Origin of the sequence: Amycolatopsis keratiniphila subsp. keratiniphila (genome assembly GCF_001620365.2) — a bacterium.
Classification (GTDB): domain Bacteria; phylum Actinomycetota; class Actinomycetes; order Mycobacteriales; family Pseudonocardiaceae; genus Amycolatopsis; species Amycolatopsis keratiniphila.
Genome location: NZ_LQMT02000021.1, coordinates 57,672 through 114,085 on the forward strand (window position 1 = coordinate 57,672; position 56,414 = coordinate 114,085).

Annotated in this window: 53 protein-coding genes and 1 tRNA gene (2 of these 54 cut by a window edge); 27 read left to right on the plus strand and 27 right to left on the minus strand. The window is 68.7% G+C overall.

Annotated features, from left to right (window positions below):
• From AVR91_RS21930 to AVR91_RS21960, 7 genes are all read left to right on the plus strand, one after another.
• On the plus strand, window positions 1–375 hold the end of the coding sequence (locus tag AVR91_RS21930; protein WP_063275484.1) for an ROK family protein. Its footprint begins 792 nt before the window's first position; only the last 375 of its 1,167 coding nucleotides appear in the window; its start codon lies off the left edge, out of view; it ends in the stop codon at window positions 373–375.
• Between the two features lie 90 nt (window positions 376–465).
• Entirely contained in the window at window positions 466–1,485 is a 1,020-nt protein-coding gene (locus AVR91_RS21935; RefSeq protein ID WP_063275485.1) for an ABC transporter substrate-binding protein, read from the plus strand.
• Window positions 1,482–2,243, plus strand: coding sequence for an ABC transporter ATP-binding protein (locus AVR91_RS21940; RefSeq protein ID WP_063275486.1), 762 nt, complete (start codon window positions 1,482–1,484; stop codon window positions 2,241–2,243). Before AVR91_RS21935 ends, AVR91_RS21940 begins: the two co-directional genes overlap by 4 nt.
• Window positions 2,240–3,076 carry an ABC transporter permease gene (locus AVR91_RS21945; RefSeq protein ID WP_063275487.1) on the plus strand — a complete coding sequence of 279 codons (837 nt, stop codon included), beginning with the start codon at window positions 2,240–2,242 and terminating at the stop codon, window positions 3,074–3,076. Before AVR91_RS21940 ends, AVR91_RS21945 begins: the two co-directional genes overlap by 4 nt.
• Complete coding sequence (locus tag AVR91_RS21950) at window positions 3,073–4,395, plus strand: LLM class flavin-dependent oxidoreductase (protein ID WP_267284125.1); 1,323 nt, start codon at window positions 3,073–3,075, stop codon at window positions 4,393–4,395. The genes AVR91_RS21945 and AVR91_RS21950 overlap by 4 nt, the downstream gene beginning before the upstream one ends.
• Window positions 4,392–5,294: a TauD/TfdA dioxygenase family protein gene (locus tag AVR91_RS21955; RefSeq protein WP_063275488.1), complete on the plus strand. Its 903-nt coding sequence runs from the start codon at window positions 4,392–4,394 to the stop codon at window positions 5,292–5,294. Before AVR91_RS21950 ends, AVR91_RS21955 begins: the two co-directional genes overlap by 4 nt.
• A gap of 25 nt (window positions 5,295–5,319) precedes the next feature.
• The gene (locus tag AVR91_RS21960; protein ID WP_063275489.1) at window positions 5,320–6,534 is read left to right on the plus strand and encodes an RNA polymerase sigma factor; all 1,215 of its coding nucleotides are present in this window, start codon (window positions 5,320–5,322) and stop codon (window positions 6,532–6,534) included.
• 3 nt (window positions 6,535–6,537) lie between these two features.
• Here the strand turns inward: AVR91_RS21960 and AVR91_RS21965 are convergent, their stop codons facing one another.
• From AVR91_RS21965 to AVR91_RS21975, 3 genes are read right to left on the minus strand one after another with little or no spacing between them, the layout of a single operon-like run.
• Window positions 6,538–7,167 carry a hypothetical protein gene (locus tag AVR91_RS21965; RefSeq protein WP_063275490.1) on the minus strand — a complete coding sequence of 210 codons (630 nt, stop codon included), beginning with the start codon at window positions 7,165–7,167 and terminating at the stop codon, window positions 6,538–6,540.
• Between the two features lie 2 nt (window positions 7,168–7,169).
• On the minus strand, window positions 7,170–7,613 hold the full coding sequence (locus AVR91_RS21970; protein ID WP_063275491.1) for a nuclear transport factor 2 family protein: 444 nt from the start codon (window positions 7,611–7,613) through the stop codon (window positions 7,170–7,172).
• 3 nt (window positions 7,614–7,616) lie between these two features.
• Window positions 7,617–8,492, minus strand: coding sequence for a TIGR03619 family F420-dependent LLM class oxidoreductase (locus AVR91_RS21975; RefSeq protein WP_063275492.1), 876 nt, complete (start codon window positions 8,490–8,492; stop codon window positions 7,617–7,619).
• Between the two features lie 111 nt (window positions 8,493–8,603).
• Here AVR91_RS21975 and AVR91_RS21980 point away from each other — a divergent pair, with 111 nt between their 5' ends.
• Window positions 8,604–9,377: a hypothetical protein gene (locus AVR91_RS21980; RefSeq protein WP_016332318.1), complete on the plus strand. Its 774-nt coding sequence runs from the start codon at window positions 8,604–8,606 to the stop codon at window positions 9,375–9,377.
• Between the two features lie 163 nt (window positions 9,378–9,540).
• Here AVR91_RS21980 and AVR91_RS21985 read toward each other — a convergent pair whose 3' ends face one another.
• A complete protein-coding gene (locus AVR91_RS21985) occupies window positions 9,541–10,350 on the minus strand; it encodes an Fpg/Nei family DNA glycosylase (protein WP_063275493.1) in 810 nt (269 codons plus the stop codon).
• A 1-nt stretch (window position 10,351) separates the two neighbouring features.
• The gene (locus tag AVR91_RS21990; protein ID WP_007034718.1) at window positions 10,352–10,825 is read right to left on the minus strand and encodes a ribose-5-phosphate isomerase; all 474 of its coding nucleotides are present in this window, start codon (window positions 10,823–10,825) and stop codon (window positions 10,352–10,354) included.
• Between AVR91_RS21990 and AVR91_RS21995 the strand changes: the two genes are divergently transcribed.
• Both AVR91_RS21995 and AVR91_RS22000 read left to right on the plus strand, forming a co-directional pair.
• Window positions 10,745–11,590: a 2-phosphosulfolactate phosphatase gene (locus AVR91_RS21995; RefSeq protein WP_228709290.1), complete on the plus strand. Its 846-nt coding sequence runs from the start codon at window positions 10,745–10,747 to the stop codon at window positions 11,588–11,590. The genes AVR91_RS21990 and AVR91_RS21995 overlap by 81 nt on opposite strands.
• A complete protein-coding gene (locus tag AVR91_RS22000) occupies window positions 11,587–12,390 on the plus strand; it encodes an MBL fold metallo-hydrolase (RefSeq protein ID WP_063275495.1) in 804 nt (267 codons plus the stop codon). The genes AVR91_RS21995 and AVR91_RS22000 overlap by 4 nt, the downstream gene beginning before the upstream one ends.
• On the opposite strand, the gene AVR91_RS22005 is transcribed toward AVR91_RS22000, so the two are convergent.
• Complete coding sequence (locus AVR91_RS22005; RefSeq protein ID WP_037347628.1) at window positions 12,387–13,007, minus strand: mycothiol-dependent nitroreductase Rv2466c family protein; 621 nt, start codon at window positions 13,005–13,007, stop codon at window positions 12,387–12,389. The two genes, AVR91_RS22000 and AVR91_RS22005, sit on opposite strands and share 4 nt — an antisense overlap.
• 167 nt (window positions 13,008–13,174) lie before the next feature.
• Here AVR91_RS22005 and pepN point away from each other — a divergent pair, with 167 nt between their 5' ends.
• Window positions 13,175–15,748 carry an aminopeptidase N gene (pepN, locus tag AVR91_RS22010; RefSeq protein ID WP_063275496.1) on the plus strand — a complete coding sequence of 858 codons (2,574 nt, stop codon included), beginning with the start codon at window positions 13,175–13,177 and terminating at the stop codon, window positions 15,746–15,748.
• A gap of 84 nt (window positions 15,749–15,832) precedes the next feature.
• Here pepN and AVR91_RS22015 read toward each other — a convergent pair whose 3' ends face one another.
• Both AVR91_RS22015 and ctaJ read right to left on the minus strand, forming a co-directional pair.
• Window positions 15,833–16,315 (minus strand): DUF5130 family protein, encoded by a 483-nt coding sequence (locus AVR91_RS22015; protein ID WP_016332311.1) that lies wholly within the window; start codon window positions 16,313–16,315, stop codon window positions 15,833–15,835.
• Window positions 16,302–16,565 (minus strand): aa3-type cytochrome oxidase subunit CtaJ, encoded by a 264-nt coding sequence (gene ctaJ / locus AVR91_RS22020; protein ID WP_063277678.1) that lies wholly within the window; start codon window positions 16,563–16,565, stop codon window positions 16,302–16,304. Before ctaJ ends, AVR91_RS22015 begins: the two co-directional genes overlap by 14 nt.
• 278 nt (window positions 16,566–16,843) lie before the next feature.
• Here ctaJ and AVR91_RS22025 point away from each other — a divergent pair, with 278 nt between their 5' ends.
• Window positions 16,844–17,197 (plus strand): hypothetical protein, encoded by a 354-nt coding sequence (locus AVR91_RS22025; RefSeq protein WP_016332309.1) that lies wholly within the window; start codon window positions 16,844–16,846, stop codon window positions 17,195–17,197.
• Between the two features lie 117 nt (window positions 17,198–17,314).
• Here AVR91_RS22025 and AVR91_RS22030 read toward each other — a convergent pair whose 3' ends face one another.
• Window positions 17,315–17,809, minus strand: a complete 495-nt coding sequence (locus AVR91_RS22030; protein ID WP_016332308.1) for an HNH endonuclease — start codon at window positions 17,807–17,809, stop codon at window positions 17,315–17,317.
• 419 nt (window positions 17,810–18,228) lie between these two features.
• Here AVR91_RS22030 and AVR91_RS22035 point away from each other — a divergent pair, with 419 nt between their 5' ends.
• Genes AVR91_RS22035 through AVR91_RS22045 form a run of 3 tightly spaced genes read left to right on the plus strand, consistent with a single transcriptional unit; the run spans window position 18,229 to window position 21,178 of the window.
• Window positions 18,229–19,209, plus strand: coding sequence for a mechanosensitive ion channel family protein (locus AVR91_RS22035; RefSeq protein ID WP_063277712.1), 981 nt, complete (start codon window positions 18,229–18,231; stop codon window positions 19,207–19,209).
• Between the two features lie 20 nt (window positions 19,210–19,229).
• Window positions 19,230–19,625 (plus strand): globin, encoded by a 396-nt coding sequence (locus AVR91_RS22040; RefSeq protein WP_016332306.1) that lies wholly within the window; start codon window positions 19,230–19,232, stop codon window positions 19,623–19,625.
• Entirely contained in the window at window positions 19,625–21,178 is a 1,554-nt protein-coding gene (locus tag AVR91_RS22045) for a glycoside hydrolase family 13 protein (RefSeq protein ID WP_063277679.1), read from the plus strand. The genes AVR91_RS22040 and AVR91_RS22045 overlap by 1 nt, the downstream gene beginning before the upstream one ends.
• A 78-nt stretch (window positions 21,179–21,256) precedes the next feature.
• Here the strand turns inward: AVR91_RS22045 and AVR91_RS22050 are convergent, their stop codons facing one another.
• Window positions 21,257–22,711 (minus strand): LVIVD repeat-containing protein, encoded by a 1,455-nt coding sequence (locus AVR91_RS22050; protein WP_063277680.1) that lies wholly within the window; start codon window positions 22,709–22,711, stop codon window positions 21,257–21,259.
• 87 nt (window positions 22,712–22,798) lie between these two features.
• On the opposite strand from AVR91_RS22050, the gene AVR91_RS22055 reads away from it, so the two are divergent.
• A complete protein-coding gene (locus tag AVR91_RS22055) occupies window positions 22,799–23,440 on the plus strand; it encodes a DUF305 domain-containing protein (protein ID WP_063277681.1) in 642 nt (213 codons plus the stop codon).
• Here the strand turns inward: AVR91_RS22055 and AVR91_RS22060 are convergent.
• From AVR91_RS22060 to AVR91_RS22100, 8 genes are all read right to left on the minus strand, one after another.
• Entirely contained in the window at window positions 23,437–23,715 is a 279-nt protein-coding gene (locus tag AVR91_RS22060; RefSeq protein ID WP_063277682.1) for a hypothetical protein, read from the minus strand. The two genes, AVR91_RS22055 and AVR91_RS22060, sit on opposite strands and share 4 nt — an antisense overlap.
• Before the next feature lie 63 nt (window positions 23,716–23,778).
• Window positions 23,779–24,414 (minus strand): hypothetical protein, encoded by a 636-nt coding sequence (locus AVR91_RS22065; RefSeq protein WP_037347649.1) that lies wholly within the window; start codon window positions 24,412–24,414, stop codon window positions 23,779–23,781.
• Window positions 24,407–24,826, minus strand: a complete 420-nt coding sequence (locus AVR91_RS22070; RefSeq protein WP_063277683.1) for an acyl-CoA thioesterase — start codon at window positions 24,824–24,826, stop codon at window positions 24,407–24,409. Before AVR91_RS22070 ends, AVR91_RS22065 begins: the two co-directional genes overlap by 8 nt.
• Complete coding sequence (locus AVR91_RS22075; protein WP_063277684.1) at window positions 24,826–29,799, minus strand: NAD-glutamate dehydrogenase; 4,974 nt, start codon at window positions 29,797–29,799, stop codon at window positions 24,826–24,828. Before AVR91_RS22075 ends, AVR91_RS22070 begins: the two co-directional genes overlap by 1 nt.
• 343 nt (window positions 29,800–30,142) lie before the next feature.
• On the minus strand, window positions 30,143–32,698 hold the full coding sequence (locus tag AVR91_RS22085; RefSeq protein WP_063277685.1) for a hypothetical protein: 2,556 nt from the start codon (window positions 32,696–32,698) through the stop codon (window positions 30,143–30,145).
• 16 nt (window positions 32,699–32,714) lie between these two features.
• The gene (gene ettA / locus AVR91_RS22090) at window positions 32,715–34,391 is read right to left on the minus strand and encodes an energy-dependent translational throttle protein EttA (RefSeq protein ID WP_007034699.1); all 1,677 of its coding nucleotides are present in this window, start codon (window positions 34,389–34,391) and stop codon (window positions 32,715–32,717) included.
• Between the two features lie 96 nt (window positions 34,392–34,487).
• Window positions 34,488–34,937 carry a single-stranded DNA-binding protein gene (locus AVR91_RS22095; protein WP_228708354.1) on the minus strand — a complete coding sequence of 150 codons (450 nt, stop codon included), beginning with the start codon at window positions 34,935–34,937 and terminating at the stop codon, window positions 34,488–34,490.
• Between the two features lie 179 nt (window positions 34,938–35,116).
• A complete protein-coding gene (locus AVR91_RS22100) occupies window positions 35,117–37,144 on the minus strand; it encodes a cytochrome c oxidase assembly protein (protein WP_063277687.1) in 2,028 nt (675 codons plus the stop codon).
• Between the two features lie 42 nt (window positions 37,145–37,186).
• Here AVR91_RS22100 and AVR91_RS22105 point away from each other — a divergent pair, with 42 nt between their 5' ends.
• The gene (locus AVR91_RS22105) at window positions 37,187–37,825 is read left to right on the plus strand and encodes a histidine phosphatase family protein (RefSeq protein ID WP_063277688.1); all 639 of its coding nucleotides are present in this window, start codon (window positions 37,187–37,189) and stop codon (window positions 37,823–37,825) included.
• On the opposite strand, the gene AVR91_RS22110 is transcribed toward AVR91_RS22105, so the two are convergent.
• Both AVR91_RS22110 and AVR91_RS22115 read right to left on the minus strand, forming a co-directional pair.
• Window positions 37,799–38,932: a sensor histidine kinase gene (locus AVR91_RS22110; RefSeq protein WP_063277689.1), complete on the minus strand. Its 1,134-nt coding sequence runs from the start codon at window positions 38,930–38,932 to the stop codon at window positions 37,799–37,801. The genes AVR91_RS22105 and AVR91_RS22110 overlap by 27 nt on opposite strands.
• 103 nt (window positions 38,933–39,035) lie before the next feature.
• Window positions 39,036–40,214, minus strand: coding sequence for an MFS transporter (locus AVR91_RS22115; RefSeq protein WP_063277690.1), 1,179 nt, complete (start codon window positions 40,212–40,214; stop codon window positions 39,036–39,038).
• 121 nt (window positions 40,215–40,335) lie between these two features.
• On the opposite strand from AVR91_RS22115, the gene AVR91_RS22120 reads away from it, so the two are divergent.
• The 3 genes from AVR91_RS22120 (at window position 40,336) to AVR91_RS22130 (ending at window position 42,279) form a co-directional block, all read left to right on the plus strand.
• The gene (locus AVR91_RS22120; protein ID WP_063277691.1) at window positions 40,336–41,385 is read left to right on the plus strand and encodes a LacI family DNA-binding transcriptional regulator; all 1,050 of its coding nucleotides are present in this window, start codon (window positions 40,336–40,338) and stop codon (window positions 41,383–41,385) included.
• 188 nt (window positions 41,386–41,573) lie between these two features.
• On the plus strand, window positions 41,574–41,963 hold the full coding sequence (locus tag AVR91_RS22125) for a peptidase inhibitor family I36 protein (RefSeq protein WP_063277692.1): 390 nt from the start codon (window positions 41,574–41,576) through the stop codon (window positions 41,961–41,963).
• 242 nt (window positions 41,964–42,205) lie between these two features.
• Window positions 42,206–42,279, plus strand: a tRNA-Arg gene (locus AVR91_RS22130).
• 52 nt (window positions 42,280–42,331) lie between these two features.
• Here AVR91_RS22130 and AVR91_RS22135 read toward each other — a convergent pair.
• The 4 genes from AVR91_RS22135 to AVR91_RS22150 all read right to left on the minus strand — a co-directional run bounded on the left by AVR91_RS22135 (window position 42,332) and on the right by AVR91_RS22150 (window position 46,122).
• A complete protein-coding gene (locus AVR91_RS22135) occupies window positions 42,332–42,889 on the minus strand; it encodes a tyrosine-type recombinase/integrase (protein ID WP_063277693.1) in 558 nt (185 codons plus the stop codon).
• A gap of 582 nt (window positions 42,890–43,471) precedes the next feature.
• A complete protein-coding gene (locus AVR91_RS22140; RefSeq protein ID WP_063277694.1) occupies window positions 43,472–43,819 on the minus strand; it encodes a hypothetical protein in 348 nt (115 codons plus the stop codon).
• Window positions 43,816–44,415 (minus strand): LppA family lipoprotein, encoded by a 600-nt coding sequence (locus tag AVR91_RS22145; RefSeq protein ID WP_083737694.1) that lies wholly within the window; start codon window positions 44,413–44,415, stop codon window positions 43,816–43,818. Before AVR91_RS22145 ends, AVR91_RS22140 begins: the two co-directional genes overlap by 4 nt.
• Window positions 44,416–44,427: 12 nt before the next feature.
• Window positions 44,428–46,122, minus strand: a complete 1,695-nt coding sequence (locus tag AVR91_RS22150; RefSeq protein WP_063277696.1) for an alpha/beta hydrolase — start codon at window positions 46,120–46,122, stop codon at window positions 44,428–44,430.
• An 813-nt stretch (window positions 46,123–46,935) separates the two neighbouring features.
• Between AVR91_RS22150 and AVR91_RS22160 the strand changes: the two genes are divergently transcribed.
• Window positions 46,936–49,800, plus strand: coding sequence for an nSTAND1 domain-containing NTPase (locus AVR91_RS22160; protein WP_063277697.1), 2,865 nt, complete (start codon window positions 46,936–46,938; stop codon window positions 49,798–49,800).
• Between the two features lie 54 nt (window positions 49,801–49,854).
• On the opposite strand, the gene AVR91_RS22165 is transcribed toward AVR91_RS22160, so the two are convergent.
• Window positions 49,855–50,226, minus strand: a complete 372-nt coding sequence (locus AVR91_RS22165) for a peptidase inhibitor family I36 protein (RefSeq protein ID WP_063277698.1) — start codon at window positions 50,224–50,226, stop codon at window positions 49,855–49,857.
• A 160-nt stretch (window positions 50,227–50,386) separates the two neighbouring features.
• On the opposite strand from AVR91_RS22165, the gene AVR91_RS22170 reads away from it, so the two are divergent.
• Window positions 50,387–51,001 carry an MFS transporter gene (locus AVR91_RS22170; protein WP_063277699.1) on the plus strand — a complete coding sequence of 205 codons (615 nt, stop codon included), beginning with the start codon at window positions 50,387–50,389 and terminating at the stop codon, window positions 50,999–51,001.
• Window positions 51,002–51,004: 3 nt separating this feature from the next.
• On the opposite strand, the gene AVR91_RS22175 is transcribed toward AVR91_RS22170, so the two are convergent.
• A complete protein-coding gene (locus tag AVR91_RS22175; protein ID WP_063277700.1) occupies window positions 51,005–51,415 on the minus strand; it encodes a MarR family transcriptional regulator in 411 nt (136 codons plus the stop codon).
• 87 nt (window positions 51,416–51,502) lie between these two features.
• Here AVR91_RS22175 and AVR91_RS22180 point away from each other — a divergent pair, with 87 nt between their 5' ends.
• The 4 genes from AVR91_RS22180 (at window position 51,503) to AVR91_RS22195 (ending at window position 54,693) form a co-directional block, all read left to right on the plus strand.
• A complete protein-coding gene (locus tag AVR91_RS22180; RefSeq protein ID WP_267284127.1) occupies window positions 51,503–52,579 on the plus strand; it encodes a substrate-binding domain-containing protein in 1,077 nt (358 codons plus the stop codon).
• An 84-nt stretch (window positions 52,580–52,663) separates the two neighbouring features.
• Window positions 52,664–53,173, plus strand: a complete 510-nt coding sequence (locus AVR91_RS22185; RefSeq protein WP_063277701.1) for an AmiS/UreI family transporter — start codon at window positions 52,664–52,666, stop codon at window positions 53,171–53,173.
• A 27-nt stretch (window positions 53,174–53,200) separates the two neighbouring features.
• The gene (locus AVR91_RS22190; protein WP_063277702.1) at window positions 53,201–54,199 is read left to right on the plus strand and encodes an aliphatic amidase; all 999 of its coding nucleotides are present in this window, start codon (window positions 53,201–53,203) and stop codon (window positions 54,197–54,199) included.
• Window positions 54,200–54,228: 29 nt separating this feature from the next.
• On the plus strand, window positions 54,229–54,693 hold the full coding sequence (locus tag AVR91_RS22195) for an SRPBCC family protein (protein ID WP_063277703.1): 465 nt from the start codon (window positions 54,229–54,231) through the stop codon (window positions 54,691–54,693).
• Here the strand turns inward: AVR91_RS22195 and AVR91_RS22200 are convergent.
• On the minus strand, window positions 54,633–56,126 hold the full coding sequence (locus AVR91_RS22200) for an MFS transporter (protein ID WP_394329962.1): 1,494 nt from the start codon (window positions 56,124–56,126) through the stop codon (window positions 54,633–54,635). The two genes, AVR91_RS22195 and AVR91_RS22200, sit on opposite strands and share 61 nt — an antisense overlap.
• Before the next feature lie 49 nt (window positions 56,127–56,175).
• On the opposite strand from AVR91_RS22200, the gene AVR91_RS22205 reads away from it, so the two are divergent.
• Window positions 56,176–56,414, plus strand: partial view of a winged helix-turn-helix transcriptional regulator gene (locus AVR91_RS22205; RefSeq protein ID WP_081809649.1) — the 5' portion only. 190 nt of this gene lie beyond the right edge of the window; the window shows 239 of its 429 coding nt (coding positions 1–239); the start codon lies at window positions 56,176–56,178; its stop codon lies off the right edge, out of view.

Consider the following 56,414-nt stretch of genomic DNA (forward strand, 5'->3'; position numbering starts at 1 on the left):
AAAGCCGCCGAAGCACGCATCATCGAAGAACCGGATTTCGCCGAAGTGCTCCATTTGGCGAAATCGGGAAACAAAAGCGCCATCACTCTTTTCCATGAGCGCGCGAGAATCATCGGCCAGGCCGCCGCGTTGCTCTTCGACGTGCTGAATCCGGAAATCCTCATCGTGCTCGACCAGAGTGTACGCGACGTCGATGGGTGCCTTTCCACGATCCGGGACGAGGTCTCCCAGCGGTCCTGGATCTGCCAGGACGCGGAGAAAAACGTTGTGTCGTCGAGCTTTCCGGGCAACGAGCTGGCAACGGCGGGTGGGGCGGTCATGCTGAACGCCCTCTACGAAGATCCGCTTTTCGCCGACCTCGCCGACGCATCCTGAGTTACTTCACTAAATCGCAAAATTGACGCTCTCCGCCGGGCCCGCGTTGAATCTTCTTCAACGACGCGAACCCGAACGAAAGAGCCCACCGTGAAGAAACCAGTGCCCTTGATCGCCGCGCTCCTCGCCGGATTGGCGCTGTCGGGCTGCGGCGCCTCCGCGACCCCGGCGGGCGTCGCCGGGCAGCCGGAGAAGCTCGAACTCCGCTACCAGGGGTCGGCGAACAACGTCACCTTCCCCGAGCTCGCCGAAGACCTCGGCTACTTCGGCCCGGTCAAACTCAAATGGGTCGGCAACACGATCAGCGGACCGCAGGACATCCAGTCCGCCGCGACCGACCAGACCGACTTCGGTGGCGCCTTCACCGGCGCGGTCGTCAAACTCGTCGACGCCGGCGCCCCGATCAAGGCCGTCGTCAACTATTACGGCTCCGACGAGAAGACCTTTCTGGGCTTCTACGTCAAGGAGGACAGCCCGATCCGCACCGCGCGTGACCTCATCGGCAAGAAGGTCGGCGTCAACACCGTCGGCGCGAACCTGGAGGCCGCCCTCGACACCTGGCTCAAGCGCAACGGCCTCACCGACGCCGAGATCGACCAGGTGCAGCTCGTCGTCCTGCCGCCGATCAACACCGAACAAGCCTTGCGCAACAACCAGATCGACGTCGCCGCGCTCAACGGCGTCCTCCAGGACCGCGCCCTCGCGGGAGGCGGGGTGCGGCCGATCGTGAAGGACGTCGAGGCGTTCGGCCCGTACAACGGCGGGCCGTACGTGTTGCGGACCGACTTCATCAAGAAGTACCCGGAGACCACGAAGACCTTCGTCACCGGCGTGGCCAAGGCGATCGAATGGGCCCGCACCACTCCGCGCGAGGAGGTGATCGCCCGGTTCACCAAGATCATCCAGAACCGCGGCCGCAACGAGAACACCGAAACGCTCAAGTACTGGAAGAGCACCGGTGTCACCAAAGGCGGGCTGACCTCCGACCACGACTACACGCTCTGGACGGGCTGGCTCAAGCAGTCCGGGTTCATCAAGAACGACCAGGTCGACCTGAAGAAGCTCTACACCAACGAATTCAACCCGTACCGCGAAGGCGGTGGCGCATGACCGCCAAGATCAGCCTGCGCTCGGTCACCAAGACCTTCGGCGCGTTGACCGCACTCGACGACATCTCCCTCGACATCGAGGACGGCACGTTCCTCTCTCTCGTCGGCCCGAGCGGTTCCGGCAAGTCCACGCTGCTCGATCTGCTCGGCGGGCTCGCGAAACCCACCTCCGGCGAGGTTCTGATCGACGGGAAACCCGTCACCGGACCGGGGCTGGACCGCGGGGTCGTGTTCCAGCAGTACGCGCTGTTCCCCTGGCGCACCGCACGCGCCAACGTCGAGTTCGGCCTCGAAGACGGCACCCTGAACAAGCGGCAGCGCGCCGAGCGAGCACGGGAATTCCTCGACCTGGTCGGTCTTTCCGGCTTCGAGGACCATCTCCCCCATCAGCTTTCCGGCGGCATGAAACAACGGGTCGCGATCGCGAGAAGCCTCGCCTACGACCCGGACGTGCTGCTGATGGACGAGCCGTACGCCGCGCTGGACTCCCAGACCCGCGAACTCCTGCAGGAGGAGCTGCGCCGGATCTGGAAACGCACGGGCAAGACCATCGTCTTCATCACCCACAGCATCGAAGAAGCCGTCTATTTAGGACAGAAGGTCGCGGTGCTCACGTCCCGGCCGGGCAGGCTCAAGGACGTCGTCGACATCGATCTCGGCGACCGTTCGAACGACGACCTGCGCTCGGCGCCCGCCTTCGTGGCCCATCGCCACCGGCTGTGGGAACTGCTGCACGACGAGATCCGGAGGGCCGCATGACCGCGACACTCGAAGCACCGACAGTCCACACAGGACCGAGAGTCGCCGCGAAGCCTCGCAAGAAGAGCAGGCTCAGCAAGGCTTTCCGCAGTTCCGCGGCGATCCTGCTCTTCCTCGCCGTCTGGGAGCTCGCTCCCCGATACCTGCTCGACGAAGGCACGAGGACCTTCCTTCCGCCGCTGTCGGAAGACCTCGCCGCACTCTGGGAGCTGATCCTCAACGGGCAGCTGGCCGACCATCTGCTGGCGAGTCTCGGCCGGTCCGCCGCCGGATTCGTGATCGCGGTGGCCGTCTCGGTGCCGCTCGGCCTGCTGATCGCGTGGTACCGGCCGCTCGCGGAATTCCTGAACCCGTTGCTGGAACTGGCCCGCAACACCGCCGCGCTCGCGCTGCTGCCGGTGTTCACGCTCCTGCTCGGCATCGGCGAGGTGTCCAAGATCGCGCTGATCGTCTACGCCTGCGTCTGGCCGGTGCTGCTCAACACGATCGCCGGGGTGAACACCGTGGATCCGCTGCTGGTCAAGGCCGCGCGCTCGCTCGGGCTGTCGAGCCCGAGCCTGTTCCGCAAGGTGATCCTGCCGTCGGCGGTGCCGACCATCTTCACCGGCATCCGGATGGCGGCGGCCTACTCGATCCTCATCCTGATCGCCGCCGAAATGGTCGGCGCCAAGGCCGGGCTCGGCTATCTGATCAACAACTCGCAGGTCAACTTCCAGATCCAGCAGATGTACGCCGCGATCATCACGGTGTCGGTGCTGGGCCTGGCCATCAACGCGGGCTTCGTCGCGCTGGAGCGGCGGTTCTCCACCTGGCGTGTCAAGGAGAAGGCGTGAAGCACTTACACCTCAACGCGTTCGTGATGCCGAACGGTCATCACGAGGCGGCCTGGCGGCATCCGAGCACGGATCCGCACCGCGCCGCGACGCTGAAGCACTACGTCGACATCGCCCGTACGGCGGAGCGTGGCAAGCTGGATTCGCTGTTCCTCGCCGACGGTGTCGCCCTGTGGGGCAACGTCCGCTACAACTCGCACACCCTGTTCGAGCCGCTGACGTTGCTCTCCGCGCTGGCCGGGGCGACCGAGCGCATCGGGCTGATCGCCACCGCGTCGACGACCTACAACGAGCCGTACCACCTGGCGCGGAAATTCGCGTCGCTCGATCATCTCAGCGGCGGGCGCGCGGGCTGGAACATCGTCACGTCGGCGGGCGAGGACGAGGCCCGCAACTTCAACCGCGACGCCCGGCCGGCGCACGCGCTGCGGTACGAGCGCGCCACCGAATTCGTCGAAGTGGCCAGGAAACTCTGGGACAGCTGGGACGACGACGCGGCGGTGATCGACAAGGTGAGCGGCGTCTACGCCGACACCGACCGCATCCACCCGATCGACCACAACGGCCCGCATTTCCAGGTCCGCGGCCCGCTCAACATCCCGCGCCCGGTACAGGGACATCCGTTGCTCGTCCAGGCCGGTTCGTCGGAGACGGGCAAGGAGTACGCGGCCCGCTTCGCCGAGGCGGTGTTCACCGCGCAGCAGACCTTCGCCGAGGGCAAGGCTTTCTACGACGACGTCAAGGGAAGGCTCGCGAAGTACGGCCGCTCGCCGGAGGAGATCAAGATCCTGCCGGGGATCAGCCCGATCCTGGGCCGCACCGAGGCCGAAGCGAAAGAACGCGAGGCCGAACTCAACGCCCTCATCACGCCCGCGTACGGCGTGCGGCAGCTGTCGAACATGCTCGACCACGACCTGACGCCGTACCCGCTCGACGGACCGCTGCCCGACGTCGGCACGTTCACCGAAGGCGCGCAGAGCCGGTTCGAGCTGGTCACGGGCCTGGCACGGCGCGAGAACCTCACCATCCGCCAGCTGATCGAGCGGCTGGCCGGCGGCCGGGGACACCGCGTCTTCGCCGGAACCGCCACCCAGGTGGCCGATCAGCTGGAGCACTGGTTCACCGAAGGCGCCGCGGACGGCTTCAACGTCATGCCGCCCACGCTGCCGGGAGGTCTCGAGGACTTCGTCGACCTCGTGGTGCCCGAACTTCAGCGGCGCGGCCTCTTCCGCTCCGAGTACACCGCCACGACCTTGCGCGGCCACTACGGCCTCGCCCGCCCCGTCCACCGCACCCCAGTGAAGGAGCACGCCGCATGACCGCCCTCAACACCCAGGTCGAAGTCCGCAAGATCACCGGCAGGATCGGCGCGCAGGTGCTCGGCGTCGACCCCGCCAAGGATCTCGACGCCGCGACCGTCGCGTTCGTGACCGACGCCTTGCACGAGCACAAGGCGCTCGTTTTCTCAGGCATCGACCTCGACGACGCGGGCCAGCAGCGGTTCGCCGGGCACTTCGGCGAACTGACCAAGGCACACCCGACCGTCCCGTCGGTCGACGGCGAGCCCGCGATCCTGCCGGTCGACAGCGAAGAGGGCCGCGCGAACCAGTGGCACACGGACGTCACTTTCGTGCTTAACCCGCCGAAGGCCAGCACGCTGCGCAGCCTGGTCGTACCGCCCTACGGCGGCGAGACGCTGATCGCCAACTCGGCCGCGGCGTACCGGGACCTGCCGGAGCCGCTCCGGGCGTTCGCGGACACGCTGCGCGCCGAGCACACCAACGACTACGACTACGCGAAGGCGCCCGAGACCCTGGACGACGCGGAGCGGGAACGCCGCGAGGTGTTCGTCTCGCAGAAGTTCCGCACGGTCCATCCGGTGGTGCGGGTGCATCCGGTGACCGGGGAACGCGGGCTGTACATCGGCGGGTTCGCGCAGCGGATCATCGGGCTGTCCAAAGGCGAGTCGCGGGACATCCTCCGGCTGCTGCAGTCCTACGTGACGCGGCCGGAGAACGTCGTCCGGGTGAGCTGGGAGCCGAACCAGCTGGTGCTGTTCGACAACCGCATCACCCAGCACTACGCCGTCGACAACTACGACGACCTGCCCCGCCGCCTGAACCGGGTGACCGTGGCGGGCGACGTCCCGGTGGGCATCGACGGGGTGCCGAGCGAATCCCTCGAAGGCGACGCTTCGCACTACTCCGCCGTCACCTGACGGCCGAAGTGGTAAGACTGGCGGCGTGAAGACCGATCGTCAGGTGGAAGCGCTCCTGAGGGAGCTGGCCCCGCAGGTCATCGGGCTGCTGGTGCGCAAGCACGGGCAGTTCGACGCCTGCGAGGACGCCGTCCAGGAGGCCCTGCTCTCGGCCGCGCAGCAATGGCCGGAGCAGGGCATCCCGGACAGCCCGAAGTCCTGGCTCGCGACGGTCGCGTCACGGCGGCTGATCGACGAGTGGCGCAGCGAGAGCGCACGCAGGCGGCGCGAAGAGAACGACGCGCTGATGGACCCCGCCCCGGCCACCGTGTCCGATTCGGACGACACGCTCACCGTCCTTTTCCTGTGCTGCCACCCGTCTTTGTCCGCGCCGTCGCAACTCGCGCTCACCCTGCGCGCCGTCGGCGGGCTGACCACGGGCGAGATCGCGACCGCGTTCCTGGTCCCGGAATCGACGCTGGCCCAGCGGATCAGCCGGGCCAAACAGACCATCAAGAAGGCGGGCGCCGAGTTCGTCCTGCCGCCGTCCGCGGAACTCGGCGAACGGCTCCGTGTCGTCCTCCAGGTGCTGTACCTGATCTTCAACGAGGGCTACACGACCAGCGGCGGCCCCGACCTGCACCGCGCGGACCTGACCGCGGAGGCGATCCGGCTGACCCGGCTGCTCCGGCGGCTCATGCCGGACGAGGACGAGGTCACCGGCCTGCTCGCGCTCATGCTGCTGACCGACGCCCGCCGGGCCGCCCGCGCCGGCGACGACGGCTCGCTCGTCCCGCTCGCCGAACAGGACCGCACGCGCTGGAACGCGGACACGATCGCCGAAGGGGTCACGCTGGTGAGCGAGGCCCTGGAGGCGGGCCCGGTCGGGCCGTACCAGGTGCAGGCCGCGATCGCCGCCGTCCACTCGGAGGCGGCCACCGCGGCCGACACGGACTGGCCCCAGATCCTCGCGCTCTACGACGTCCTCGAAAAGGTCTCGCCCGGCCCGGTGGTCACGCTCAACCGCGCCGTCGCGGTCGCCGAGGTCAACGGGCCGGAAGCGGGCCTCGAACTGCTGGCCACGCTCGACGACGACAGCCGGATGAGCCAGACGCACCGGCTCGATTCCGTCCGCGGGCACCTGCTGGAACTGGCCGGGGACACCGGCGCGGCGCGCGAGGCCTACCTCCGTGCGGCCGGCAGAACCGCGAGCGAACCGGAGAAGGAGTACCTGACGCGGCGCGCGGAGCGGCTCGGCTGAGCCTCACATGCGCAGGTGCGGCAGCAGCCGTCCGATCACCGCGGTGTAGTCGGATCGGGCTTCGATGGCGCGGGGCACGTCGTCGAACGTCGTCACCGAGCTCGGGCACACCCGGGTGCCGGGCAGAACGAAGGTGTCGAGCAGGCGTTTGCTTTCGGCGTCGTAGGCCTTGTAGGTGTACTGGACACCGGTGACCGCGACGGAGAGCGGCGGCTTGCCTTGCCGCTCGTACCCGTCACAGGTGCCGACGCGTTCATTGGTCGGCTTCGGATATTCGCACACCACCACCTGTACGGCTCCCTGCTGGGACGTGCCCATCGGCAGATACCCGTCGGCCGTGTCGCTGAAGTCCCTCATGCCCTTCTCGTCGACCACGAAGTAGGCCAGCCGATGCGGGCCGGACGGCGTACGCGGCTCCGTCTTCCCGTCGAGGCCGGACGGGGAACGCACGCGATCCGAGGTCGCGGTCTCCGGGCAGAAGGCGATGGGTGGTTGCGCTGTCGTCACCGGTGCGGGCGGCGGCGCGCCGGGCCCGGCCACGGGGGACGGTTCCTCCCGGGTGGTCACCACGACGGCGGCGATCACGCCTGCGGCCACGACGGCCAGGAGCGTGATCACGAACCGCCGCCGCATGCTCAGCCCTCTTGGCGGGCCGTCGCCATGGCGCGCTCGGTCTCCCAGAACGCGCGCATCGACACGATCAGCCCGTCCTCGCGCACCCGGTAGACGAACACGCCGTCGGTGTCGACGCGGTAGCCGCCGGGCAGGTACGTCGTGATCGTGCCGACGTTCGCGACCTCGTCCCCGGCCGCGTGGGAATCGCGGATGGTGAACTGGAAACGTTCGACATTCGCGATCGTCTTGTCCCAGAAGGCACTGATCCCGTCGTGCCCGTGGTGTCCCTTGCCTTCTTCGTCGAACATCGACTTGCCGATCGGGTCCTCGACGACGGCGTCCCCGGCGAAGAGTCCGAGCCAGGCGGACTTGTCCCCCGCGGTGACCGCGGTCATCGAAGCGAACGCGGCCCGCCGCGCGGGCGGCTGCTCGGTGGCCGGATCCCAGCAGACGTCGACACCCATGGTTCAGTCTCCGATCTTCGCGATGATCTCGTCGCCGAACTTCTTGATGGAATCGAGCTTCGGGCCGACCTCGGCGTCGAAACCGAGGCCGTCGAACACCCACGGCATGGTGATGATGTCGGTGACGCCGATGTCGCCCTGCTCGCGATAGCCGTCGAGGCCGAACTTGTCGATGCAGACGGCCTGATACTCGAAGGGATCTTCGGCGCGGCCCTGTTCGGCCAGCAGCCCGCGCAGCTTGGCGATGGTGTCGGCCAGGTCGTCGAACTTCATCATCGCCGAAGACCAGCCGTCGGCGACGCGGGCGGCCCGGCGCAGCGCGACGTCGGTGTGCCCGCCGATGTAGAACGGGACCCGCGACGGCGGTGTCGGGCTCATGCGGAGCTTGTCGAAGTCGAAGAACTCGCCGTGGAACTCGACCATCCCGCCGTCGAGGATCAGGCGCAGCACCTCGATGGCCTCGTCGACGCGTTTGCCGCGCTTCTCGTACGGCGCGCCGCACCAGCGGAACTCCTCCGGCGACCAGCCGACGCCGAGGCCGAGCCCGAAGCGGCCGCCGGTCAGCGCCGCGACCGAGTTGACCTGGCGGGCGAGCAGGACCGGGTTGCGGGAGCCGAGTTTGAGCACGGAGGTGTAGAAGGTGAGCCGCTCGGTGACCGCACCCATCGAAGCGGCCGCGATCAGCGGATCGGCCCAGGGCGTCTCCTCGGTCCAGAAGCGGCTGCCGTCGGGCGTGTACGGGTAGTCGGCCGAGACCGTTTCGGAATAGAACAGGGAATCCGGGAGCGCGATCGAGGAGAAACCCGCCTCTTCGGCGGCCCGGGCGAGCTCGCCCAGCTGATCGAGCGGATTCATCGCGATCGACAGGGTGAACTTCATGGAGCCGAACTATAACGTGTTCTAGTTTCACCCGCCAGTGCGCGCGGGAACCCCCGGCGGGTTCCCCGCGTTGATCCGGGCAAAGGCCGAACGATTCCTGGAGTTGAACCCATGGGCACCGCGATCTTCCTGATCGTGCTCCTCGTCGTCGTGGTCGGCGGCGGCATCTACTTCGCGAAATCCCAGGCGGCGGCCAAGAAGCGCCAGCTGGACGACGCGAAGGCGGACGCACGGCGCCTCGTCGAACGACTGGGCGGTCAGGTCATGAACCTCACCGGTACGGACACCGCCTCCCAGCAGGCGATGGCGGACGCGTCCGAACGCTTCACCGCCGCGGGCTCCCAGATGGAGCAGGCGCAGACCGTCGAGCAGGCCCGATTGGTGCGCGAGACCGCCATCGAGGGGCTCTATTACGTCCGCGCGGCGCGGCTCGCGATGGGCATGGACCCCGGTCCGGAACTGCCCGGCAGCGAAGAGCGCGATCGGGCGGGCAAGGTCACCGAGTACCGCTCGGTCGACGTCGAGGGCGAGCACTACGAGGCCTCGCCGGACCCGAGCCAGCGCACGCCGCACTACTACCCCGGTGGCCGCGTCGCGGGCCGACCGGTGCCGCAGGGCTGGTACAGCGAGCCGTGGTGGAAGCCCGCGCTCGTCGCCGGTGCCTGGGGTCTCGGTTCGATGCTGCTGTTCAGCGCGATGTTCTCCGGGATGGCGGGCATCGCGAGCGCGTCGGCCTGGGAGTCGGGCTATGACGCGGGCCAGGAGGACGCCGGGGCCGCGGACGCCGGTGGTGACGCCGGCGGCGACATGGGCGGGGACGCCGGCGGGTTCGACGGCGGCGGCTTCGATGGTGGCGGCTTCGACGGCGGGGGCTTCGACTTCTAACGTGGGCTGAAGGGGCCCTTCACCGCATGCGATGCGGTGAAGGGCCCCTTCGCTGCGTCTGTCGCGGGTCTGTGGGCGCGGTCTGCTGCGGGGCGCCACGCGGCACGTTGCGAAAGCCACTTTCGCAACGTTGAAGGTTGCGAAAGTGGCTTTCGCAACACCTTCAGGCGGGCTGGCAGGTCGGGCACCAGAAGAGGTTCCGCGCCGCCAGATCGCTCCGCAGCACCGCCGTCCCGCACACGAGACACGGCATCCCCTCGCGCCGGTAGACGTAGACCTCGCCCCCGTGCCGGTCCTGCCGCGGCGCGCGGCCCGTGACCTCGGGCAGATGCTCCGGCGCGACCGTGTCGATCCGGCCCACGCGGACACCGTGCCGCATGAGCGTCACGAGATCCGCCCACAGGTCGTCCCACAGCCCGCGATCGAGCGCGCGGCCCGGGACGAGCGGGGCGACACCGTGCCGGAACAGCACCTCGGCGCGATACACGTTGCCGACGCCGGCCAGCACCGACTGGTCCATCAGCAGTGCCGCGATCGATGTCTTCGACCGCGAGATCCGCTCCCACGCCTTGTCCGGCTTCGCGTCGCGGCGCAGCGGATCCGGGCCGAGCCGCCCCTTGATCGCCTCGACCTGGGGCGCGTCCAGGAGTTCGCACCGGGTCGGTCCGCGCAGATCGGCGTAATGCGTCGGGCCGGCCAGCCGCATCCGCACCTGCCCGACGGGCTCAGGAGCGGGCAGAGGCTCGTCGGAGAACGTGCCGTAGAGGCCGAGGTGGACGTGCACCGTCCCGTGTGGACCGTAGTCGTGGAACAGGTGCTTCCCGTACGCCTCGGCCTTCACCAGCACCCGGCCGTCCAAACGGGACGCTTCGGCGGCGAACCGCCCTTGCGGGCTGCCCACCTCGACCGGGTGACCGGCGAAACGGCGTTTGTGCAGACGTGCCAAGCGATGGAGCGTGTGCCCCTCGGGCATGTCAGTGCTCGGGAAGCGGCGGCGGCCAGCCGGTGTTCTCGTAGTCCAGGATCTGCTGGACGCGGCGGCCGTGGCGCTCGTCCGGGCTCGGCGGGGTCGCGAGGAACGCCTCGACGATCTCCGTTGCCTCTTCGGTGGTGTGCATCCGCGCGCCGACGCCGATCAGCTGGGCGTGGTTGTGCTCGCGGGTGAGCTTCGCGGTCTCGACGCTCCACGCGAGGCCGGCGCGAGCGCCCTTCACCTTGTTGGCCGCGATCTGCTCGCCGTTGCCGGAGCCGCCGACGACGATGCCGAGGCTGCCCTCGTCCGCGACGACGCGGCGGGCCGCCTCGATGCAGAACGCCGGGTAGTCGTCGGCCGCGTCGTAGACGAAGGGGCCGACGTCCTCGACGTCGTGGCCCTGCTCCTTGAGGTGGGCCACGAGGTGGTTCTTCAGTTCGAAACCGGCATGGTCAGAGCCAAGGTAAACACGCACAGCGCGGAGTCTGCCATCACGTTCGGGCGCGGGCATGCTGTGGGGGTGGACATCAGGCTCGAATGGGGACCCGAGGGTGTCGCCGCCCTGGGCGCGGAGTGCGCCGTGCTCGTCGTGGTCGACGTGCTTTCCTTCTGCACCACAACGGATCTCGTGCTGGGCAACGGTGGCCGGGTGCTGCCCGTCCGCTGGCGCGATCGTCGCGGCGAAGAGGCCGCGAATGCGCGCGGTGCCATCCTCGCGGGTGAAAGCGAATGGACTTTGCGACCTTCGTCTGTGACGCAAATCCCTTCCGGAACGCTTTTGGCGCTCCCTTCCCCCAATGGCGCCACGCTGTGCGACACCGCCGCCACGACCGGTGCCGACGTCCTGGCGGGCTGCCTGCGCAACGCGTCCGCCGTCGCCGCCCGCGCGGCGGAACTCGCGGACGGACGACCGATCGGTGTCGTCCCGGCCGGGGAACGCTGGGGCATCGACATGCGCACCGAGGTCAAGACTTTCGGGCCGCTGAGGCCGTGCGTCGAGGACCAGCTCGGCGCGGGCGCGATCGTCGCGGCGCTGGACGGCTACGGCCGCCTGTCCGCCGAAGCCCGTCTCGCCGCCGTCGCGGCAAAAGCGATCGACATCGACGAAGCACTGACAGACTGTTCTTCAGGGCGCGAGCTCGCCGCGGCCGGGCACGCGAACGACGTGCGGCTCGCCGCGAAGCTCGACAGCAGCGGCACGGTTCCTGTGCTGCGCAACGGAATTCTGGAGGATTCGTGACTTGGCTCGAACTCGCGGACGGCGTGTACGCGCGCCGTTACGAAGAGCTGGACCTGACCGTCGGCCTGGTCGTGGGCAGCCAGCGCTGCCTGGTCGTCGACGTTCGCGGTGACGTCGACCAGGGCGCCGAACTGGCCGCGGCGGTACGGGAGATCACGCCGCTGCCGTGGTCGGTCGTCTACACCCACGCGCATTTCGATCACGCCTTCGGCACGACGGCGTTCCTGCCGTGCGACGTCTGGGCGCACGAAGGCTGCCTGACCGAGCTGACCACCTTCGGGGACGGCGCACGGCTCAAGTGGATCCAGCATTATCTCGGCGAAAACCGTCCGGAGATGGCGGAGGCGTTGGAGCGCACCGAGATCACCCTGCCGGACAAACCCGTCGTCGACACCGCCGAGATCGACCTCGGCGGCCGCACCGTCGTGCTGCGCTTCCTCGGCCGGGCCCACACGGACCACGACCTGTTCGTGCACGTGCCCGACGCGGGCGTGATCTACGCGGGCGACGCCGTCGAGAACGCCGAAGCCGGCTTCAGCGCGTTCTCCTTCAACGACGGCACCTTCCTCGCCGAATGGCCGGGCGTGATGGACGCGATCCTCGCGCTGGAACCGAAGATCATCGTCGCCGGGCACGGGGATCCCGTCGACACCGCCTTCATCGAGAAGCACCGCGACGGGCTGCGCGAACTCGTCGCGCTCAAGGCCGGGATCGCGGCGGGAGACCTCACGACGGACGAAGCCGTCGCGAGGTCCTCCTACCCCGAAGATGTCACCAGGGGCGCCCTGGAGACCCCTTAGTCGAAGTTCAGCTCACCGGACCGGGTGCGCTTCAGCTCGAAGAAGTCCGGGTAGCTCGCCAGCGCGCGGGCGCCGTCGAACACCTTGACGGCGTCCTCGCCACGCGGGATCGAGCTGAGCACCGGGCCGAAGAAGGCGACACCGTCGATGTGGATGGTCGGGGTGCCGACGTCCATTCCGACCGGATTCATACCTTCGTAGTGACTCTTTTTGAGCGCTTCGTCGTACTCGGTCGACTCCGCGGCCTCGGCCAGCTCGGCCGGGGCACCGATGGCCTCGAGGGTCTCCTTGATGACCTTCGGGATGTCCTTGTCGCCCTGGTTGTGGTGACGCGTGCCGAACTCCGTGTAGAAGTCCCGCAGGGCCTCTTCGCCGTTCTTCTGCGCCAGCGCGGTGGCGACGCGGACGGGGCCCCAGCCGCGCTCCAGCAGCTCCTTGTACTGCTCAGGCAGGTCCTCACGGCCGCTGTTGAGCTCGGACAGGCTCATGATCCGGAACCTCAGGTCGAGGTCGCGGTGCTTCTCCACTTCGAGGATCCAGCGCGAGCTGATCCAGGCGAAGGGGCAGATCGGGTCGAAGTAGAAGTCGACCTTGGTCTTCTCGGACGGGGCGGTCATCAGGTTCTCCCAGTGCCATCGTCTTGGGGTGGTCCGGTACACACACAGTGCTACACAGCGGCCAACATCGCCGCCGTCGGCGTTGTTCCCGTCGTCAGCACGGGCTCCGACATGATTGGATGCCTGTAGTTGGAAACCAAAACCGATACCGATGACCAGAGGTGCCAGTGCCCGCCCCCAACCTGACCCGAGACCAAGCCAAGCTGCGCGCGGAACTGCTCGACGTCGAGTCCTACGACATCGAGCTGGATCTGACCGACGGCCGTGGCGGTCCCGGTGAGAAGACCTTCACGTCGAAGACGACGATCAAGTTCGCGAGCGCCAGAAGCGGCGAAGCGTCGTGGGTCGACATCGTCGCCGAGGGGATCGAGTCGGCCGTCCTCAACGGGACGGACCTCGACGTCAGCGGGTACGTCGAGGACAAGGGCATCGAGCTCCCCGGCCTCGCCGAGTCGAACGAGCTCGTCGTGGACGCGGTCTGCCGGTACATGAACACCGGCGAGGGCCTGCACCGGTTCGTCGACCCGGTCGACGACGGCGTCTACCTCTACACGCAGTTCGAGACCGCGGACGCGAAGCGCATGTTCGCCTGCTTCGACCAGCCCGACCTCAAGTCGGTCTACCGGCTCACCGTGATCGCGCCGAAGGACTGGAAGGTCATCTCGAACGCGCTGATCGAATCCACCGAGGAGACCCCGGAGGGGGCCGTCCGCACGGTCTTCAAGGTGTCCGAGCGGATCTCGACCTACCTGGTCGCGCTGATCGCGGGCCCGTACACCGAGTGGCGCGACGAATTCTCCGACGAACACCGCACGATCCCGCTGGGCATCTACTGCCGCGCCTCGCTCGCCGAGCACATGGACGCGGACAAGCTGTTCACCGAGACCAAGCAGGGTTTCGCCTTCTATCACGAGAAGTTCGCGACCCCGTACCCGTTCTCCAAGTACGACCAGCTGTTCGTGCCGGAGTTCAACGCGGGCGCGATGGAGAACGCCGGCGCGGTCACCTTCCTGGAGGACTACGTCTTCCGCAGCCGCGTCACCCGCTACGCCTACGAGCGCCGCGCCGAGACGCTGCTGCACGAGATGGCGCACATGTGGTTCGGCGACCTGGTCACCATGCGCTGGTGGGACGACCTGTGGCTGAACGAGTCGTTCGCGACCTTCGCGAGCGTGCTGGCCCAGGCCGAGGCCACCGAGTACAAGAACGCGTGGACCAGCTTCGCGAACATCGAGAAGTCGTGGGCGTACCGGCAGGACCAGCTGCCCTCGACGCACCCGATCGCCGCGGACATCGTCGACCTGCACGCGGTCGAGGTGAACTTCGACGGCATCACCTACGCCAAGGGCGCGAGCGTGCTCAAGCAGCTCGTCGCCTACGTCGGGCTGGAGCACTTCCTCGAAGGCCTCAAGGTCTACTTCGGCAAGCACGCCTGGGGCAACGCGACCCTGGCGGATCTGCTGGGCGCGCTGGAGGAGGCCTCGGGCCGCGACCTGTCGTGGTGGAGCGCGCAGTGGCTGGAGACCACCGGTCTCAACTCGCTGAGCCCGCGCTACGAGGTCGGCGCCGACGGCACGTACACCGCGTTCGCCGTCACCCAGACCGGCGCCAAGCCGGGTGCCGGTGAGCTGCGCACGCACCGCGTCGCGGTCGGTGTCTACGACGAGGACGAGAACGGCAAGATCGTCCGCAAGCACCGCGTCGAGCTCGACGTGGACGGCGAGCGCACCGAGGTGCCGGGGCTGGTCGGGCTCCCGGCGGGCAAGCTCGTACTGGTCAACGACGACGACCTGACCTACTGCACGATGCGGCTCGACCCCGCGTCGCTGACCACGCTGATCGACCGCATCGCCGACATCACCGAACCGCTGCCCCGCACGCTGTGCTGGTCGGCGGCGTGGGAGATGACGCGCGAGGCCGAGCTCAAGGCCCGCGACTTCGTCACGCTGGTGCAGCGCGGCGTGCACACCGAGACCGAGGTCGGCGTGGTGCAGCGGCTGCTGCTGCAGGCGCAGACGGCGCTGAACTCGTACGCGAAGCCGGAGTGGGCGGCGGAAAAGGGCTGGCCGGAGTTCTCCGCGCGGCTGCTGGAGCTGGCGCAGGGCGCCGAGGCCGGTTCGGACCACCAGCTCGCGTTCGTGAACTCGCTCGCCGGTTGCGTGCTCGACGACAAGACGCTGGCGATCATCGCGGGCTGGCTCGACGGCACGGCGCCGCTGGAGGGCCTGACCGTCGACACCGACCTGCGCTGGCGGCTGCTGCACGCGCTGGTCGCGCACGGCAAGGCGGAGAACCCCGAGATCGACGCGGAACTCGGCAAGGACGACACCGCCGCCGGACGGCGCCAGGCGGAGCGCTCGCGGGCGCTGCGGCCGACCGCCGAGGCGAAGGCCGACGCGTGGCAGCGGGCGGTGTACGACGACGAGCTGCCCAACGCGGTCAGCGACTCGCTCATCACCGGCTTCTCCCACCCGGGTCAGAAGCACCTGCTCGGTGACTACGTGACGCGCTACTTCGAGGTCATCGACGAGGTGTGGCAGCGGCGCTCCAGCGAGCGGGCGCAGCCGACCGTGGTCGGCCTGTACCCGTCGTGGGCCGTCGAGCCGTCGACCGTCGAGGCGTCGGACGAGTGGCTGGCCGGGGAACACCCGGCGGCGCTGCGCCGTCTCGTGTCGGAGGGCCGGGCCGGGATCGTGCGGGCGCTGGCCGCCCGTGAGTTCGACTCGCAGGCCGGGGTCTAGTCCCGTAACGCTATGAACGGGCCGTTCCTTGCAAATTTTGCAAGGAACGGCCCGTTCATAGCATTCAGGGACCTGTGAAGAGCGTCAGTGCTGCGGAGCGCCGGCCTGGTCGCTCAGCATGCGGAGGGCGTTCACGAGGCCACCGATGAGGTCGCCTTCCTTGAACGAGGCCACCATGCTGGCCACGGCGAGCTTCGCGCCGCGGTCGGGCAGGCGGTGCCGGGCCTGCGTGCCGGTCACGACCTCGATCGCCCGCTGGCCGGGCGACACGGCGATGACGACACCGTCGGCCGGGTTGTCCGTCGAGGTCAGCAGGCCTTCGGCGGTGGCGCGGGTGTCCTCGCCGAGGTCGCCGAGGTACACGCTGAAGTCCAGGCCGGTCTCGCGGCTGGCGAGCGTCAGCGCCTCGTCCAGCCGGGCGAGCTGCTGGGTGGTGAATGGGCTGATCGGACCAGCCGGTTCGTACATCTTGGCGGCGGAAATCCGGCCGCTCGAGGTAACGACGGCGCCGTAACCGGGCTCTTCGTCAACAGCGGTGGACGAATGGGTCAGTTCACCAGTTGCCACGAGCGCCTCCCGTCACCGAAGCTCCGTCCGCCGCGACGACGGCGGTCGCGCCGCCCTCGTTCGCGTGCGAATGCCTTGCGCCGACACCGTCGGGGTTGGCGCTCCACCACATGGCCGGGTACTCCCACGGCTGCCCCGGCCGGTACCGGGCGACGCCCGCGCCCTTCGACCGCAGCGTGGCCACCCCGCACAGGGCGTAGATGACCAAGGGGATCACCGCGAAGACCAGGATCGTCTCGACAAGGTTCACGCGCGTGAGCGTATCCGATGGCGTGCGACCGCACCCGCTCGCACGGCCCCTACCGCTCGTCGTCCTCAGGTGGCCGTCCGCCGCTTGCCGCGAAAGCGCTCCCACGTTGGGGCGAAGCCCGCAAGGCCGAAAGGTTGCAACTCAACGTACGGGCGGCCGCACCCGGCGCTGTCGTCTTGTCGCGGCCTTGAAATCCTCGTAGCTTTTTCACCTGTACGGGCCTTGCGCCCAGCTCCCCCACCCCAGCAGGTAACGCACCGGTCGCAGGAGGATATGTCATGCAGAGCACCCAGACACCCGGCCAGGCGATCATCGACGACATTTCGTCACTCTTCGAAATTGGATTCGTCCCCGGTACGCGTGTGACGGCGGGCACACGGGTTACTCGCGGTACTCGTGTCACTCGCGGTACGCGGGTCACCGCCGGCACCCGGGTCACCCGCGGAACTCGTGTCACCCGTGGCACCCGCGTCACCGCGGGCACCCGCGTCACCCGTGGCACGCGAGTCACCCGCGGCACCCGCGTGACGGCGGGCACCCGCGTCACCTGCGGCACGCGCGTCACTCGCGGGACCCGTGTCACCCGTGGCACCCGCGTCACCTGCCAGAGCGACTTCTCGCTCGCCGCCTGAGTCCGAGCACGACCGGTTCGTAGGGGACGGCGTACTCGTAACGAGCTTCACCACGGCGTCATCGGCCCGCCCCGGCCGCCGAAAGGCAGCCGGGGCGCCGACGTGTTCATGGTCAGGTCAGGCCGCGGTTCCCAGGTACGGCCGCCACAACGGGTCGGCCTCCTTCGAATGCGCGAGCAGCCGCCAGTGCGGCCCGTGCGGGGCCCTCGGCACGACGCGCAGGCGCCAGCCGATCTCGGAAAGCAGCTTGTCCGCCTTCCGATGGTTGCACTTGGCGCAGCAGGCCACGCAGTTCGTCCAGCTGTGGGGGCCTCCGCGACTGCGCGGGACGACGTGGTCGATGGTCTCGGCCCGCCCTCCGCAATAGGCGCAGCGGTACCGGTCGCGGTGCATCAGCCCGGCCCGGGTCAGCGGCACCTGCGCGCGGTAGGGAACGCGCACGTAGGTGCTCAGCCGGATCACCGAAGGCACGGGCAGCGAGACCGTGGCGGCGTGCAGTTCGATCCCCGCCGGGTCTCCGTGCACCACCTCGGCCTTGCCGCACATCACCAGGACCACCGCGCGCCGCAACGGCAGCGCCGTGAGCGGTTCGAACGTGGCGTTCAACAGCAATACCCGTCTGCGACCCCAAGACGACGCTGATGTCGTAGTGGGTACCGCCGTAGTCGACGGGTCCCGCCCTCTACGCTGTCCGGGCGGGCGGGCAACACCCCCTGGCCGCGTTCCCGGCCCGCCCGGTGGAGCCCCGTGCGAGGGGGCACCTCCCGGATGGGCGCGCAACACGACCTCCGGCGCCTGTCCGGCCACGGCTTGGCTCGGGACGCCGAGGGGGATGGGTTGTCGGTCTGGCACTCGACCACCTCCACCGGTGCAGGCATAGTCGACCACAGATCAGCCCCAAAGTGCACGTGTGTTACTGGACGTGTCACATGCGCGCGACCCGGCGGCCACATGAAGTTGGGTGTTTCGCATCCGCCTGGGCGTGTGGCGTGACCGACTCCCCGCCGAGTACGAAAGGATATTTCCTCTCCGTGAACCTGCTGCCCACCGAACCCCCGGCCTGCACGCGCGAAGCCGGGAGCCTGTGCTACCAGGTGTTCCAGGTCACAAAGAACGAATGGCTCTCCGCCTCCGCGGGCTGGCTTCTGACGAAGCCGCTCAGGATCCTGATGATCGTCGCCGTGGCGTTCCTGCTGCGGTACCTGGTCCGGCGCTTGATCAACCGCGTGACGCGGATGCCCGCCGGCGGCTCGTCGAAGCTGCCCGCCCTGTTGAGACCGCTGCGGGAGAGGGCTCCCGAGGTGCTCGGGTCGGCGGTGATGGAACGGCGCCGTCAGCGCGCCGCCACCATCGGCTCGGTCCTCAAGTCGATGGCCACGTTCCTGATCTACGGCCTCGCGTTCATCCTCGTGCTGGGCGAACTGGGTATCGACCTCGCGCCGATCATCGCGTCGGCGGGCATCGTCGGCGTGGCGCTCGGTTTCGGCGCGCAGAACCTGGTCAAGGACTTCCTGTCCGGCATGTTCATGATGATCGAGGACCAATACGGCGTCGGTGACGTCGTCGACGTCGGCGAGGCGTCCGGCACCGTCGAGGCCGTCGGCCTCCGGATCACCACCCTGCGTGACATCAACGGCACCGTCTGGTACGTCCGCAACGGCGAGGTGCTGCGGGTCGGCAACTCGAGCCAGGGCTTCGCGGTGGCCGTCGTCGACGTCCCGCTCAGCTACTCCGCCGACGTCGAGAAGGCCACCGAGCTGATGGCCGCGAAGGCGAAGACGCTCCTGGAGAGCGAAAGCCTCGCGCCGAACGTGCTGGAGCCGCCGGAGATGCTCGGCGTGGAAACCGTCACCCCCGAGGGCATCAAGCTCCGGCTGACGGTGAAGGTCCGGCCGGGTAAGCAGTGGTCCGTGCAGCGCGCACTGCGGGCGCACCTGCTCGCCGCGCTCGACGAAGCCGGCTTCGAGCCGCCTCTGGGGCGCTTTATGTCGTCCGGCCCGGCCCCGCAGTAGGAGAAGGGCAGAATGGAGCTGTGTCCGTGACCGAACCTGAGCCCACCACCTTGTACGAAGCCATCGGCGGTGAACCGGTGTTCACCCGGATCGTCGCGCGGTTCTACGCCGAAGTGGCGGTCGACGAGGTGCTTCGCCCGCTGTATCCGGAGGAGGACCTCGGCCCGGCCGAGGAGCGTTTCCGGCTGTTCCTCATGCAGTACTGGGGCGGCCCGCACACCTACTCCGACCAGCGTGGTCACCCGCGGCTGCGGATGCGGCACGCCCCGTTCAAGATCGGCCCGATCGAACGCGACGCCTGGTTGCGCTGCATCAAGATCGCGGTCGACGAGGAGAACATCGAGGAGCCCTACCGCGGGCAGCTGTGGGCGTACCTGGAGATGGCCGCCAACAGCATGATGAACAGTTTCGTGTGATGGAGCGCGACGTGGCTTGGTGGGACCAGGCGGTCTTCTACCAGGTCTACGTGCGCTCGTTCGCCGATTCGGACGGGGACGGCGTCGGTGACCTCGAAGGCATCCGCGGCAAGCTCGGGTATCTGGAGCTGCTCGGGGTCGACGCGCTGTGGCTGACGCCGTTCTACCGCTCCCCCATGGCCGACCACGGCTACGACATCGCCGACCCGCGCGACGTCGACCCGATGTTCGGCACCCTCGGCGATTTCGACGTCCTGCTGACCGAGGCGCACAAACGCGGCATCAAGGTCACCGTCGACGTCGTCCCCAACCACACCAGCAACACCCACGCCTGGTTCAAATCGGCGATGGCGGCGCCGCCGGGCAGCCCGGAACGGGATCGCTACATCTTCCGTGACGGGCTCGGCCCGCGCGGCGACCAGCCGCCGAACAACTGGGTCAGCTCGTTCGGCGGCCCGGCGTGGACGCGGGTGCCGGACGGCCAGTGGTACCTGCACCTGTTCTCGCCGCAGCAGCCGGATCTGAACTGGGCCAACCACGAGGTCGCCGCCGATCTGGAGCGGACGCTGCGGTTCTGGCTCGACCACGGCGTGGACGGCTTCCGCGTCGACGTCGCGCACGGCATGGCGAAACCGCCGGGCCTGCCGGACATGGACCCGCGGGTGAACCCGCTCGGGCCGAGCGAGTTCTACGATCCGCGTTTCGACAACGACCGCGTCCACGAGATCCACCAGATGATCCGCAAGGTGCTCGACGAGTACCCCGGCACCATGGCCGTCGGCGAGATCTGGGTGACCGACGAGGAACGCCTCGCGCGCTACCTGCGGCCGGACGAACTGCACCTGGCCTTCAACTTCCGGCTCGTGCTCACGCATTTCGACGCGGACGCGCTGCGGACGGCCATCGAGCGGTCCCTGGCGGTGCCGAAGGCCGCCGGGGCCCCCGCCACCTGGACGTTGAGCAACCACGACGTCTGGCGGCAGGTCAGCCGGTACGGCGGCGGCGAACGCGGCGTCCGGCGCGCCAGGGCGATGGCGCTCGTCGAACTCGCGCTGCCCGGCGCGGTCTACCTGTACAACGGCGAGGAACTGGGGCTCGGCAACGTCGACATCCCGCCCGACGCGGTCGCGGACCCGCGCGCCAAGATCTCCGGTGCCGAGTTCGGCCGGGACGCGTCGCGAGTGCCGCTGCCGTGGGAAGGCGACCTGCCGCCGTTCGGTTTCTCGCGCAATCCGAGGACGTGGCTGCCGATGCCCGCTTCGTGGGCGTCGGTGACCGTCGAGGCGCAACTGGAGGATCCGGCGTCGACGCTCTCGCTGTACCGGCGGGCGATCGAGATCCGCAAGTCGCACCAGGCTTTCCGCGGGGACGAGCTGGAGTGGTACGGCGCTCCGGCCGGGTGTTTCGCGTTCCGGCGGCGCGGTGGCGGGCTGGTCTGCGCGCTGAACACGTCGGCGAGCCCGATCGCGCTGCCGCCGGGTGAGGTGCTGCTGTCGAGCGTGCCGTTGGTGAACGGGAAACTGCCGCCGGACGCGGCCGCCTGGCTCGTCTGATCCCCTCCCCGCGTGCAATGAACGGTCCGTTCCTTGCAAATTTTGCAAGGAACGGACCGTTCATGGCGCGTTACCGGGTCAGTTGTTGTTGAAGCCCGGGTGCAGCTTGTACTGCGTCTGGGCGTTGAACTGGTTCTGCCGGACCAGCTTCGCCGGGAAGGTCCGCCAGTCGTTGAGGTCCAGGACGTCCAGGCCCTTCACGATGTCGGACGAGTAGATGTAGCCGTTGTACCAGTAGGTCGACCACGTCCCACCGCCGACGAGCTTCTCGTTCGAGAGCGGGCCACGCTCCCAGAACGCGATCTCCTTCGGGTTCTTCGCGTCGGTGAAGTCCCACACCGAGACACCGCCCTGGTACCAGGACTGGACCATGATGTCCTTGCCCGGCACCGGGATCAGCGAACCGTTGTGCGCCACGCAGTTCTCGGTCTCGGACTGCAACCGCGGGATCTTGTAGTAGCTCACGAACTCCAGCTTGCGGTCGTCGCCGCGGCCGGTGATCTGGTAGATGCCGTTGGCGCCGCGGGTGGGGCCGAACTTCTCCAGGCAGGTCGCCATCCCGCCGCCGCCGAGCTCGTCGGTGAAGACGATCTTGGTGGCGTCGTTGTTGAAGGTGGCGCTGTGCCAGAACGCGAAGTTCACGTTGTCCTGGACCCGGTTGATGACGCGCGGCTTGAGGCGGTCGGAGATGTCGAGCAGGACGCCGTCACCCATGCAGGCGCCGGCCATCAGGTCCTTCTCCGGCAGCGCCGTGAGGTCGTGGCAACCGGTGGTCGCCGAGCGGCGGGTGCCGTCGGGGTTGGCGCCGCCCGCGTTGCCGCCGTCCGGGAACAGCACCGGCGTCGCGACCAGCGAGGCCTTCGCCGGGTCCTTCACCGGGACCTTGATGATGGACAGCTTGTCGTGCGGCGGCTGGCAGTCGGGCAGGTTCGCCGCCGGCGCGTACGACGAGACGTAGATGTAGACGTCCTTGCCGCGCTTGTCCGGCACCAGGGTGTTGGTGTGCGAACCGCAGTCCGTCTCGATCGCCGCGACGTACTTGGGCGCCGCGAGGTTCGAGATGTCGAAGATCTTGATGCCCTCCCACGACGTCTTGTCCGACGCGGGCTTCGAGACGCTGTTGCACGAGTTGTCGCTGCGCGACGAGTCGGTCGACAGGAAGAGCAGGTCGCCGGAGATCGACACGTCGTTCTGCCCGCCGGGGCACAGGACCTGGCTGACGATCTTCGGGCGGTAGGGGTTGCGGACGTCGAAGACGTTGAACCCGTCGTAGGTGCCGATGATCGCGTGGCCCTTGGTGAACGCGATGTCGGTGCCGGTCGAGTCCTTGGTGAACGGTCCCTGCTGCGGGACGTTCGCGATCGACCGGAGGTTCGGGCTGTGGACGATCTCGTCCACACCCGGGATCGCGGTCGCCGACGGTTCGGCGACGACGGCCGGCGCGGCGAGCGCGCTGGAGGCCCCGAGGGCGGCGACCGCGGCCGCCGACACGAAGACCCTGGTCAAGCGACGTTTCAGCCCAGGCTGCAGCACGATATGGCTCTCCTTCCACCCAGCTTTACGCGCACCTTATTCCTTATTTAGGCTCAGCAGATACCGACCAACGGAGGAACTCCCGGGATGCGAAAAAGTTTGACATCGGCGCTGGTCGCCGCCGCTTTCCTGGTCTCGGGTTGCACCGGTGCCCCGGAGCCCGCCGCACCCGCCCAGAGCGCGCCGGTGATCGCCCCCGGCAAACCCGGCGAGCAGGCGAGCACCGGCTCCCGCGGTCCGGTGAACCGCGATCAGCCCAACGAGGCCGACGTCGAATACATGACGATGATGATCCCCCATCACCAGCAGGCGAAGGTGATGACCGACCTGGTGCCGGGCAAGACGGCCAACGAGCAGATCCGGGCGATCGCCGGGCGGATCTCGGTCGCACAGGACGGCGAGATCACGATGATGAAGACCTGGCTGGCCGACCGCGGCAAACCGGTGCCGGGCGAGGGGCACGCGGGTCACGGGGGCGGGCACGATCACGCGCTCATGCCGGGGATGGCGACCGAGGCCCAGCTGGCGGATCTGCGCGCGGCGAGCGGGGCGGCGTTCGAAAAGCTGTTCCTCGACCTGATGATCGCGCACCACCAGGGCGCGCTGACCATGGCCGAAGCCCAGCTCGGCAAGGGCGTGGAGATCAAGGCGCAGGAGATGGCGCAGGAGGTCATCACCGGTCAGACCGCCGAGATCGAGCGCATGAAAGCCATGCGGGCGAAGCTCTAGGCCTCGCCGGAAGAGCCCATGTCGCCGAACCCGGAGTCGTCGGAGTCGTCGAGGGTGCCCGAGACGATCCAGGTCGCCAGCGCGGCGGCCTGGACGTAGGGCGCCGCCTTCGCCGCGGCCCGTCCGGCGCTCTTGGCGCGGCCCCACTTCTCCGGGCGTTCGGCGCGTTCGGGCGCCTCCTCACCCGGCGGCCGCTCGGTCCGCCACGGCGTCTCCTCCGGCCTGACCTCGGCGAGGAAGTCCGCGGTGGGGTCGTCCCCGTCCTTGTCGTTCATGGAGACAGCATGACGCCGCGGGCGGCCGGAAGCCACCCGCGGCGCCAAGCGGTAAGAAACCCGTCAGAACAGCAACGGCAGGAGCGCGTGGCGGCGCTTGAGGACGGCGCCGTACCGGGCGTCGATGCGCATCCACGAATCCGTCGCGGTGACACGGACGACGTCACCGTCGATCGACGAGTCCACGAAACCCATCCCCGACAACGCGAACAGGCACCGCATCTGGACCTTGATCTCCAGCTCGTTGCCCGAAACGGTGAGCACCGCCTGGTCCATCAGCGACGCCGGCGGCGTGCCGTGCGGGCCGACGTTGTCGCGGGCCAAGGTGACCCCGCGATCGGCCAGCTCCGAGATCACCGTCGCCGGCAGTTCGTCCACCAGCTGCCAGCGGCCCGGCGCGGGCAGCTCCGAATGCCACATCAGGTCGCGGGCCGGGCCCGGATCCATCCGCTCGCCGCCCGCGACGGTCAGCGCGGCGAGCAGCTCGTTCCCGGACACGGTGATGTCCGAAGGCGTGATGTCACCGGCGACAGCCCTGGTGGCCAGGACCTCGAACGGCGTCGCGCACCACGCCTCGACGACGCCGTCACCACGCTGCCGCAACCGCACCAACGTGTTCTGGTCGAGCCGGACCGCCCTGGCCACGAACGCGCCGAGCGTTTCGCGGTCGCCCGCGTCCGGGATGACGAGCTCAGGCATCCGCGAACCCCTTCTCCAGGAAGACACGTTCGTCCTCGGTCAGCCGGCGGGGCCGCTCGGAGACGGTGTCGAACGGCGCGAGCACCGTCTCCGCGGTGACCGCGACCTTGTCGGCCTCGGCGGGCCCGGAGTGCACCCGGTAGCCGAGGGTGAAGCTGGCGTGCTTCAAGTCCTTCAACGAGATCTCCACCCGGATGTCCTGATCGGACACCACGATCGGCGAACGGTAATGGACGGCCAGCTTCACCACCACGATGCCCTTGGGCAGTTCGGTGAGCCCGGCGCGGACGGCGTCCCCGAACAGCAGCGGGATCCGTGCCTCTTCGAGCAAGGTCACCATGTTCGCGTGGTTGACGTGCCCGTAGACGTCCATATCCGACCAGCGCGGCCGGATCAGGGAAATGTAGCTCACTACCTCACCGTGCTCCGGATCTGCCTCGCCGCCACCGACAGCGTCGCCAGGTCGAGCTTGCCGGACTGGCTGATCTCGTCCAGCGCGACACGTGCCCGCTGCAACCGTGAGGCGTTCGTCTTCTCCCAGTGAGCGATCTTCTCGTCCGGGTCGGTGCCCGAATCGCTGTGCCGCAACGCGTCCAGCGTGATCGTCCGCAAGGAACCGTAGACGTCGTCCCGCAGCGCCAGCCGCGCGAGCGCGTGCCAGCGGTTGCCGCGTTCGAGACCGCTGATCGACGTCAGCATCTTGTCGATTCCGAGGTGGTCGGAAAGCGCGTAGTACAGGCCCGCCGTCTCCGCCGGGGTGTGCACCGCGTCGATCCCCACCTGCTGCTCTGCCAGCTCCGCGACGTCGGTGACGTCGAGCAGGCCGTAGGTGTGCAGCAGCAGCGCCACCCGTCCGGCGAGTTCCGCCGGGACGCCCTTCTCGATCAGCCGCTCGGTGTTCGCGTCCACCGAAGCGCACTCGACACCGCGAAGCAGCTCGTGCGCCCGCGGGGCCAGCTCGCCGACGACACGGCCGAACCGGTTGATCTCGGCGAGCGGGGCCAGCGGCTGCGGCCGGTTGGTGAGGAACCAGCGGGCGGCCCGGTCGAGCAGCCTGCGGGTCTCCAGCATCATCTCGTCGGCGACCTCGGTCGGCACGACGTTGTCCAGCGCGTCGATCTGCGCCCACAGCGAGGGCAGGTCGTACACGTGGGTGACCACGGCGTACGCGCGGACGGCGTCGGTCGCGGTCGCGTTCATCTCCTCCATCAGGCGGAAGACGTACGAGATCCCGGCGCCGTCGACGACCTCGTTGGCCACCATCGTCGTGATGATCTCCCGCTTCAGCGGGTGCTGGAAGATCGCGTCGCCGAAGCGCTCCCGAAGCGGCTTCGGGAAGTACTCGGGCAGGCGGCGCGAGAACACCTCGGAGTCCGGCAGCTCGCTGGCCAGCAGCTCGTCCTTGAGGTCGAGCTTGACGTGCGCGAGCAGCGTCGCCAGCTCCGGCGAGGTGAGGCCTTCGCCCGCCTTCTCCAGCGCGCGGAACTCCGCCGAACTCGGCAGCGCTTCGAGCTTGCGGTCGAAGGCGCCCTTCGCGACCAGCGCCGCGACGAGCCGCTGGTGCACCGAGACCATCGGGCCTGCGTGCGCCCGGCTGACACCGAGCACCGCGTTCTGCCGGTAGTTGTCGGCCAGCACCAGCTCGCCGACCTCGTCGGTCATCTGCTCGAGCAGTTCGTTGCGCTGCTCGGCGTCCAGCGATCCGGTCGAGACCAGGTGGTCCAGCAGGATCTTGATGTTGACCTCGTGGTCGGAGCAGTCCACGCCGGCGGAGTTGTCGAGCGCGTCGGTGTTGATCTTGCCGCCCGCGCGGGCGAACTCGATCCGGCCGAGCTGGGTCAGGCCCAGGTTCCCGCCCTCGCCGACGACCTTGACGCGAAGCTGGTTGCCGTTGACGCGCAGGGCGTCGTTGGCCTTGTCGCCCGCGTCCGCGTGGGACTCGTTCTCGGCCTTGACGTAGGTGCCGATGCCGCCGTTCCACAACAGCTCCACCGGCGCCAGCAGGATCGCCTGCATCAGGTCGTTGGGCGCCAGTTTCGTGACGTCCTCGCCGAGGCCGAGCGCCTCCCGGACCTGCGGGCTGACCGGGATCGTCTTCGCCGACCGCGAGTAGATCCCGCCGCCCTCGCTGATCAACGAGCGGTCGTAGTCCTCCCACGACGAACGCGGCAGATCGAACAGCCTGCGCCGCTCGGCGAACGAGGTCGCCGAATCCGGGTTCGGGTCGAGGAAGATGTGCATGTGGTTGAAGGCGGCCACGAGCCGGATGTGCTCCGAGAGCAGCATCCCGTTGCCGAAGACGTCACCCATCATGTCGCCGATGCCGACGACGGTGAAGTCCTCGGTCTGGGTGTCCTTGCCCAGCTCGCGGAAGTTGCGCTTGACGCTCTCCCAAGCGCCCTTCGCGGTGATGCCCATGGCCTTGTGGTCGTAGCCGACCGAACCGCCGGACGCGAAGGCGTCGCCGAGCCAGAACCCGTAGTTCGCCGAGACCTCGTTCGCGATGTCGGAGAACTTCGCGGTGCCCTTGTCCGCGGCGACCACGAGGTAGCTGTCGTCGCCGTCGTGTCGGACCACGCGCGGCGCCGGGACGGTCTTTCCCTCGACGCGGTTGTCGGTCACGTCGAGCAGGCCGGAGATGAACATCCGGTAGCAGGCGATGCCCTCGTTCAGCTGGGCGTCGCGGTCCAGGCCGGGGTCGCCCGTGGGCGCCGGCGGGCGCTTCACGACGAAGCCGCCCTTCGCGCCGACCGGCACGATGACCGCGTTCTTGACCGCCTGCGCCTTGACCAGGCCGAGGATCTCCGTGCGGAAGTCCTCCCGGCGGTCGGACCACCGCAGGCCACCGCGCGCGACGTCGCCGAAACGCAGGTGCACACCCTCGATCCGGGGCGAGTACACGAAGATCTCGTACTTCGGCCGCGGCTCGGGCAGCTCGGGCACCGCGCTCGGGTCGAGCTTGAGCGCCAGGTACTGGCGGGAGTTCCCGTCCGCGTCGGTCACGTGGTAGTTCGTGCGCAGCGTGGCGAGGATGACCGACATCAGCCGCCGCAGGATCCGGTCCTCGTCGAGGCTCGTCACCTCGTCGACCAGCTTGCCGATCTCGGTGGTGAGCTGATCGGCCTGCGACGCGCGCGCCTCGTCGCCGAGCGCGAGGTCGAAGCGGGTCTCGAACAGCCGCACCAGCGCGGTGGCGATGTCGGTGTGCGCGAGGACGGTGTTCTCGATGTACTCCTGCGAGAACGGGATCTTCGTCTGGCGCAGGTACCGCGAATAGGCCCGCAGGATGGCCGCCTGGCGCCAGGTGAGCCCGGCGCGCAGGACGAGACCGTTGAAGCCGTCGACCTCACAGTCGCCGCGCCAGGCGGCGTGGAAGGCGTCCTGGAAGCGGGTGCGCAGGTCGCTGTCCGCGTGGTCGAGGACCTGCGGGTCGATCCGCAGGCCGAAGTCGTAGATCCAGGACCGGCCGCCGTCCTCGCGGCGCAGTTCGTAGGGCCGCTCGTCGACGACCTCGACGCCCATCCTCTGCAGGACCGGGAGCACCTGGGAGAGCGTGACGCCCTCGCCGCGCAGGTACAGCTTGAAGCGCCGCTCCCCCGCCTCGGCGTCGGCCGGCAGGTAGAACGACATCGACAGGTCGCCCTCGTCGGTCAGCGACTCCAGGGCGCGGAGGTCCGCGAGCGCTTCGAGCGCGGTGAAGTCCTCCTTGTAGCCCTCGGGGAACACCGCGGCGAACCGCTGCCCCTGCTCGCCCGCCGACTCCTCGACCAGCAGGCCGATCGCGACACCGCTGTCCCCGGCGCGCTCGCGGCGTTCGGCGAGGATCGCCTCGACCATCCGGTCGTCCCAGCTGCGCACGGCTTCGTTGAGCCGTTCCTGGATGCGCAGGGTGTCCGGGGCGGAACTCTGCGACGGATCGGTGTGCACGATGAAGTGCACCTGCGCGAGCACGGTCTCGCCGATGCGCGCGCTGTACTCCAGTTGGGTGCCTTCGAGTTCTTCGAGCAGGACCTCCTGCATCGCGAGCCGCGAACGGGTGGTGTAGCGGTCACGCGGGAGGTATACGAGGCACGAGTAGAAGCGGCCGTACGGGTCGCGGCGCAGGAACAGGCGCAGCCGTCTGCGATCCGAAAGCGCGATCGCGCCCGTCGTCGTCGAGTAGAGCGAGTCGGAGTCGGCGGAGAACAGGTCCGCGCGCGGCCAGTTCTGCAGGACTTCGAGCATCCGCTGGCCGGAGAAGGACTCCATCGGGAAGCCCGCGCGGTGGATGACCTCGCGGACCCGGTTGCAGACCACCGGGATGTCGAGCACGTTCTCGTGCAGCGCGGTGGTGGTGAACATGCCGAGGAAGCGGTGCTCGCCGGTGACGTTTCCGTTGTCGTCGAACGTTTTCACGCCGACGTAGTACGGATACACCGGACGGTGCACGGTGGACGGCGCGCTCGCCTGGGTCAGCACCAGCAGCGTCGGCGCGAGCGCGGAGGCCGCCGTGTCCGGGCCGGCGGTGAGGCTGCGAGCGGCCAGGCTGTCCTGGCGCAGCACGCCAAGCCCGGTGGCGAGCACCGCGCGCAGGGCGGGCTCGTCGCTGTCCGGGTGCGGGTTGTCGATCAGCTCGTACCGGCGGTAGCCGAGGAAGGTGAAGTGGCCGTCGGCGAGCCAGCGCAGCAACCGGGCGCCTTCCGCGACCTCGGTGGAGGGCAGCCGAGGCGGGTTCCCGTCCAGCTCGTCGGCGAGACGGCGCGCCGTCTCGGTCATCTTGTCGGTGTCCTCGACGACCTCGCGGACGTCACCCAGCACCGAAGACAGCCGGTTGTCCAGCTCGCGGGCGCGGTTCGGGTCCGTGACCAGGTCGATCTCGATGTACATCCACGATTCGGCCGCCGAATTCGCCGGCGGCTCCGCCGGGTCGGCGTCCGGGTGGACCTCCAGCAGCTCACCGGTCAGATCCCGGCTCACCACGACGATCGGGTGCACGATGCGCTGCACCTGCACCCCGTCGCGCGCGAACTCGGCCGCGACGGAATCCACCAGGTACGGCATGTCGTCCGTGACGACCTGCACCACGGTGGCCTCACGCGTCCAGCCGTCTTCGGGCCCCGTCGGGTTCAGCAACCGCACCGCGGGACGGCCGGGCATCCGGTCCTTCGCGAGCTGCAGATGCGAGCGGACGGCGCCGACGAGGTCGACCGGGTCGTCACCGAGAATCTCTTCGGCCGGGATGTGCCGGTAGTACAGGCGGATCAGGTCGCCGATCTCCGGGGCGTACGCCGCGGCGGCGTCGATCAGGTCGTCCCGGATCTGCTCCGGGTTCGCCGACCGGCGCCGGGCGCCATCCTCGGTGCCGACATCTTTTCCGGGCGGGGACGAGACTCCCGTCGAGCTCATTTGAGGCAACTCTCCACTGTAGCGAGATTGACACCGCGACCGGCACGACTCTGTACCGGCCCAGACCCAACCTACAGCTCCGGACAGTCGGCTCCACAAGGCCGGGTCATTCCCGCCCGTCGAAGATTTCCCTGCTCAGATACCGGAATCGCCGTGATCGGTTCAGCTACTCGCCGGTCACATAGGCGGTCTGTCCGGACCCTTCCGCGCCTCGCCGCACCGGGGTGACCAGCACCCATTCCCCCGCACGACCCCGGCGGGCGACTCGAACGGATCAGCTGAATCGTTCAAGCCGACCGCGTCTCCCACCGGGGTGAGCAAGGGACCTTTGCTACCGCGGGAGTCAGTCGCTCCCGTTGGCGCGGTGCCGGTCGTGGCCGTTGACCGGACGCTTTCCCGAGTCCTGGGAGCCGAGCTGCTTCACGAGCGCGGCGGCGCTCGCGGTCCCCGCCTGATGCTCGGCGAGCGCGCGGGCGAGCAGGTCGGCGAGGCCGGCGTCCGGCGGCGGTTCGTCCTCCGCGATCGCACGGGCGTAGCTCTCCGGGAACGGCGTGATCGGCCGCCAGGAACCGGTGTCGGTCAGCGGGTCCAACGCAGGCGGCATCCGCAACCGCGGCAACCAGGGATCGGCGACCTCTTCCTTCGCGGCCGGGCGAACGCTTTCCTGAGCCTGCGAAGGCGCGGGATCCTCCCGAGGCGGCGGGGCGAGCGGAACGGCGGGCTCGCTGTACTCGACCGGTGGCTGCTCCCAGCGGGTATCGGCGCGTTCTTCGGCGACGGGTTCGGGGTGCACGGGATCCGTGGCGCCGTCCGCGCGTCGACGGCCGCCGCCGTGTCCGCCGGCACTCGAGATCCCGAGCCGGTCCAGCACCGATTTCGCCGCCACGGAACCGTGTTCGGCATCGTGCCTCGTCTTGCGCGACGCGGGCGCCGAGGACCGGCGGGCACGCTCTTCGGCCGCCCACTCGTCGCTCTCCCACAGCGGGGCCGCGGTGCCGGGCGGACGCGGCGGCGCTGCCTCGGCCGCCATCCGCGGCCGAGGCTCGGCCGCGGGCTCGGGTGCGAGCAGCAGTTCCGGGACGACGGGATCCGATGCCGCCACGGGCGCCGGCTCCTCGATCCGGACGGGGATCTCGGCCTCGGGCCGCCACCGCTCGGCCGGAGCCGGGGTTTCGGATCGGGCGGCCACCGGTTCGGCGGCGCTCTCGCGCGCGGCGGGCTCCTCCTGGCGACGGCGGCGCCCGGGCTCCGGTTCGGGACGCGAAACCGGCGCGGGCTCCGGTTTCGGCGGCGGCATCAGTTTCGGCGCGACGGGTTCGGCCTTGGGCTCGAACCTGATCGACGGCTTGGCCTTCTTCGGCACCCGACGACGCCAGTCGCTGTCCGACGCAGCCACTTCCCGTGCGGGCTCCGGACGGGACGGCGGCTTCAACACCGGTGCTTCACTCTTTTCCGCGACCGCCGCCGCGGGCCGCTCCACCGGCCTCGGCGGCTCGGCGGGACGCGAAGGCTCGGCTGGGCGCGAAGGCGCAGCGGCGCGTGCAGGCTCGACCGGCGCCTGCCGCACCGGCGCGGGCTCCGGTTGCCTGCTCTGCCGCACGGGCTGCGGCTCACGACGAACCGGCGGCTCGGCCGCGGCCCGTTTCGGCGGTGCCACGTCGATCGGCGGCATCACCGCGGTCACCTCGGCCGGTTCCGGCGCCGGAACCGGGGACGGCGTGGACACCGTGGCGGCCGACCGCGCGGCGACGGCCCGCAAGACGTCGTCGAGGTCCACCGCGGCGTTCTCGGCCGAGCCGAACTCGCCGACCAGGACGTTGCACGCCTGCCTGCGCGCACGGGCGTGCAGATGTTCGGCGGCCCGCGAACGGTGCAGGCAGCCGATGGCCTCTTCGGCCCGGCCCAGCCGTTCCTCGATCTGCGCGAGCTCCAGCCACAGCCGCGCCGTGACGGCGTGCAGGTTGTGATCACCGGTCCCGGCGACCGCCTCACGGACGAGCATGCCCGCGGCCTCGGCGGATCCCGCGGGGAGCAGGACACGGGTGGCCACCGCCAGCCGCAACCAGGCGGCCGGGGCGATCCCCGCGGCCCGGACAGGGGCGTCGAGGATCGGCTGCGCGACCTCCAGCGCCATCTCCGTGTCACCCCGGTCCAGCAACGTGCAGACGAGTTGCAGGACCAGCCTGATCCGGACGAGACCGCCGTCGTCGTCCGGATTTCCGAGCTTTTCGAGCATGCCCAGCCCGGTCCGCGCGGCATCGGCGGCCGCTGTCAGGTCACCGTGACGGCGGCGGTGCGCCGACACCCCGACCCGCAGCATCGCTCGGATCAGCAGCTGCGAGTCCGCCGTCATCGAACCGTCGCCGAGTACGAGCTTGTCCGCCTCGGCGAGCACGCGGTCCAGTTCCGCCTTCCGGCCGAACTGCGCCAGGCAGCCGACGAGGTGACACAACGCCTCTGCCCGGTGCGACGGCGAAACCGCCGGATCCGCCAGCAACGGACGCAACGCGGCCAGCCCCGTCAGCGGGATGCCGACGCTGCGCGCGCAGACGGCCAGGTCGATCCTCAGCCGGGCGGCGATGTCTCCGTAGCCCGCGTGTTCCGCGGCGCGCAGGGCGGCAACGGCCCGGCCGACCGTCCGGGGGCGGCCACCGAGCCGCACCCGGGCGCTCACCACCAGGCTCTCCGCCCGGATCCACTGCTCGTCGGCACCGGCGGCCTCGGCGAGCGTGGCCGCGCGCTCCCCGAGGACCAGTGCGAGCTCGGGCGCCCTCAGGTGCAGGGCGTCCGCGCGTTCGATCAACCTGCCGACAGCGGACAGGGTTCCCCCGGTGGCAGCCGTCCGCCCACCCACCATGGTGGTGGGCGAGCCCGGCCGTTGGCGCTTGCTGGCTTCCACGGGGAACCCCCGGCCCTCAGTCGCGGGTCAGCTTGCGATGGGTGACGCGGTGCGGACGAGCCGCCTCGGCACCGAGACGCTCGACCTTGTTCTTCTCGTAGCCCTCGAAGTTACCTTCGAACCAGAACCATTGCGAGGGGTTCTCGTCCGTGCCTTCCCAGGCGAGGATGTGCGTCGCGACCCGGTCGAGGAACCACCGGTCGTGCGAAATGACCACGGCGCAGCCGGGGAACTGCTCGAGAGCGTTCTCCAGCGAGCCCAGGGTCTCGACGTCCAGGTCGTTCGTCGGCTCGTCGAGCAGGATCAGGTTCCCGCCCTGTTTGAGGGTCAGCGCCAGGTTCAGCCGGTTGCGCTCACCACCGGAGAGCACGCCCGCCGGCTTCTGCTGGTCCGGGCCCTTGAAACCGAACGCGCTGACGTAGGCACGCGAGGGCATTTCGGTCTGCCCGACGTGGATGTAGTCCAGCTTGTCCGAAACCACCTCCCATACCGTCTTCTTCGGGTCGATCCCGCCGCGGTTCTGGTCCACATAGGACAGTTTGACCGTCTCACCGATCTTGACCCGGCCGTCGTCCGGCTCCTCGAGCCCGACGATCGTCTTGAACAGGGTCGTCTTGCCGACACCGTTCGGCCCGATCACGCCGACGATGCCGTTGCGCGGCAGGTCGAACGACAGCCCGTCGATCAGCACACGGTCGTCGAAACCCTTGCGCAGCTTCTCGACCTCGACGACTACGCTGCCCAGCCGGGGCCCCGGCGGGATCTGGATCTCTTCGAAGTCGAGCTTGCGGTGCTTGTCCGCCTCCGCGGCCATCTCCTCGTAGCGGTCGAGCCGGGACCGCGACTTGGTCTGACGCGCCTTGGCGTTGGACCGGACCCATTCGAGCTCGGACTTCAGCCGCTTCGCGAGCTTGGCGTCCTTCTTGCCCTGGACCTCGAGGCGTTCGCGCTTCTTCTCCAGGTACGTCGAGTAGTTGCCCTCGTAGCCGACGACCCGGCCACGGTCGAGCTCCATGATCCACTGTGCGACGTTGTCCAGGAAGTACCGGTCGTGCGTGACGGCGAGGACGGCGCCGGCGTAGTTCGCCAGGAACTGTTCCAGCCACAGCACGCTTTCGGCGTCCAGATGGTTGGTGGGCTCGTCGAGGAGCAGCAGGTCGGGCGCGGACAGGAGGAGCTTGCACAGCGCGACCCGGCGGCGCTCACCACCGGAGAGGTGGGTGACCGGCTCGTCCGGCGGCGGGCAGCGCAGGGCGTCCATCGCCTGCTCGACCGTGGAGTCGATCTCCCAGGCGTCGGCGTGGTCGAGCTCCTCCTGGAGCTTGCCCATTTCCTCCATCAGCTCGTCGCTGTAGTCGGTCGCCATGAGCTCGGCGACCTCGTTGAAGCGGTTGAGCTTGACCTTGATGTCGCCAAGACCCTCTTCGACGTTCTCGCGGACCGTCTTTTCCTCGTTGAGCTCCGGCTCCTGCATGAGGATGCCGACGCTGGCGCCGGGCTGGAGGAAGGCTTCGCCGTTACTGGCCTGCTCGATCCCCGCCATGATCTTCAGAACGGTGGACTTACCCGCGCCGTTCGGCCCCACCACGCCGATCTTGGCGCCGGGGTAGAACGCGGTGCTGACGTCGTCGAGGATGACCTTGTCCCCGACGGTCTTGCGCACCTTCTTCATGGTGTAGATGAACTCGGCCATACAAGCGATCGTAGAGCGAGCCGATCGCGGCCTTGACGGCGGTCACCACCGAGCTACCGACAGTCAGCCCGATATCACTGAACGAGCATCGGCACCTCACGCCACAGGCGCGTCCTCCAGCGCGATGACCATGGGATTCCCCGCGGGCGGCGGTACCGACGGGATCGCCCTCGGCCGATCCCGTCCCATCCGGTGGATCTCCGCCGAGCACCGCGCGAGGTTGGGGCCGATGGAGAAGGCCTCAAGCTCAGGTAGACCCAGAGGTGCCGGGATCTCCTCCGCCGTCTCGGCGCCGCGCAGCCGCCCGGCCACGATCACCGGGTCGCCTTTGCTCAGGCAGGAGAACGCCGCCATCGCCAGCTTGCGCCAGCAGGTGACCTTGACCGCGAGTTGCCGCCCCTCGCCCCACTCCCCTCTTTCCTTGTCGTACCGGCGTTCGACACTCCGCAAGCCGAACGACACGACGTCGTGCCCGTGCACCCGCTCCGGATGGTGGATCGGCTCGCTGGTCAGGTTGCCGATCATGGTCACCCACGTTTCGCCCATCGCCATCACACTCGCCCTTCTCCTCGGCCCGGGACCTTCCCGGTGTTTCCCTTGAGCACAGATTGCCGCGGATCAAGGGCGGGAAAGGGACGCGAACCGGATCTGTGGACAACTCCGGGCGATGTGGGCTTCCTGTGGACAACTCCGGCCGGAGGGCCGAGGGCCGTCGGCGAAGTGTGCTAGGAGCCGGACCCCGGGCCCCGCCCCTGGTCGGCGAGTTTCTTCAGCATCGCGTTGTAGGCGTTCAGATCCGCGTCGCCCGAGGCCTCCTCGCGGCGGTCGCGGCGCCGTGCCTCCCGCTCGTCCTGCCGCGCCCACTGCACCAGCAGCGCGACGAGCACCAGCAGCACCGGCAGCTCACCGGACGCCCACGCGATCCCGCCGCCGAGCCGCTGGTCGGTCAGCAGATCGGTGACCCACGGCAGTTTCAGCCCGCGGTAGAAGTCCTGTCCCAGCACGGTCTGCATGCTCATCAGCGCGATCCCGAAGAACGCGTGGAACGGCATGGCGGCGAACATCATCCCCAGCCGCCCCAGCGGCGGGAGCCGTCGTGGCGCCGGGTCGACCCCGATCACCGGCCAGTAGAAGACGTAGCCGGCGAGCAGGAAGTGCGCGTTCATCGCCAGATGCGCCCAGTGATAGTTCAGCGCGGAGTCGAACAGGCCCGAGAAGTACAGGCCGTAGAACGAACCGACGAACAGCAGCAGCGCGACGATCGGATGCGTCAGGAACCGCGAGAGCGGCGAGTGCACGAACGCGAGCAGCCATTCACGCGGTCCGGGCGGGGCGTCCTTGCCCGCCGTGGGCAACGCGCGCAGGGCGAGCGTCACGGGTCCGCCGAGGACGAACAGCACCGGCGCCACCATGGAGAGCAACATGTGGTTGCCCATGTGCACGCTGAACATCGCGGGCGCGTACCGCCCGATGCCGGACGACGTCGCGATCAGCAGCACGAAGCAACCCGCGAGCCACGCGACAGTCCGGCCGGTGGCCCAGGTGTCGCCGCGACGGCGCAACCGTCGCACCCCGGCGAGGTACAGCCCGGCGAGAACGATCGCGAGCGTCCCGTAGACGAGGTCGAACCGCCAATCCGTCAGCAGCCGGAGCACGGTCGGCGGACCGTAGAGGTCGTAGCCGATCAGCAGTTCCGTGGTCGACGGCTGGGTGAGCGATTCCTGCGGCGGAGGGGTCTTCGCGAGCCCGGTGGCGATGCCGATCGTGATGAACATGATCAGCACCTCGACCGCGGCGAGCCGCAGCAGCTGACCGCCGCCGGCACCGTTCACCAGCCCGGCGACGCCCTTCTGCCGTTGCTGATGCCCGAAGACACCGAGCAGCAGCAACGCGACGATCTTCGCGACCACCAGCAGGCCGTAGTCCGTGGTGAACAGGTCGGCGATCCTGATCCGCACCAGCGCGTTGACGACGCCGGAGACCGCCATCACGATCCAGCAGATCAGTGCCAGCTTGGAGAACCGGGTCGCGGCGAGCTTGAGGTTCTCGCCGCGGCGCCAGCCGAGCGCGAGCAGCGCCACGAGCCCGCCGACCCACAGCGCGGCGGCGACCAGGTGATACAGCAGGCTGTTGGTCGCCATGTCGTGGGAGCCGCCGCTCGCGGAATGCCCCGTGACCGCGACCGGTACGAGGCCGCCGACGGACAGGAAGAAGACCACCGTCGTCCAGCCCCAGGTCAGCGCGAGACGGCAGCCGAGCGCGACCAGCAGCGCGATCAACGCAGTGAACAGCCAGGCCTTGGGCTGTTCGATGGCGTCCACGAGGTCGACCAGCACCTGCGGCGAGAGCACCTCGGTGAACGGGCGACCCGCGCCGTCGGCCGCCGAGAAGAAGATCGACGCGGCGGCGGCGAAGAACCAGACCCACGCGGCGGCGCCCGCGACACGGATGGCCGCGTAGCCGTCGGCCGCGAGCGTGCCGGACTTCTGCGGCGGGACGAGGAACGCGGCGAGCAGCAGCGAACCCACGCACAGCACCGAAGCCGCCTCGGCCAGCACGCGGACGACGGTGATGCCGTAGCGCGTCACCAGGCCCGGGTCCGGGAGTCCGGCGATGACGTAACCGGCGCCACCGGTCAGCGCGACCAGGCCGACGGCCACCACCGCGGCGAGGAGCGCCCCGATCGACACCAGCGGCAGGACACCGGCCTTCCGCGCGGACGGGGCCGGTTTCGTCTCGGGGTCTGAAGGCACGTCACGAGGGTATGCCGGACGCGCAACCGGCAAGATGGCGGCGTGCGGATCATCCTGCTGAGGCACGCCGAGTCGCTCGGCAACGTCGACGAGCTCGCCTACACCCGGATCCCCGACCACGCGCTGCCGCTCACCGAAGCAGGCCGCGAACAGGCCAGGCTGGCGGGCCCGGAGATCGAGGAGATCCTCGACGGGCAGCGGCCGGCGGTCTACGTCAGCCCCTACCTGCGGACGCGGGAAACGTTGCGGCTGATGGACATCCGTGACTCCTGCGAGCGGATCGTGCCGGAGCCGAGACTGCGGGAACAGGACTGGGGCAACCTTCAGGATCCGCAGGACCAGGAGGTCCAGAAGCAACGGCGCCACGAGTTCGGGCACTTCTTCTACCGGCTCCCGTTCGGCGAGTCCGGCGCGGACGTGGACGACCGGGTCGCCGCGTTCCTCAGCGAGCTGGCGTCGTGCGGCGAAGATCACCCCGAAACCGTGCTGGTCGTCTCACACGGGCTGACCATCCGGTTGCTGTGCCGACGGCTGTTCGGCTGGAGCATCGAGCTGTTCGAGTCCCTGTCCAACCCGACGACCTGCGAATACCGGGTCGTCGAGCGGGTGGGCGACAAATGGACGCTGGACCGGCCGTTCCGCCAGTGGCGGGACTCACCCGACGGGGAGACGCAGGACTGATGGAGCGAGGAGGACCACCCTCGTGCCCAGCCCCGGACTGGATTCGATCCGCGCGAAACCGCCGATCTCCGCCATTCGCGCGATGATCGAGTTCTCGAGGCCGAAGCCACGCCGCCGGTCGCCGACGTCGAATCCGGCGCCGTGATCGCGCACCGTCAAGGAGACCCCGCCGCCGATCTCTTCGACGCTGACCACGGCCCGTCTGGTCCCGGAGTGCTTCAACGTGTTCCGCAAGGCCTCCCTGGCCGAGTCGTGCAGTGCCACGGCCGTTTCTTCCGCGAGCTCCGGGGCGCAGTCGTCCTGGATGACGACCTCGGCTCGTAGCCCCTCGGCGGCCATTTCGGCGGCGAGCAGCCGCAGCCGCTGGTGCAGCCCGATCCCTTCGGCGGATTCGTGTTCGAGGCTGATCCGGATGCGCATCGCCTGGGCGCGAGCGGTCCGGCGGACGCGGTCGAGGCTGGCCGCCGGGTCGAGTTCGTCGGCGGGCGCGGGGATCGCGAACGACTCCATCACCTGCAGGACGGTGTCGTGGACGTCGCGGCGATGCCGTTCGCGTTCCGCCGCCCGGCCTTGCTGCTCCCCGAATCCGAGCGCGAACCGCATCGAAGCGCCGACCACGCCGACGATCGCGAGCGATGCCACCAGCGCGGTCGCGAGGGTGAGCAAAAGACCGACCGCCGGGCCGAGGTTCAGCACGGTGTGCAGCAGCACCGCGCCTCCGATGGCCGAGGCACCCGCCAGCGCGCCACGCAACAGGGCGCAGATCATCACCGTGCCCATCAGATGGGTCCAGGTGATCGACGTGATCGCGCCGTCCTGCGTGAACGGCGCGGCCACCAGGACGAACAGGGCGCCGAACCCGGCGTCCACCGCGGGAACCAGCCGCGTCCCGGCCGGAGGGCGGCGGAAGATCCAGGCGGCTTCGGCGACGTTCGGCACCAGGTGGAGCAGCACGAACATCCACAGCACCGACCCGCCGGTGCCCGCCGTCCAGAGCGCCTGCGCCAGCATCACCAGGCGGAACGCCACCGGGACCAAGATGAGCCAGGGCAACGTGGTCCGCACCAGCCGCGCCGGGATCCCGGCGCCCCCTCCGAGCATCAGCACTCTCACGCTGCCCCTCCCCCGGATCAGCCTTCCTGAAATGGCGACAAAGCCGCATTCATTTCAGTTTACGAGCAGTCAGCTTGCCCGGGCTCCGGCGAGGATGTCAACGGGCGACGGGCTCGGCGGCCTCCTCCCGTTTCCCCGCCCGCGCCGCGGCCACCGCGGACGGCACGATCAGCGCGGCGGTCAAACCGACGAACAGGAACGACACCGAAAGCGACGTCACCTGCGCGATCCCTCCGATGAGCGGCGGCCCGGCGAGGAATCCGGTGTAGGCGATCGCCGTGACGAAGGCCAGCTCCCGCTCGCCTCCGGTGCCGTCGGCGCGTTTCCCCGACGCTCCCGCGAGGCTCAACGCGATCGGGAAGGCGGCGGCCAGCCCGGCACCCGCCAGAGCGAAGCCGACGAACCCGAAGACCGGCAGGCTCGCCACCGCGGCCAGCACGAGGCCCGCCGCGGCGATCCCGGCGCCGACCGCCAGCGCACGTGTCGCGCCGAAACGGTTCTGCAGCCAGGCACCCGCGAGCCTGGCGAGTGCCATGGCCAGCGCGAACCCCGAGTAGGCGAAGGCCGCGGCGCCGTCGCCGACCCCGTGCACGGACGTCATCAGCAGGGCGGACCAGTCCGAACTCGCACCCTCCGCGATCGCCGAGAACAACGCGATGGCGGCGAGCAGCCAGAGGACGGGACGTTTGATCGGCGCCACCCGCGGTTTCTCGACGGGTTCGGTGTGCACGGGCCGCGCGCCCGGCACGGCCGTGATGACGAAGGCCAGCACGACCAGCGCGGCCAGCGCGGCGACTGTGAGATGCCGCCCTGGTGACCACTGGTGCGACGCGGCGAATCCGGCGGCGACGGAGCCCGCCAGCGCGCCGAAGCTGAATCCGGCGTGCAGGATCGGCATGATGGCCCGCCCGGACCGGCGTTCCACCTCGACTCCCGCGACGTTCATCGCCACGTCGAGCGCGCCGACACTCGCACCGAGGACGAACAGCGCCCCGGCGAGCAGGGCGACCGACGTCGAGAAGCCGATCATCGGCAACGCGGCGGCGGCGATGATCGTGCTGCCCGCGACCACCGCGCGGGCACCGTGACGTTCGATCAGCCGCCCCGATATCGACGCCGCGATCAGCATGCCGACGCTGGCACCCAGCAGGGCCAGCCCGAAAACCCCCGGTGAGGCGTCCACCCTTTCCGACAACGCCGGCGTCCGCGGCGCCCAGGAGCCGAGCGCGGCCCCGTTGAGCGCGAACACGACGAAAACGGCCGTACGGTCACGCATAGACCCCAGTCTCCTTTCGATTCCTCTTCCCTCAGAATGACTTAAGCGCTTCAGAAAGTCCACCGGCGCAGCCCGGGACTACACTGCGCCGGTGACCAGCACGCGACGGCGAAGGCCGACGTTGGACGATGTCGCCGACGCCGTCGGGGTGTCGCGGGCGACCGTGTCCAACGCCTACAACCGGCCCGATCAGCTGTCCGCCCAGCTGCGGGAAGAGGTGCTTCGCGCGGCCAAGAAGATCGGGTACGCGGGGCCGAACCCGACCGCGCGCAGTCTCGCCACCAGCCGCACCGGCGCGATCGCCGTCCTGCTCGACACGAACCTCTCGACGGCGTTCTCGGATCCCGCGTTGTCGCTCACCCTCGACGCGCTCTCGACCGTCGTCGACCCCGAGGGCCACGCCCTCCTGCTGCTCCCCGGCGACGGCGAGAGCGGCGGGCCGCGCGCGGAGCGGATCCTGACCGCGCAGGCCGACATCGCGGTGGCGTATTCGCTGGCCGACGGCGCGCCGGCACTGAACGCGGTCCGGGACCGGGGGATGCCGCTGGTGGTGATCGACCAGCCGCATATCCGCGGTTCGGCCAGGATCGGCGTCGCGGACCGGGCGGGAGCGGCCGCCGCGGCCCGGCACCTGGTGGAACTCGGGCACCGGCGGATCGGGATCTTCTCCGCGCAGTGCCTCTCGGCGCCCCGCGGCGGGGAATTGAGCGTGACCGAGGCCGGGAACAGCCGATTCCACGACAACCGCGAACGGATGTCCGGTTACCTCCAGACGCTGGCGGAGGCCGGGATCCCGGCGGCGGACGTGCCGATCTGGGAGGCCTCCGGGCTCTCGATCGAAGGAGCGCTGCCGAGCGCTTTCGGCCTGCTCGACCGGCATCCGCGGCCGACGGCGCTGCTGTGCATGTCGGACCTGCTGGCGCTGGCGGCGATCTCGGCGGCCAGACATCTCGGCCTGTCGGTCCCGGGTGATCTTTCGGTCGTGGGCTTCGACGACGTCCCGCCCGCCCGGTGGTCCGAACCACCGCTGACGACCGTTCGGCAGGATCTCGCCGCCAAGGGCCAGGCGGCCGGCGAGCTGGTGCTGGGCCTGTTGCGCGGGGAGAAGGCCCCCGCCCCCGCCGAGATACCCGCCGAGCTGGTCGTCAGGGACTCCACCGCGCCCGCGTAGCAGCCGATTTCGGCGAGCACAAGGCGCTCCCGGCGATATGTGGACAACTCGCCCCGATCGAGCGGCGCACAACTACTTATCCACAGAAGTAGAAATGCGGGCAGACAAAGCCTTCCCCGCGCGCCATCGTGGAATCACACATTCACCGACGGCGAACCAGCCGCCGATTCACGGGGGAGAACCCAGCCATGCAACGACGTTTGACGAACCTGCGCGCCCGCCTCCCGCACGTGCTCCTACTGGCCCTGGCAGGCCTGCTGACCAGCGCCGGAGTCGCCAGTGCAGCCACCGCACCGCCGCAGCCCGACTGCCAGAAGGGCGAGTTCTGCGTATGGGGCGCGGAATCGTACGGCGGCACGGTGCACAAATTCGACCTGCGCACCTCCAATCCCGAGGAATGCATTCCCCTGCCCCAGGACTTCGACGGGCATTCGTTCGTCAACCGGCTGAGCCGTGACGTGACGATTTACCAGAGCGAGGAATGCACGACGGAGGGAGATTTCATCACCTATCCGGGTGGCGGCACCTACGTACCGCAGGGACCGTTCGTGATCCGCGCCCTCAAGATCTGGGACTGACCACCCCGGCGGTTCGCGCCGGTCGCTCGCGGACGAGTCGACTCGCGACCTGCGCGAACCCAGGGGCCGCTCCCCCGAAGCGGCCCCGGCCCGTGAGCGCGTCACCCCGCGTCGTGACGCGCTCACGGGTGTTCCAAAAAACGGTGGGCTCGACCTGAAACGATCTGGCGGTGTCGAACGATCGACAGGTTGGCGACGGCTAAGCTGCCGATGCTGGGCGACACCCAACGTCGCCGACGTCGGCCCTCGTAGCTCAGCTGGATAGAGCAAGAGCCTTCTAATCTCTAGGTCGCAGGTTCAAGTCCTGCCGGGGGCACGCCGCCACGGGGAACCCCCTGGTCACGAGAGTGACCAGGGGGTTCTTCTCCTCATCGCCAGGTCGGCCCATGGTTTTGAGGGCACCCACCGGACAGGTCTTCCAGCGCCAGGCCGGCTTGCGGACCGACCCCGCCGCGCTCCACATACACGTCCTGACTGGTGCTGGGCTTGTCGTGCCCCACGTGGTCGGCGATCTGGCGAGCAGTCAGTCCGGCATCGCGGAGGACGCCGATCAGGTAGTGCCGCCAGTCGTGTGGGTGCAGCCCGGCGAAGAGTGTGCCTTCAACGACGCGGCGGATGTACTCGCGGGTGTTGTCGGCGTCCCTCAGCGTGCCCCTGGAGAAGGGGAACAGCCAAGGTGACTCCCGACTTCGCGTGACGTCATTTGAGGATGCCCATGACCCACCCAGGCGGGCGATGCGTCGCATCCCCGCCGGAGTCTTGATGTGATCTTGAACAATGAGCCCCACCCCCACCCGGATCACCGTGCCGTGGAACCAGATGGCTCGACGGTCAAAGTCCACCAGTGTCCCTGAGTCAAGTGCCAGTAATTCACCAATGCGGCAGCCCAGTCCCGAGAGCGCCTCTTGGGTGTCGACGAGATCCACCGCACCGCACGGCGCGAGTCATGGAACAGTTCGAGGGCCGCGCTCGCTGTGCCCGGGGTGACGAGTCGCTCTTGCCCCTCGGGACGCTCATGGATTCGATCTCGCGGACGGGGGTTGTCGTCGAGTGCGTCGCGACGAACCATCAGTGCGCAGGCCCCAGTCAGCACTGCCCGGCAATGTTTGACTGCGCCACCGCCCTTGTCCTCCCTGGCTACGGTGAATATTTGTCCACAATGGACACGAGCATTTCCTGCTTGGTCCTTGCAACTTTGTCCGCAGTGAAGAAATATTGTCAATACTTGTTCGTATGCAAGCATCGAACAAAACCACCGCTAGAGGTGTTGGCCTTCACTTCCATTGCGAATCGGGCGACCTACGAACAGCGCCGCCGAATTCCTGAAGTTGTTGACGCTGCCCTTAACGGTCTCACTATCACGCCCGCTACTAGCGGCACGTTTACGCTCCTGGACTACCGGATCAACGACACACCCCAACCTCATCGAACGCCACCGAGACTCTGATCTGGACGCTCAAACAGGACTAGCCAACCGCTTCGCCCGACCTGGTGCTTCGACCCAGCCTTCACCCGGAGATGACCAGCCAGTCAATCACCACGATGACCAAGAACACCGCCGCGCCCACAGCGACCCCAAACCACCGTGACCTGCGTCGACGGTCCAGACGCGTGACACACAGCGCGCCGAGAATAATTGCGGCTATCCAGCCGCCCAGCGGAAACCAGAACGCGAAGTTCTGGCCAGTGCTGGTGCACAAGAACGACTCGTCGCCCGGCCGGCACGAGTCGCTGCTCATCGCCCCACCCGCACCGAGCGTGAACGCGACCAGCCCACCTGCGAGCACCAACACCACGCACACCGCCGTCAGGAGCCCGCGGCGCTCTGACGGTTCCGGCGCGTTCAAGAAGCTCACCCTCGCATCGTTCCCGAAGCAGGAGCCCCGCCAGCGCTTTGCTTGGCCGCGGTCGTCAAGTGACAACCAGTCTCGATCGAGATCACGGTGGTCTTGTCCGTCGACAGTGTCACGCTCGCCTGGTACTGGTCTTTCAGTTCGAACTCGAACGCTGGCGGCTTGCTCACCTGCAGTCCTGGCTTGTCGAACCCATGTGCCGCACCGACCTCGGTCACGATGCGCGTCGCCGCCGGCCACTGCTCGCCCGTGACCGGCTTCGGCGCGATCAGGAAGCTCAGGAACATCCGGACCGCGTCCCGGCTGTCCACGCCGGGGAAATCGTTCGCACACCCCGATTGGCGCCCATCCTGCTTGTCGACCCAGCCAGTCACTCCCAGCTCCGCAGAGAGTCTGGCTTGCAGGGCATGGCGGAGCCTGTCGTAGTGCGCGACAGCCTCATCGATCGACGGCCTACGGGAAAGCTCTGCATACTGATCCTGACTGGGCATCGACTTCTCCGACGACGGTGTTCCAACGTACTGCCCGCTATCACTGCACGCCGCCACCAGCAGCAGGCCCGCGGCCATGATCACGGCAAAAGACGTTCGGCTCGGCATGAAATAGTCTTCCTAGCGTGCGGCGACAGCCAGCTGCGGCATACCCGCAACGACAGCGGCGATGTTGTGCTTGCTGGTCGAATCAGCCCCACCGGGCATGGTCTTGGTGTACTCGCTGTGCCCCTGCGACGCAGCCAGCGGAGCGCCATCAGCGCCCACCGCGGCATCAGCGGACAGCTGGTTCATGCCCTCCATCGCATACGGCGCCCGGCCATACCGCCACGTCTCCGGGACATACTGGGCGACCGCGTCACCCTCGGCCTTGATGTTGTAAGCATGCCCCTCCGGGACCTTCAGATCATGGGCAGTGTTGTCAGTCCCGAAATTGTTCGCAACCCCCGGGCTGCCGAACACCACCGCATCATCCACCCCAGTACCAGCGTGGGTGAGGCTGATCCCAGTCACGATCGACCCTTGCGAATGCCCCAACGCGGTCAAATGCGGATCAGTCGGGCGGGAGGCGTTGATGCCCTGATCGAACTTCGCCAGTTTGTCCGCGCCGACATCCACATTCTCTGCGGTCGCCAGCCCCATCAACGAGGCCGGATCATCGAACGTGGAGGGTTCGTAGCCGATCCAGGTGACCGTCGCCACCGAACCCCCGCCCTGGGTGGCGAGTATCCGCTCGGCGCTACGCGCGACACCATCCATGTCATCAACGTATCCGCGCATGTTCCCGTCCACCGTGGAGTTCATCCCGGGCGTGAACACCGCGACGTGCTCGGCGGTGTCGACATCACCGTTCGCGATCGCGGCCTTCGGATGGTCACCGGTCAGGTCCAGCGACATCAGCTGCCGATTCGGGTTCAGGCTGCCGTCCCGGTTGTGCATCATCCCGGTGATCGAATCGATCGCCTTCACCCGCTCCTCCAGGCGTGCGATCTCATCGGAATCGCCGTCCTCTCGACGCAGCCGCTCCAGCTCGGCGGTGAAACCGCGTTTCTGCTGCTCGAGCAGGTTCAGGTTCGCGCTGCTGCGATCAGCGGCCTTCACACCGTCCCGATTACCGACCCAATCCGGGTGCTGCGCGATCAACTGCTTGCGCTGAGCCTCGGACAAGGCTGCCCACCACGCGGCGTTGGTCGACGGATCCGCACCCACCGGCGGTGGAGCCAATACCGACAAAGCGCCGTTCACCGCCCCCGAGTTGCCGGCCGCGGCCAAGCTGGTGTTCTCATTGTCGTTCGCCGTCGCGTCGATGACGTTCCCGGCTTCGATCCGCCCCAGCACCGCACACAAGTCGTCATCGATGTCGGTGGCCTGCCGCAAGACCTGCTCGACCCGGCCTTTCAGCTCCTCAGCGAGCCGGGCGCGTTCCTCCGCGACCAGCTGCGTCTGCTCCGGCGGTACGTTCGGCACCCCGTTGTCGACGACCGCGCCATCCGCTGCGATGGTGAAGTGGTTGCCCGAGGCGATCGCTTCCGCTTCCCGCACCCCGTTCTGCACACCGGTGATCGCGTCCCCGGTGTCACCGGCCGCTCTGCGGAGCGCCGCGACGTCCGCGGCATACTCCTCGAGGCCATCGATGATCTGGTTGACCTCGGCCGCCGCCGCGCCGGCCGCGTCACCATGCCAGCCCTCAGGTGTGTTGATGTCGCGCAGATCATCCGAGCACGCCACCAGCTTGTTGTAGGCGGCATTGATCGCTCCGACAGCCTCCTGCAGCACCGCCGGATTCCAGTGCTTGGCCTCACCCCACGTCACCATCAGCTGGCCTTCACCGGCCCTGGCACGGGCACCGTGATGTCCGCCGCCGCTGCCGCTTCCCGACCCGAATACAAGTCCGCGGCCTTCGTCATGTTTCCCGCGTGGGTATCGAGGCGTGCTTCGAAGCTCGCCTGCCGAGACACCAGCACATGCTTGACCCGAGCCATCGCCAGCGCTGCCCGCTACCCCGGCATGCCAAGATCACCCGTCGGCACGGCGGCCGGACAACCAGCGCTCCGTAACCCGTCGACGACCCGACCGGCAGCCTGACCGGTGCCGCGGATCTTGTCGACCACCACCTGATAGCCCGTCACAAACGCCTCCCCGTCGTCGGTAACCAACGGTCACCCTACGACAGCGACGCGTACCCATTCAACCCGTCACACCACCTGTGAACAGCTAAAACAATGTTTCGAGGCGATCTACCCACACGCACGTAAGTAGGACTACTCAATCCGGAGCATCGGCCGCTCGATCGCCGGAATCCGAAGGTTTCTCGCTGTGCCGTCGGCCCGCCTTCTTGGCAATTGCTCGCATAAGGCCACATTCGGTCTTTCGTTCACCCGCGACCGGCCCCGAGGTCTGGTGGGGCTCGGGGCCGGTCGCTTCCGCTGCCCGGCGGAACCGGTGGTCACGCCAGGCGATCCCTTGTCATTTCAGGTCAGTAGTCACGTCCTGCGGTCATGCCGGTTACCTCCTCTCTTTCGAGGGCCCCCTCGACGACGAGATTTACGGCAAACGGGTTGTCCGAGCCCGATCCTCGGACGCTGATCAACGATCTCTGAACAATGCTGGCCGGGGATGGAGGGGAATATGCCGAGGCCAGAACGCCCACTAGACGGTGAGAACACGGCACTGACACGGTTCGCCGCGGACCTGCGGACACTGCGGGAGGCGGCGGGAAGACCGACGTACCGACAACTGAGCGCTCGCGCCCACTACTCGACCGCTTCGCTGTCCGAGGCCGCGGCCGGCCGGAAACTGCCCAGCCTGGCGGTGACGCTCGCGTTCGTCGACGCCTGCGGTGGCGACCGAGCGGCCTGGGAATCCCGCTGGAGCGCCTTGGCGGCGGAGCTCCACACGCCGTCCCCGATGGACGGCCCCAACGACACGGCCAGCCCGTACGCGGGCCTCACGTGCTTCGAAATCGAGGACGTGGAACGCTTCTTCGGACGGGACGACGAGGTCACCGATCTGATGAAACGGCTCCGAGAGCAACGTTTCCTCGGTGTGTTCGGCGCCTCCGGGGCGGGCAAATCGTCGGTACTCCGCGCCGGGCTGGCCGCCCGGATCCGGGAGGAGACACCGGACCGGCCGGTGGCGGTCCTGACCCCAGGCCCGCATCCGATCGAGGAATGCGCTGTGTACCTGGCGAAGCTGACCGGCGGCCCGGTCGCGGCGATCCGGGACGAACTGGCGGCCGAGCCGCGGAACCTGCATCTGCGGATCCGGCAGACGATGGCCGAGCTCGGCGATGAGGTGGAGCTGCTTCTCATCGTCGACCAGTTCGAAGAGGTCTTCTCGTCGTGTTCCGATCCGGGTGAGCGCGAGTGGTTCATCGAGGCGCTGTTGATCGCGGCGGGCACCGCGACGAGCCGGGCGCGGGTCGTGCTCGGGGTCCGCGCGGACTTCTTCGGCCACTTGGGGCAGTATCCGCGCCTGGTGGCCGCGCTTCGCGACGCCCAGGTGCTGATCGGCTCGATGAGCGCCGACGCGCTGAGGGAAGTCGTCATCCGCCCGGCCGCGGCGGTGAACTGCACGGTGGAAACCGCTTTGGTGACCCGGCTGGTCGCCGAGGCGGCCGGGCATCCAGGCACCCTTCCGCTGCTGTCGCACGCGTTGCGGGAAACCTGGCGGCATCGCGGCGGGATGGCTTTGACGCTGGCGGGCTACGACCGGACGGGCGGTATCCGACACGCGCTTTCCCGCACCGCGGAAGAGGTCTACACCGGCCTCGACCCGGATCGGCGTACGGCGGCCAGGAACCTGTTCCTCCGGCTGACCGCTACGGAGGACGGCGTCACGGACACCCGGCGGCGGGTGTCGCTGCGCGAGCTGGGCGACGACGCCGTCACCGCCGACGTGATCGACCGGCTCGCCCGGGCCCGCCTGCTGACCGTGGACAAGGACAGTGTCGAGCTGGCACACGAAGCGCTCATCCGGCATTGGCCCCGGCTGCGCGACTGGCTCACCGAAGACCGCGACGGGCTCCGTGTCCATCGCCAGCTCACCACCGCCACGGACACCTGGGAAGCGCTCGGAAAGGACGAAAGCACGCTGTACCGGGGTATGCGACTCGCGCTCGCGCTGGAATGGGCGGAGCGATACGAGACCGCGATGTCCCCGCGCGAGCGGCGTTTCCTGCAGGCCAGCAAATCCATCGAAATCAAATGCGGCCGGCGGCTGCGGCAGCTGGTGGGCGTCCTCAGCGTCCTGGTCCTGCTGGCCGTCACCACGACGGTCTTCGCCGTACGCGCCCAGCAGACGGCCACCGGGCAGCGCAACGCGAGCCAGGCCCAAGTCGTCGCGAGCCAGGCGATCGCGCTCTACCCTGCCGACCCGGATCTGGCCGTCCAGCTCAGCCTGTCCGCACACAGACTGGCTCCGACCACCCACACGCGCGAAGCCCTGCACAGCACCTTGCCACTCGCGGTGATCAGTCATCCCACCGAAATCCTTTCGGTGGCCTACAGCCCGGACGGCCGCACCCTGGCGACCGCGAACCACGACGGCAGCATCCGGCTGTGGGACCTCGCCGATCCCCGAAAACCCGTCGTGATCGGCGTTTTGACCGGCCACACCTCGGAGATCAACTCGGTGGCCTTCAGCCCGGACGGGCGGACCCTCGCCTCCGGTGCCTTCGATCGCACGGTACGGCTCTGGAACGTCACTGAAGTCCGGCGGCCGCTGGCGACGGCGACCCTCACCGGTCACACCGAGGCGGTCAAGTCGGTGGCCTTCAGTCCCGACGGCCGCAGGCTGGTCTCGTCGAGCATGGACCATCGTGCCCGGCTGTGGGACGTCGCGGACCCTGCGAAACCCACGGAGCTGGGCACCCTCGACGCGGACGCGGAAGCTTTGTTCAGCGCGAAATTCAGCGGCGACGGACACACCCTCTCCACCGGGGGCGACGACAGCACCGTCCGGCTGTGGAACGTCACCGATCCCCGGAAGCCCGTGTTGTCGTCCACCCTCACCGGGCACAGTCAGATGGTGCTGGCGATCGCCATGAGCCCGGACGGCCACACGCTCGCCTCCGCCGGCGACGATCAGACCGTGCGGCTGTGGGACATCGCCGAGCCCGCCCGGCCGCGGCCGCTGGCCACGCTCACCGGCCACGCCGACGGCGTGTACGCGGTGGCGTTCAGTTCGGACGGCCGCACGCTGGCTTCCGCCGGCGACGATCGGACCGTCCGCTTGTGGGATGTGACCGATACCCGCCGTCCGGCGGGACCGGTCACCCTCAGCAGTCACACCGACGCCGTCGAATCGGTGGCGTTCAGCCCCGACGGCCGCACCCTCGCCACCGCCAGCTGGGACAACACGACCCGGTTGCTCGACACGAATGTCGCCCAGGACGGCGCCCGCGCCTGCGAGCACGTGCGCAGGCAGATCACCGAAGAGGAGTGGAACCGCTACTTCCCCGATCTCGACTACGCGCCTCCGTGCACGTCGTGAAGACCCCGTGGCGGCCGTCGCACTCCGGCGACGAAGTGCGACGGCCGCGCGGACTCAGCAGATCCGGATCGAGCTGTACGCGTCGTTGTGCGGGAACCAGCCTCGCGTCCCTGGCCTGGACACGTACATCGCTCCCTTGTAGTAGGCCTCGGTGTAGAAGCAGAAGGAGTTCCCGCGGTTGTTGTTGAACCCGGAACTGATCTGGTCGTTCATGCTGCCGTTCCCGAATTTGCTCAGGTCGGGGATGGCGTTGATGAGCGCGACCCTGGGGCCGTCTCCGCCGGGCCAGGCCCACGCACACATGTAATCGGGCGGGCACTCCCAGGCCTCTTCCGCCGCCTGCGCCGGCCCTGCTCCCATCACCATGGCCCCCACGGCCGCGGCCGCTACGGCGAGCGAAGTGGCTTTGCGGATCTTCGGTGCCATCTGTCTCCCTTCCGGCGGTGCGGGTCACCGCGTCGCCATCGAGATCTACGGCAACGGAGTTGTCCACGGCCGAGGCCGGGACGCTGATCAACAACCTCCGAACAACGAGGATTCCCGCGAAGTCGTCCAACCGTGGCGCCGGGCGCTATAGGTTGTGCGAATGTACGTGCCGACCCCGACACAGCACGACCCACGTCCGACCGGGCAGCCGTGGTGGCTCGTCATCGGGCCCGGGTTCGCCGCGCTCATCGGACTGTTCCTGCTCACCGTGATCTACCGCTTCGACGGCGAGTCTCCCCTGCGGATCGATCTCGGCATGTCCAGCCAAGCGCTACTGCTGAACGGTCTCGTCTCGTATCTCGTCGCGGCCGCGATCGCCTTCCCCGCGGGCCTGCTGCTCAGCGCGCGCTTCCCGACGTCGGTGACCGTGCCCGCGCTCGTCTTGATGCTCATGGGCGTCCTCTTGGTCGCCTTCGTCCCGGGCAGCGGCCTGCTCCTGGTCGGCCGGGTGCTGAACGGGCTCGGTGCGGGCGCCGTTCTCGGGGTGACCGTCGCGCTGATCCGACGGCTCCGGACCGGTCGCGGCATCGCGGCCGGAGTGGCGGCCGGACTCGGTGTGCTCGCCTTGGCCATCGCGCCGGTCCTCGGCGGGCTGCTCTCAGACGCGACGGGCTTCCGGGTGGTGTTCGTGGTGGCCGCGTTGTTCGTGTTCGTGGCACTCGTCGTCGCCGGGGTCATCGGCATCGTCACGCTGGCCAAGCCGAAGCACGCCTGACCTTCAGTCGCCGAGCGTCCGCAACACCGCGAGCACGTCGTCCGGCACGTCGAGGCCGGCTTCCACTTCCGCCACCTTCGCGGCCACGCGGCGGTACGTCGCGCGGCCACGGGCGCTCAGGTGCACGAGCACGCGACGTCTGTCCGCGGTGTCGACCTCGCGATAGGCCTGCGCGGTGGTGACCAGCTTGTCCACCACCCTGGTCAGCGTCGGGGCGGTGGCGAGCGTCCGGTCGGCGAGGTCGGCCATGGCGAGTCCGCCCTTGCCGCTCAGCGCGTCCAGCACGAGCCACTGGTCCAGGGTGAGGCCTTCCTTGGCCAGCACCTGCTCGACCCTGGCGGCGACGGCACGGGCGGCGCGGGTGAGCGAGCCGGTGAGCGACGTCCCGCCGACCGTGACGCCGCGTGTCCCCATATCCCGTCCCCTTGCCAAAACCGGACACCCTCGCAATACTTCCAGGTGAAAGCACTTTGACCTTACCGGGCCACCGCACGGAGCGCCATGCCCCTACGCCTCGCCACCCGGCCCCGCGACGACACCTGGCGTGTGGCCATGGTGGTCCCGTTGCAGGGGCCCGCCGGGCTGTTCGGTCCGTCGTGCGAGGCGATCACCGAGCTGGCCGTCCACGAGCTCAACGAATCCGGCGGCATTCTCGGCCGCCAGGTCGAGGCCGAGGTGGTCGACGGCGGCGGCACCCCTGCGCAGGTGGCAGGCGACCTGCGACGGCTCGTCGACAGCGGGCGGGTCGACGCGGTGAGCGGCTGGCACATCTCGTCGATCCGCCACGCGCTCGCGCCGGTCGTGGCCGACAAGATCCCGTACGTGTACACGTCGCTCTACGAAGGCGGCGAGCGCCGCTCGGGCATCTTCTGCACGGGCGAGACACCGCGCTGCCAGATCGAACCGGCGCTGCGCTGGCTGCGCGACCACCTCGGCACCCGGCGCTGGTTCGTCGTCGGCGATGACTACGTCTGGCCGCACCGTTCGACCCGCGCGATCCGGCAGTACGCCAAGGATCTCGATCTGCGCATCACCGGCGAGGCGTTCGTCGGGCTCGGCACCGGTGATATGTCCACAGTGGTCCGTCAGATCGAACAGTCCACAAGCGACGGTGTGCTCATGTTGCTGGTCGGGCAGGACGCGGTGCGGTTCAACCGCGCCTTCGCCGCGCACGGGCTCAGCGACCGGCTGGTCCGGTTCAGCCCGCTGATGGAGGAGAACATGCTCCTGGCGAGCGGCGCGAACGCCACCGGCAACCTCTACGTCTCCGCCGCCTACTTCCGTTCCATGGTCACCGCCGACGCGATGGACCTGCTCGGCCGTTACGTCGACCGCAACGGCCCCGGCGCCCCAGCGCTCAACAACGCCGCCGAATCCTGTTACGAGGGGCTGCATACGCTCGCGGAACTGGTCCGCCGGGCGGGGACGCCGGAGCTTCCCGCGCTCAACGCGGCGATCGACGGCGTCGCCTATCACGGCCCTCGCGGCACGATCGAATTCCGCGGGCAGCAGGCCGATCAGCACGTCCATCTCGCGGTCGCCGACGGTTACGACTTCGAAGTCCTCACCCGGCTCTGAGAAAGCACCTCTTGACGCACCCCGGCTCACCACATACTTTCATTTGAAATTATTCCACGTGACATCGATTACGCGGAGGTGAGCATGGGCAGCGTGGGCTTGCTCTACGTCGGCGCCGCTCTGATGATCAACGGCCTGATGCTGCTCGGCCGGATACCGCCGCGGTCGGCGGCGGTGCTGAACCTGTTCGTCGGCGCGCTCCAGTGCGTCACCCCGACCGTGCTGATCGTGCAGGCGGGCGGCGACCGGGACGCGATCCTCGCCGCGTCCGGCCTGTACCTGTTCGGTTTCACCTACCTGTACGTCGGCATCGCGAACCTCGCGGACCTGACGCCCGAAGGCATCGGCTGGTTCTCGCTCTTCGTGGCGGGTGCCGCCGTGGTGTACGCGGGAATCGCCTTCTGGCACGACGGCGATCCGGTGTTCGGCGTCATCTGGTTGTCCTGGGCGCTGTTGTGGACGTTGTTCTTCCTGGTTCTCGGCCTCGGAAAGGAGCGTCTGACGCGGTTCACCGGCTGGACCGCCCTGCTGCTCAGCCAGCCCACGTGCACGGTGCCCGCCTTCCTCGGCCTCACCGGCGTTTACCCGTCCTGAAAAACCGTTCGGAGAAAAGGAGTCTTCATGCGACACGGTGACATTTCCGCCAGCCCGGACACGGTCGGCGTCGCGGTGGTCAACTACAAGATGCCACGGCTGCACACCAAGGCCGAAGTCCTCGCCAACGCCCGCAAGATCGCCGAAATGGTGGCGGGCATGAAATCCGGCCTTCCCGGCATGGACCTCGTGGTGTTCCCGGAGTACTCGACGCAGGGCATCATGTACGACCCCAAGGAAATGTACGAGACCGCCGCGACGATTCCCGGCGAGGAGACCGAGATCTTCGCCGCCGCGTGCCGCGAAGCCCAGACGTGGGGTGTTTTCTCCATCACCGGCGAGCGCCACGAAGACCACCCGAACAAGCCGCCGTACAACACGCTCGTGCTCATCAACGACCGCGGCGAGATCGTCCAGAAATACCGCAAGATCCTGCCCTGGTGCCCGATCGAAGGCTGGTACCCCGGCGAGGACACCTACGTCAGCGACGGGCCCAAGGGCATGAAGATCTCGCTGATCATCTGCGACGACGGGAACTACCCGGAGATCTGGCGTGACTGCGCGATGAAGGGCGCCGAACTGATCGTGCGTTGCCAGGGCTACATGTACCCGGCCAAGGAACAGCAGATCCTGATCGCCAAGGCGATGGCGTGGGCCAACAACTGTTACGTGGCCGTCGCGAACGCCGCCGGTTTCGACGGCGTGTACTCCTACTTCGGCCATTCCGCGATCATCGGTTTCGACGGACGCACGCTCGGCGAGACCGGCGAAGAGGAATACGGGATCCAGTACGCGCAGCTTTCGATTTCGGCGATCCGCGACGCCCGGACCTACGACCAGTCGCAGAACCACATCTTCAAGCTGCTGCACCGCGGGTACACCGGCGTGCAGGACGCGGACGAAGGCGACAAGGGCGTGGCGGACTGCCCGTTCGACTTCTACAAGCTCTGGGTCACCGACGCCAAGAAGGCGCAGGAGAAGGTGGAGTCGATCACCCGCGACACCATCGCTCCGCGGCATCCCTGACGAGGACAGTGCGCCCTAGACTCGGCGCCATGGCCAGGATCGACAGCGGCAGCCGGACGATCGCCGCCCCGCCCGAGACCGTCTACCAGGCACTCCTCGACCGGGAGTCGCTCGAAGCCTGGCTACCGCCCGAGGGCATGCGTGGCCGGATCGAGCACTGGGATCCACGGCCCGGTGGCGGTTTCCGGATGACCCTCACCTACCTCGACGCGTCCGCCGCGCCCGGCAAATCGTCGGACGCGACGGACGTCGTCGAGGTCGGGTTCGCCGACCTGGTGCCCGCGAAACGCGTGGTGCAGCAGGCCGTCTTCGCATCCGGGGACCCGGCGTTCGCGGGCACCATGACGATGACCTGGGACCTGGCCGCCGCGGGTGACGGCACCGAAGTGACCGTCACCGCGACGGACGTGCCGCCCGGCATCGGCCAGGCCGATCACGAGGCCGGGATCGCCTCCTCGCTGGCCAACCTGGCTTCCTTCGCCGAGACGCGCTGACGGCCGGAGGCGATGACGATCGCGGCGAGCACGGCCATCACCAGCGGCACGACCAGCGCCGCCCGGAACCCGCCGAGCGCCGCCTCGGGCGAACCACCCGCGCCGAGGACGGCGACGTTGACGGCGGTCACCGCGGACAGCCCGAGCGCCGCGCCGAACTGAAACGCCGTGTACAGCAGACCGCCCGCGAGCCCCTGTTCGTCTTCGGCGATCCCGTCGGTGGCGACGATCGTCAGCGGACCATAGGCGAGTGCGAAGCCGAGACCCAGGATGATCATCGAGGGGAACATCGCCGCGTACGTCCAGTCCAGGCCCAGCGGCAGGAAGAGCGCGTAGGACACGGCCGCGAGCACGAGCCCGCCGAAGATCAGCCTCGTGTTGCCGAACCTCGCCACCAGCCGCGGGGTGAGCGTCGGCGCGAGGATCGCGTCGATCCCGACCGCCAGCAGCGCCAGGCTCGTCTCCACCGTCGACCAGCCCCGCAGTTCCTGCAGGTACAGCGTGACCAGGAACTGGAACCCGAAGAACGAGCCCGCGAACAGCAGCGCGCTGACGTTCGCCCGCACCAGCGGTCCCGACTTCAGGATGCCCAGGCGCACCAGCGGTGCGGGCGAGCGGCGTTCGACGGACACGAAGGCCACCAGCGCGGCCACTCCCCCGGCGAACGAGGCGACGGTCCAGCCCCAGCCCTGCCCGGGGTGTTCCAGCCGGACCACCGCGTAGGCGATCAGCAGCATCGCCGCCGTGACGGTGACCGCTCCGGCGAGGTCGAGACGACGCGGCCCGAGTTCCTCACGGGCGGGTTCCTTGATGAGCCAGAGCGCGGCGAGCAGGATGACCGCGGACAGGATCACCGGCGTGAAGAACACCCAGCGCCAGTCGATCCTGGCCAGCAGGCCGCCGATGAAGAGGCCGAGCGAGAAGCCGCCCGCCCCGGTGCCGGCGTAGAACAGCAGGGCCTTGTTGCGCTTCGGGCCCTCTTCGAAGCTCGTGGTGATGATGGACAGGCCCGCCGGGGTCATGAAGGCCGCGGCGACGCCGGTGACGAACCGGGCGAGCAGCAGCATCCAGCCTTCGGTGGCGAAGCCGCCCAACCCGGAGAAGACGAGGAACACCACCAGCCAGCCGACGAACATGCGGCGGCGGCCGTACAGGTCGGCGGCGCGCCCGCCCAGCAGCATGAACCCGCCGTAGCCGAGCACGTAGGCGCTCACCACGCCGCTCAGCGTCGCGGTCGACAGGCCGAGTTCGGCCCGGATGGACGGCAGCGCCACGTTCAGCATCGCGACGTCGATGCCCTCCAGGAAGATGGCGCCGCACAGCACTACGAGCACGCCCCAGGCCCGCCCGCCCATCCGGTCGGCGCGCGGAAGCGTTTGCGAGTTGCTCAAGATCGGATCTCCCTCGGTGAACGGGAACCGACGGTTACTCATCGGCCGGTCGGTTCCCTCTTGTAACCAAGGGGATCTTCCGTCACCATCGATGACCATGGAAGAAGGCACTTTGAACTCACCTAGTCGTTGTGAACTCACCGAGGAGGACTACGAGGCCTTCCAGTGGGACACGCGCGAGGACTGCGAGGTCCGCCAGATCCTGGACCGGGTGGCGGACAAGTGGTCGCTCCTGGTGATCGCCCTGCTGGACCGCAACACCCTGCGGTTCACCGAGCTCAAGTACAAGATCGACGGCATCAGCCAGCGCATGCTCACCACCACGCTGCG

Excerpts from the sequence above, each read along its gene's own strand:
- AVR91_RS21985 (WP_063275493.1), bottom strand. The coding sequence starts at position 10,350 with ATGCCCGAGGGGCACACGCTCCATCGCTTGGCACGTCTGCACAAACGC.
- AVR91_RS22195 (WP_063277703.1), top strand. The coding sequence starts at position 54,229 with ATGGCCAGGATCGACAGCGGCAGCCGGACGATCGCCGCCCCGCCCGAG.
- AVR91_RS22055 (WP_063277681.1), top strand. The coding sequence starts at position 22,799 with ATGCGAAAAAGTTTGACATCGGCGCTGGTCGCCGCCGCTTTCCTGGTC.
- AVR91_RS22125 (WP_063277692.1), top strand. The coding sequence starts at position 41,574 with ATGCAACGACGTTTGACGAACCTGCGCGCCCGCCTCCCGCACGTGCTC.
- AVR91_RS22045 (WP_063277679.1), top strand. The coding sequence starts at position 19,625 with ATGGAGCGCGACGTGGCTTGGTGGGACCAGGCGGTCTTCTACCAGGTC.
- AVR91_RS22190 (WP_063277702.1), top strand. The coding sequence starts at position 53,201 with ATGCGACACGGTGACATTTCCGCCAGCCCGGACACGGTCGGCGTCGCG.
- AVR91_RS21945 (WP_063275487.1), top strand. The coding sequence starts at position 2,240 with ATGACCGCGACACTCGAAGCACCGACAGTCCACACAGGACCGAGAGTC.
- AVR91_RS22115 (WP_063277690.1), bottom strand. The coding sequence starts at position 40,214 with ATGCGTGACCGTACGGCCGTTTTCGTCGTGTTCGCGCTCAACGGGGCC.
- AVR91_RS21975 (WP_063275492.1), bottom strand. The coding sequence starts at position 8,492 with ATGAAGTTCACCCTGTCGATCGCGATGAATCCGCTCGATCAGCTGGGC.
- AVR91_RS21940 (WP_063275486.1), top strand. The coding sequence starts at position 1,482 with ATGACCGCCAAGATCAGCCTGCGCTCGGTCACCAAGACCTTCGGCGCG.
- AVR91_RS22165 (WP_063277698.1), bottom strand. The coding sequence starts at position 50,226 with ATGGCACCGAAGATCCGCAAAGCCACTTCGCTCGCCGTAGCGGCCGCG.
- AVR91_RS22150 (WP_063277696.1), bottom strand. The coding sequence starts at position 46,122 with ATGGTGACGTGGGGTGAGGCCAAGCACTGGAATCCGGCGGTGCTGCAG.
- AVR91_RS22170 (WP_063277699.1), top strand. The coding sequence starts at position 50,387 with ATGTACGTGCCGACCCCGACACAGCACGACCCACGTCCGACCGGGCAG.
- AVR91_RS22180 (WP_267284127.1), top strand. The coding sequence starts at position 51,503 with ATGCCCCTACGCCTCGCCACCCGGCCCCGCGACGACACCTGGCGTGTG.
- AVR91_RS22095 (WP_228708354.1), bottom strand. The coding sequence starts at position 34,937 with ATGGGCGAAACGTGGGTGACCATGATCGGCAACCTGACCAGCGAGCCG.
- AVR91_RS21980 (WP_016332318.1), top strand. The coding sequence starts at position 8,604 with ATGGGCACCGCGATCTTCCTGATCGTGCTCCTCGTCGTCGTGGTCGGC.
- AVR91_RS22145 (WP_083737694.1), bottom strand. The coding sequence starts at position 44,415 with ATGCCGAGCCGAACGTCTTTTGCCGTGATCATGGCCGCGGGCCTGCTG.
- AVR91_RS21970 (WP_063275491.1), bottom strand. The coding sequence starts at position 7,613 with ATGGGTGTCGACGTCTGCTGGGATCCGGCCACCGAGCAGCCGCCCGCG.
- AVR91_RS22065 (WP_037347649.1), bottom strand. The coding sequence starts at position 24,414 with ATGCCTGAGCTCGTCATCCCGGACGCGGGCGACCGCGAAACGCTCGGC.
- AVR91_RS21965 (WP_063275490.1), bottom strand. The coding sequence starts at position 7,167 with ATGCGGCGGCGGTTCGTGATCACGCTCCTGGCCGTCGTGGCCGCAGGC.
- ettA (WP_007034699.1), bottom strand. The coding sequence starts at position 34,391 with ATGGCCGAGTTCATCTACACCATGAAGAAGGTGCGCAAGACCGTCGGG.
- AVR91_RS22060 (WP_063277682.1), bottom strand. The coding sequence starts at position 23,715 with ATGAACGACAAGGACGGGGACGACCCCACCGCGGACTTCCTCGCCGAG.
- AVR91_RS21955 (WP_063275488.1), top strand. The coding sequence starts at position 4,392 with ATGACCGCCCTCAACACCCAGGTCGAAGTCCGCAAGATCACCGGCAGG.
- AVR91_RS22025 (WP_016332309.1), top strand. The coding sequence starts at position 16,844 with ATGCAGAGCACCCAGACACCCGGCCAGGCGATCATCGACGACATTTCG.
- AVR91_RS22200 (WP_394329962.1), bottom strand. The coding sequence starts at position 56,126 with ATGAGTAACCGTCGGTTCCCGTTCACCGAGGGAGATCCGATCTTGAGC.
- AVR91_RS22175 (WP_063277700.1), bottom strand. The coding sequence starts at position 51,415 with ATGGGGACACGCGGCGTCACGGTCGGCGGGACGTCGCTCACCGGCTCG.
- AVR91_RS22005 (WP_037347628.1), bottom strand. The coding sequence starts at position 13,007 with ATGACCGCCCCGTCCGAGAAGACCAAGGTCGACTTCTACTTCGACCCG.
- AVR91_RS22185 (WP_063277701.1), top strand. The coding sequence starts at position 52,664 with ATGGGCAGCGTGGGCTTGCTCTACGTCGGCGCCGCTCTGATGATCAAC.
- AVR91_RS22075 (WP_063277684.1), bottom strand. The coding sequence starts at position 29,799 with ATGAGCTCGACGGGAGTCTCGTCCCCGCCCGGAAAAGATGTCGGCACC.
- AVR91_RS22160 (WP_063277697.1), top strand. The coding sequence starts at position 46,936 with ATGCCGAGGCCAGAACGCCCACTAGACGGTGAGAACACGGCACTGACA.